55 protein-coding genes, 1 other RNA gene and 1 pseudogene (2 of these 57 cut by a window edge) are annotated in these 56,647 nt (G+C 68.1%); 31 read left to right on the top strand and 26 right to left on the bottom strand.

Annotated features, from left to right (window positions below; translation table 11 throughout):
• Positions 1-884, top strand: partial view of a cobalt-precorrin-5B (C(1))-methyltransferase gene (locus tag ATO4_RS14055; protein WP_083592163.1) — the 3' portion only. 241 nt of this gene lie to the left of the window's left edge; the window shows 884 of its 1,125 coding nt (coding positions 242-1,125); its start codon lies beyond the left edge, outside the window; it ends in the stop codon at positions 882-884.
• A 34-nt stretch (positions 885-918) separates the two neighbouring features.
• On the top strand, positions 919-1,692 hold the full coding sequence (locus ATO4_RS14060; protein WP_245308750.1) for a cobalt-precorrin-6A reductase: 774 nt from the start codon (positions 919-921) through the stop codon (positions 1,690-1,692).
• Between the two features lie 153 nt (positions 1,693-1,845).
• On the opposite strand, the gene cobM is transcribed toward ATO4_RS14060, so the two are convergent.
• A complete protein-coding gene (gene cobM / locus ATO4_RS14065) occupies positions 1,846-2,616 on the bottom strand; it encodes a precorrin-4 C(11)-methyltransferase (protein WP_083592165.1) in 771 nt (256 codons plus the stop codon).
• A 174-nt stretch (positions 2,617-2,790) separates the two neighbouring features.
• Here cobM and bchI point away from each other — a divergent pair, with 174 nt between their 5' ends.
• The 4 genes from bchI (at position 2,791) to ATO4_RS14085 (ending at position 7,410) form a co-directional block, all read left to right on the top strand.
• The gene (gene bchI / locus ATO4_RS14070; protein WP_083592166.1) at positions 2,791-3,816 is read left to right on the top strand and encodes a magnesium chelatase ATPase subunit I; all 1,026 of its coding nucleotides are present in this window, start codon (positions 2,791-2,793) and stop codon (positions 3,814-3,816) included.
• On the top strand, positions 3,813-5,720 hold the full coding sequence (locus ATO4_RS14075) for a magnesium chelatase subunit D (RefSeq protein WP_245308751.1): 1,908 nt from the start codon (positions 3,813-3,815) through the stop codon (positions 5,718-5,720). The genes bchI and ATO4_RS14075 overlap by 4 nt, the downstream gene beginning before the upstream one ends.
• Complete coding sequence (gene bchO / locus ATO4_RS14080; protein WP_083592168.1) at positions 5,717-6,622, top strand: alpha/beta fold hydrolase BchO; 906 nt, start codon at positions 5,717-5,719, stop codon at positions 6,620-6,622. Before ATO4_RS14075 ends, bchO begins: the two co-directional genes overlap by 4 nt.
• 308 nt (positions 6,623-6,930) lie before the next feature.
• On the top strand, positions 6,931-7,410 hold the full coding sequence (locus ATO4_RS14085; protein ID WP_176222991.1) for a lysozyme inhibitor LprI family protein: 480 nt from the start codon (positions 6,931-6,933) through the stop codon (positions 7,408-7,410).
• A 22-nt stretch (positions 7,411-7,432) separates the two neighbouring features.
• On the opposite strand, the gene ATO4_RS14090 is transcribed toward ATO4_RS14085, so the two are convergent.
• Together ATO4_RS14090 and crtD are read right to left on the bottom strand one after the other, a co-directional pair.
• Entirely contained in the window at positions 7,433-8,302 is an 870-nt protein-coding gene (locus ATO4_RS14090; RefSeq protein WP_083592170.1) for a carotenoid 1,2-hydratase, read from the bottom strand.
• The gene (crtD, locus tag ATO4_RS14095) at positions 8,260-9,843 is read right to left on the bottom strand and encodes a 1-hydroxycarotenoid 3,4-desaturase CrtD (protein ID WP_083592171.1); all 1,584 of its coding nucleotides are present in this window, start codon (positions 9,841-9,843) and stop codon (positions 8,260-8,262) included. The genes ATO4_RS14090 and crtD overlap by 43 nt, the downstream gene beginning before the upstream one ends.
• Before the next feature lie 98 nt (positions 9,844-9,941).
• On the opposite strand from crtD, the gene ATO4_RS14100 reads away from it, so the two are divergent.
• The 11 genes from ATO4_RS14100 (at position 9,942) to pufC (ending at position 20,596) form a co-directional block, all read left to right on the top strand.
• A complete protein-coding gene (locus ATO4_RS14100) occupies positions 9,942-11,177 on the top strand; it encodes a methyltransferase (RefSeq protein ID WP_083592172.1) in 1,236 nt (411 codons plus the stop codon).
• 49 nt (positions 11,178-11,226) lie between these two features.
• Positions 11,227-12,168 (top strand): chlorophyll synthesis pathway protein BchC, encoded by a 942-nt coding sequence (bchC, locus tag ATO4_RS14105; RefSeq protein ID WP_280940499.1) that lies wholly within the window; start codon positions 11,227-11,229, stop codon positions 12,166-12,168.
• A gap of 47 nt (positions 12,169-12,215) precedes the next feature.
• The gene (locus ATO4_RS14110; RefSeq protein ID WP_083592174.1) at positions 12,216-13,187 is read left to right on the top strand and encodes a chlorophyllide a reductase iron protein subunit X; all 972 of its coding nucleotides are present in this window, start codon (positions 12,216-12,218) and stop codon (positions 13,185-13,187) included.
• A gap of 5 nt (positions 13,188-13,192) precedes the next feature.
• The gene (gene bchY / locus ATO4_RS14115) at positions 13,193-14,767 is read left to right on the top strand and encodes a chlorophyllide a reductase subunit Y (RefSeq protein WP_083592175.1); all 1,575 of its coding nucleotides are present in this window, start codon (positions 13,193-13,195) and stop codon (positions 14,765-14,767) included.
• The gene (bchZ, locus tag ATO4_RS14120) at positions 14,767-16,230 is read left to right on the top strand and encodes a chlorophyllide a reductase subunit Z (protein ID WP_083592176.1); all 1,464 of its coding nucleotides are present in this window, start codon (positions 14,767-14,769) and stop codon (positions 16,228-16,230) included. Before bchY ends, bchZ begins: the two co-directional genes overlap by 1 nt.
• Before the next feature lie 55 nt (positions 16,231-16,285).
• Positions 16,286-16,513 (top strand): hypothetical protein, encoded by a 228-nt coding sequence (locus ATO4_RS14125; protein WP_083592177.1) that lies wholly within the window; start codon positions 16,286-16,288, stop codon positions 16,511-16,513.
• 84 nt (positions 16,514-16,597) lie between these two features.
• A complete protein-coding gene (gene pufB / locus ATO4_RS14130; RefSeq protein WP_083592178.1) occupies positions 16,598-16,822 on the top strand; it encodes a light-harvesting antenna LH1, beta subunit in 225 nt (74 codons plus the stop codon).
• A gap of 12 nt (positions 16,823-16,834) precedes the next feature.
• A complete protein-coding gene (gene pufA, locus ATO4_RS14135) occupies positions 16,835-17,029 on the top strand; it encodes a light-harvesting antenna LH1, alpha subunit (RefSeq protein WP_083592179.1) in 195 nt (64 codons plus the stop codon).
• A gap of 81 nt (positions 17,030-17,110) precedes the next feature.
• The gene (gene pufL / locus ATO4_RS14140) at positions 17,111-17,950 is read left to right on the top strand and encodes a photosynthetic reaction center subunit L (protein WP_083592180.1); all 840 of its coding nucleotides are present in this window, start codon (positions 17,111-17,113) and stop codon (positions 17,948-17,950) included.
• A gap of 13 nt (positions 17,951-17,963) precedes the next feature.
• On the top strand, positions 17,964-18,947 hold the full coding sequence (gene pufM, locus ATO4_RS14145; RefSeq protein WP_083592181.1) for a photosynthetic reaction center subunit M: 984 nt from the start codon (positions 17,964-17,966) through the stop codon (positions 18,945-18,947).
• Complete coding sequence (pufC, locus tag ATO4_RS14150; RefSeq protein WP_083592182.1) at positions 18,944-20,596, top strand: photosynthetic reaction center cytochrome PufC; 1,653 nt, start codon at positions 18,944-18,946, stop codon at positions 20,594-20,596. Before pufM ends, pufC begins: the two co-directional genes overlap by 4 nt.
• A gap of 407 nt (positions 20,597-21,003) precedes the next feature.
• On the opposite strand, the gene ATO4_RS14155 is transcribed toward pufC, so the two are convergent.
• The 6 genes and pseudogenes from ATO4_RS14155 to ATO4_RS14180 all read right to left on the bottom strand — a co-directional run bounded on the left by ATO4_RS14155 (position 21,004) and on the right by ATO4_RS14180 (position 27,015).
• Complete coding sequence (locus ATO4_RS14155; protein WP_083592183.1) at positions 21,004-22,686, bottom strand: Do family serine endopeptidase; 1,683 nt, start codon at positions 22,684-22,686, stop codon at positions 21,004-21,006.
• A 232-nt stretch (positions 22,687-22,918) separates the two neighbouring features.
• Positions 22,919-23,104, bottom strand: coding sequence for a DUF2065 family protein (locus tag ATO4_RS14160; protein WP_083592184.1), 186 nt, complete (start codon positions 23,102-23,104; stop codon positions 22,919-22,921).
• A 366-nt stretch (positions 23,105-23,470) separates the two neighbouring features.
• Positions 23,471-24,346 (bottom strand): annotated as a pseudogene (locus ATO4_RS14165) (protease modulator HflC); the annotation flags it as partial.
• Positions 24,346-25,506: an FtsH protease activity modulator HflK gene (gene hflK / locus ATO4_RS14170; RefSeq protein ID WP_083592186.1), complete on the bottom strand. Its 1,161-nt coding sequence runs from the start codon at positions 25,504-25,506 to the stop codon at positions 24,346-24,348. The gene hflK and the pseudogene ATO4_RS14165, both read right to left, overlap by 1 nt.
• A gap of 190 nt (positions 25,507-25,696) precedes the next feature.
• On the bottom strand, positions 25,697-26,224 hold the full coding sequence (locus tag ATO4_RS14175) for a dihydrofolate reductase (RefSeq protein WP_245308752.1): 528 nt from the start codon (positions 26,222-26,224) through the stop codon (positions 25,697-25,699).
• A complete protein-coding gene (locus ATO4_RS14180; protein ID WP_083592225.1) occupies positions 26,221-27,015 on the bottom strand; it encodes a thymidylate synthase in 795 nt (264 codons plus the stop codon). The genes ATO4_RS14175 and ATO4_RS14180 overlap by 4 nt, the downstream gene beginning before the upstream one ends.
• A gap of 302 nt (positions 27,016-27,317) precedes the next feature.
• On the opposite strand from ATO4_RS14180, the gene ssrA reads away from it, so the two are divergent.
• The 4 genes from ssrA (at position 27,318) to ATO4_RS14200 (ending at position 28,956) form a co-directional block, all read left to right on the top strand.
• Positions 27,318-27,684, top strand: a transfer-messenger RNA (tmRNA) gene (ssrA, locus tag ATO4_RS14185).
• Between the two features lie 69 nt (positions 27,685-27,753).
• Entirely contained in the window at positions 27,754-28,314 is a 561-nt protein-coding gene (locus ATO4_RS14190) for an SspB family protein (RefSeq protein ID WP_083592187.1), read from the top strand.
• Between the two features lie 12 nt (positions 28,315-28,326).
• Complete coding sequence (locus ATO4_RS14195; protein WP_083592188.1) at positions 28,327-28,584, top strand: DUF4169 family protein; 258 nt, start codon at positions 28,327-28,329, stop codon at positions 28,582-28,584.
• A 108-nt stretch (positions 28,585-28,692) separates the two neighbouring features.
• Complete coding sequence (locus ATO4_RS14200) at positions 28,693-28,956, top strand: ribbon-helix-helix domain-containing protein (RefSeq protein WP_083592189.1); 264 nt, start codon at positions 28,693-28,695, stop codon at positions 28,954-28,956.
• Here the strand turns inward: ATO4_RS14200 and ATO4_RS14205 are convergent.
• Complete coding sequence (locus ATO4_RS14205) at positions 28,934-32,980, bottom strand: AsmA-like C-terminal region-containing protein (RefSeq protein ID WP_083592190.1); 4,047 nt, start codon at positions 32,978-32,980, stop codon at positions 28,934-28,936. The two genes, ATO4_RS14200 and ATO4_RS14205, sit on opposite strands and share 23 nt — an antisense overlap.
• A 131-nt stretch (positions 32,981-33,111) precedes the next feature.
• On the bottom strand, positions 33,112-34,524 hold the full coding sequence (locus tag ATO4_RS14210; RefSeq protein ID WP_083592191.1) for an FAD-linked oxidase C-terminal domain-containing protein: 1,413 nt from the start codon (positions 34,522-34,524) through the stop codon (positions 33,112-33,114).
• 326 nt (positions 34,525-34,850) lie between these two features.
• Between ATO4_RS14210 and ATO4_RS14215 the strand changes: the two genes are divergently transcribed.
• Entirely contained in the window at positions 34,851-35,342 is a 492-nt protein-coding gene (locus ATO4_RS14215; RefSeq protein ID WP_083592192.1) for a thioesterase family protein, read from the top strand.
• Between the two features lie 30 nt (positions 35,343-35,372).
• Here the strand turns inward: ATO4_RS14215 and ATO4_RS14220 are convergent, their stop codons facing one another.
• The 6 genes from ATO4_RS14220 to ATO4_RS14245 form a co-directional block, all read right to left on the bottom strand.
• Positions 35,373-36,098, bottom strand: a complete 726-nt coding sequence (locus tag ATO4_RS14220) for an amino acid ABC transporter ATP-binding protein (RefSeq protein WP_083592193.1) — start codon at positions 36,096-36,098, stop codon at positions 35,373-35,375.
• On the bottom strand, positions 36,085-36,735 hold the full coding sequence (locus tag ATO4_RS14225) for an amino acid ABC transporter permease (protein WP_083592194.1): 651 nt from the start codon (positions 36,733-36,735) through the stop codon (positions 36,085-36,087). Before ATO4_RS14225 ends, ATO4_RS14220 begins: the two co-directional genes overlap by 14 nt.
• Positions 36,732-37,403, bottom strand: a complete 672-nt coding sequence (locus ATO4_RS14230; RefSeq protein ID WP_083592195.1) for an amino acid ABC transporter permease — start codon at positions 37,401-37,403, stop codon at positions 36,732-36,734. The genes ATO4_RS14225 and ATO4_RS14230 overlap by 4 nt, the downstream gene beginning before the upstream one ends.
• Positions 37,404-37,476: 73 nt before the next feature.
• Positions 37,477-38,274 carry a transporter substrate-binding domain-containing protein gene (locus ATO4_RS14235; RefSeq protein WP_139802448.1) on the bottom strand — a complete coding sequence of 266 codons (798 nt, stop codon included), beginning with the start codon at positions 38,272-38,274 and terminating at the stop codon, positions 37,477-37,479.
• A gap of 229 nt (positions 38,275-38,503) precedes the next feature.
• The gene (locus tag ATO4_RS14240; RefSeq protein ID WP_245308753.1) at positions 38,504-39,424 is read right to left on the bottom strand and encodes a mechanosensitive ion channel family protein; all 921 of its coding nucleotides are present in this window, start codon (positions 39,422-39,424) and stop codon (positions 38,504-38,506) included.
• Between the two features lie 242 nt (positions 39,425-39,666).
• Positions 39,667-40,605, bottom strand: a complete 939-nt coding sequence (locus tag ATO4_RS14245) for a peptidoglycan DD-metalloendopeptidase family protein (protein WP_176222992.1) — start codon at positions 40,603-40,605, stop codon at positions 39,667-39,669.
• Between the two features lie 160 nt (positions 40,606-40,765).
• Here ATO4_RS14245 and leuB point away from each other — a divergent pair, with 160 nt between their 5' ends.
• The 4 genes from leuB to ATO4_RS14265 all read left to right on the top strand — a co-directional run bounded on the left by leuB (position 40,766) and on the right by ATO4_RS14265 (position 45,083).
• Entirely contained in the window at positions 40,766-41,884 is a 1,119-nt protein-coding gene (gene leuB, locus ATO4_RS14250) for a 3-isopropylmalate dehydrogenase (protein ID WP_083592199.1), read from the top strand.
• 35 nt (positions 41,885-41,919) lie between these two features.
• On the top strand, positions 41,920-42,576 hold the full coding sequence (locus ATO4_RS14255; RefSeq protein ID WP_083592200.1) for a class I SAM-dependent methyltransferase: 657 nt from the start codon (positions 41,920-41,922) through the stop codon (positions 42,574-42,576).
• A gap of 114 nt (positions 42,577-42,690) precedes the next feature.
• On the top strand, positions 42,691-43,860 hold the full coding sequence (locus ATO4_RS14260) for an NAD(P)/FAD-dependent oxidoreductase (RefSeq protein ID WP_083592201.1): 1,170 nt from the start codon (positions 42,691-42,693) through the stop codon (positions 43,858-43,860).
• Positions 43,861-44,009: 149 nt separating this feature from the next.
• Complete coding sequence (locus tag ATO4_RS14265; protein ID WP_245308754.1) at positions 44,010-45,083, top strand: alcohol dehydrogenase family protein; 1,074 nt, start codon at positions 44,010-44,012, stop codon at positions 45,081-45,083.
• A gap of 117 nt (positions 45,084-45,200) precedes the next feature.
• On the opposite strand, the gene ATO4_RS14270 is transcribed toward ATO4_RS14265, so the two are convergent.
• The 4 genes from ATO4_RS14270 to ATO4_RS14285 form a co-directional block, all read right to left on the bottom strand.
• On the bottom strand, positions 45,201-46,805 hold the full coding sequence (locus ATO4_RS14270; protein WP_245308755.1) for a BCCT family transporter: 1,605 nt from the start codon (positions 46,803-46,805) through the stop codon (positions 45,201-45,203).
• A 431-nt stretch (positions 46,806-47,236) separates the two neighbouring features.
• On the bottom strand, positions 47,237-47,791 hold the full coding sequence (locus ATO4_RS14275) for a hypothetical protein (RefSeq protein ID WP_083592203.1): 555 nt from the start codon (positions 47,789-47,791) through the stop codon (positions 47,237-47,239).
• Positions 47,792-47,886: 95 nt separating this feature from the next.
• Positions 47,887-48,366, bottom strand: coding sequence for a hypothetical protein (locus ATO4_RS14280; protein WP_083592204.1), 480 nt, complete (start codon positions 48,364-48,366; stop codon positions 47,887-47,889).
• Between the two features lie 7 nt (positions 48,367-48,373).
• Positions 48,374-48,778, bottom strand: coding sequence for a DUF6152 family protein (locus ATO4_RS14285; protein ID WP_083592205.1), 405 nt, complete (start codon positions 48,776-48,778; stop codon positions 48,374-48,376).
• Positions 48,779-49,173: 395 nt separating this feature from the next.
• On the opposite strand from ATO4_RS14285, the gene rpsF reads away from it, so the two are divergent.
• From rpsF to ATO4_RS14310, 5 genes are all read left to right on the top strand, one after another.
• A complete protein-coding gene (gene rpsF, locus ATO4_RS14290; protein WP_083592206.1) occupies positions 49,174-49,632 on the top strand; it encodes a 30S ribosomal protein S6 in 459 nt (152 codons plus the stop codon).
• Positions 49,633-49,638: 6 nt separating this feature from the next.
• Positions 49,639-49,887 carry a 30S ribosomal protein S18 gene (gene rpsR / locus ATO4_RS14295; protein ID WP_083592207.1) on the top strand — a complete coding sequence of 83 codons (249 nt, stop codon included), beginning with the start codon at positions 49,639-49,641 and terminating at the stop codon, positions 49,885-49,887.
• Between the two features lie 270 nt (positions 49,888-50,157).
• A complete protein-coding gene (locus tag ATO4_RS14300) occupies positions 50,158-51,132 on the top strand; it encodes a hypothetical protein (RefSeq protein WP_083592208.1) in 975 nt (324 codons plus the stop codon).
• Between the two features lie 59 nt (positions 51,133-51,191).
• Entirely contained in the window at positions 51,192-51,794 is a 603-nt protein-coding gene (rplI, locus tag ATO4_RS14305) for a 50S ribosomal protein L9 (protein WP_083592209.1), read from the top strand.
• Between the two features lie 363 nt (positions 51,795-52,157).
• On the top strand, positions 52,158-53,441 hold the full coding sequence (locus tag ATO4_RS14310) for a cyclopropane-fatty-acyl-phospholipid synthase family protein (RefSeq protein ID WP_083592210.1): 1,284 nt from the start codon (positions 52,158-52,160) through the stop codon (positions 53,439-53,441).
• A gap of 212 nt (positions 53,442-53,653) precedes the next feature.
• On the opposite strand, the gene ATO4_RS14315 is transcribed toward ATO4_RS14310, so the two are convergent.
• The 5 genes from ATO4_RS14315 to ATO4_RS14335 form a co-directional block, all read right to left on the bottom strand.
• Positions 53,654-53,995: a hypothetical protein gene (locus ATO4_RS14315; protein WP_083592211.1), complete on the bottom strand. Its 342-nt coding sequence runs from the start codon at positions 53,993-53,995 to the stop codon at positions 53,654-53,656.
• An 82-nt stretch (positions 53,996-54,077) separates the two neighbouring features.
• A complete protein-coding gene (locus ATO4_RS14320; RefSeq protein WP_245308756.1) occupies positions 54,078-54,581 on the bottom strand; it encodes a chemotaxis protein CheD in 504 nt (167 codons plus the stop codon).
• Positions 54,582-54,613: 32 nt separating this feature from the next.
• Entirely contained in the window at positions 54,614-55,003 is a 390-nt protein-coding gene (locus ATO4_RS14325) for a response regulator (protein WP_083592213.1), read from the bottom strand.
• An 87-nt stretch (positions 55,004-55,090) separates the two neighbouring features.
• Entirely contained in the window at positions 55,091-56,122 is a 1,032-nt protein-coding gene (locus ATO4_RS14330; protein WP_083592214.1) for a chemotaxis response regulator protein-glutamate methylesterase, read from the bottom strand.
• A 123-nt stretch (positions 56,123-56,245) separates the two neighbouring features.
• On the bottom strand, positions 56,246-56,647 hold the end of the coding sequence (locus ATO4_RS14335) for a protein-glutamate O-methyltransferase (RefSeq protein WP_280940500.1). It continues 438 nt past the right edge of the window; 402 of the gene's 840 nt are visible here — the last part of the coding sequence; its start codon lies off the right edge, out of view; the stop codon is at positions 56,246-56,248.

Raw genomic sequence — 56,647 nt, forward strand, 5'->3', positions numbered from 1 at the left:
ATGCCGGCGACGATCCGGACGTCACCCATCTCGCCGAGATCGTTGCGACCGTCTCTTTCGGTCAGCCTGGCTCCGGCGTCGTCTTCCGGGCCGGGCCGGGCGTCGGCATGGTGACGAGAGCCGGACTGCCGATCCCGCCCGGCGAGCCGGCGATCAATCCGGTGCCCCGGCAGATGATGCGGGAGGTGGTCGAGGCCCTCTGCGCGGCCCATGGCCGCCCCGCCGACCTGGTGGTCGAGATCTCGGTGACCGGCGGCGAGGAACTCGCCCGCAAGACCTGGAACCCCCGCCTCGGCATCGTCGGCGGGCTGTCGATCCTCGGCACCACCGGCATCGTCCATCCGTTTTCCTGCTCGGCCTGGATCCATTCGATCCACCGAGGCGTCGACGTCGCACGGGCGGCAGGGCTCTCCCATGTGATCGGCTCGACCGGCTCGGCCAGCGAGGACCTCGCCCGGCGGCTCTATCCCGAGCTTGCCGAGATCGCCTATCTCGACATGGGCGATTTCGCCGGCGGGCTGATCAAATATCTGAAGGCCCATCCGGTCGAGCGGCTGACGATCGCGGGCGGCTTCGCCAAGCTGACGAAGCTCGCGCAAGGGGCGATGGACCTGCATTCCGGCCGCAGCCAGGTGGATCTCGCCTTCCTGCTGGAGGCCGTAAGGGGACTCGACCCGGCCGCGGGCGAGCGTCTCGCGCCCGCAATCCTTGCCGCCAACACGGCCAAGGAAGTCCTCGACCTGACGCAGGAGGCCGGGCTCGATCTTGCCGGCGAGATCGCCCGGCAGGCGAGAGCCGTCAGCCTCGAGCGGCTGGGAGATGCGGGCGTCGCCGTCGAGATCGTCGTCGCCGATCGCAAGGGAGGCCTGCTTGCGAGGGTCTGACGCCGCCGCACCGCCTGGATCCGATGTCGAAGCCGTGGACGACGCTCCGCACGGGCGGCCGGCAGCCGATGCGACGGCAAGGCCCGTTCTCGTCCTCGGCGGCACGGCGGAGGCCAATGCGCTGGTGAAGGCCCTGCGGCAGCGCTGGCCGGAGCGCCGGCTCATCCTCTCCCTCGCCGGGCGCACGCGCTCGCCGGAGCTGCCGGAAGACGCCGAGATCCGCATCGGCGGCTTCGGCGGTGCGGAGGGCCTTGCCGCGTTCCTCTTGGCCGAGAGCGTGTCGCTGGTTGTCGACGCGACGCATCCCTTCGCCGCCGGCATGGCCCGCAATGCCGCGAGGGCCGCCGATCTCGCGGGCCTTCGCCGGCTGAAGCTGCTGCGGCCCGAATGGTGCCCGGTCGCGGGCGACTGCTGGACGCCCGTCACCTGCCTCGCCGAGGCCTGCCGCGCGCTGCCCGCCGGCGCCCGGCCGTTCCTGGCGCTCGGCCGCCAGCATCTGTCGCCCTTCACGAGACGCAGCGACATCCGCCCCCTCGCCCGGATGATCGAGCCGCCCGAGCCGGCGCTTCCCGCCGGCTGGACTCTGATCCTCTCGCGCCCCTCGTCGGATCGGTGCGCCGAGGCGGACTTGATGCGCGCGCACGGCATCACCCACCTCGTCACCCGCAACGCCGGCGGCGCCGCCTCCTACGCCAAGGTCGCGGCGGCACGGGATCTGGGGCTGCCGGTGATCATGATCGCGAGGCCGCCGTCGCCGGCGGGGGCGGTGTTCGAGACGGTGGAGGATGTGGTGGGGGCGATCGGCTGAGCTGCCGGACCTGGTTCCGCGGAGCTGGCGGAGGCTTGGGATCGCAGGCGGCCCTTGCCGGCGGGCACGGTGCCGAGGACCCCCCTCTTCCTTGCCGGCAAACCCCGACGGCGAGCCTCCCGCCCAACGCGGCAGGAAGCCGAGCTTCAGCCCTCAAGCCTTCCGCTTCGGCCGCAGCACGTGGACATGGCTCGCGTCGTAGAGCTTGGAATCGATGAAGTCCTTCGCCCCCAGGGCCCGGCCGACGAAGATGAGCGCGGTGCGCGTCAGCTTGGCCTCGCGGGCGGCGCGTTGGAGCTCACTGAGCGTCGAGTGGATGAACGCCTCGTCCTCCCAGCCGACCCGGTAGGCGATGATCGCCGGGCAGTCCTCGCCATAGGCCGGAAGCGGCGTCAGCTCGCGCTGGATATGGGGGATGTTGCGGACCGACAGGTGGATCGCCAGGGTCGCGCCGCTCCGCCCCAGGGTGGAAAGCTCCTCCCCCGCGGGCATCGAGGAGGACTTCATCGCCGTGCGGGTGAGGATCACCGTCTGGCAGATCTCCGGCACCGTCAGTTCGAGCTTCAGGGCGGCGGCCGCCGCCGCGAAGGCCGGCACGCCGGGGGTGATGTCGAAGGGGATGCCGAGCGCATCGAGCCGGCGGATCTGCTCGGCGATCGCGCCATAGAGCGAGGGATCGCCCGAATGCACCCGCGCGACGTCCTCGCTGCGGCCATGCGCCGCCTCGATCTCCGCGATGATCTCGTCGAGCGTCAGGGGCGCGGTGTCGATCACCCTCGCCCCTTCCGGCGCGGCCTTCACCACCTCCTGCGGCACCAGCGAGCCGGCAAAGAGGCAGACCGGGCAGCGCTCGATCAGCCTCAGGCCGCGCACGGTGATGAGATCCGCCGCGCCGGGGCCCGCCCCGATGAAATGCACCGTCATGGCTGCTCTGTCCTGTTCGTTTCCATTCGCCCGCTTCGACCACAGCCGCGCGCGGCGCACAACAGCGCCGGCCGCAGGCTCTTCCCTCGCATGTCCAATTATATTGACATCCGATTGTCTACTCGATGAGAAAACGGCTTCTCAGGACGCGCGAAAGCCGCTAGCCTGTCGGTCATGAGGATTGCCTTTCCCTTCGCTGCCATCGTCGGTCAGGACCAGATGAAGCTGGCCCTGTCGATCGCGGCCATCGATCCGTCCATCGGCGGCGTGCTGGTCTTCGGCGATCGCGGCACCGGCAAGTCGACCACGGTGCGCGCGCTGGCGGCCGTCTTGCCGCAGATGCAGGCGGCGCGCTGTCCCTATCATTGCGACCCGGCGCGTCCGGACGAGGCGTGCGATACCTGCCGCCCGCAGTCCGAGACGCAAAGGGCGCAGGCGAGCGTCACCCTGCAGGTTCCGGTGGTGGACCTGCCGCTGGGGGCAACGGAGGACCGCATCGTCGGAGCGCTCGATCTCGAACGGGCGCTGTCCGGCGGCGAGAAACGCTTCGAGCCTGGGCTCCTGGCGAAAGCCCATCGCGGCTTTCTCTACATCGACGAAATCAACCTCCTCGAGGACCATCTGGTCGATCTTCTCCTCGACGTCGCGGCCTCGGGGGAAAACGTCGTCGAGCGCGAGGGATTGAGCGTGCGCCATCCGGCCCGCTTCGTCCTCATCGGCAGCGGCAATCCGGAGGAAGGCGAGCTTCGCCCGCAGCTTCTCGATCGCTTCGGCCTGTCCGTCGAGGTGCGCACGCCGGGCGACCTGAAGACCCGCATCGAGGTGGTGAAGCGCCGGGACGCTTTCGAGCGCGACCCGGCCGGCTTCGTCGCCGGATACGCGGCCGAGAACGCCAGCATCCGCGATGCCATCGTCGCTGCTCGCGACCGTCTCGGCACCGTCGCGGTCCCCGACGAATCGCTGGAGAAGGCCGCCCAGCTCTCGATCCGCCTCGGCACCGACGGGCTTCGCGGCGAGCTGACGCTGATGCGGGCCGCACGGGCCCTCGCCGCCTTGCAGGGTGACGGCGAAGTCCTGTGGCCGCATCTGGCGAGCCTCGCCCCGCTCGCCTTGTCCCATCGCCTGCGCCGCGATCCGCTGGACGAGGCGGGTTCGGCGACGCGCGTCGAACGCGCCGTCGGCGAACTCGCGGCGGCGTGAACGCGCCCGGGCCGGACATGGGCCGCGCCCGACCCGCCGCCGCCAATGACGGCGCTCCTTCCGAACGGGCCGCAGACCGCTCCGCCCCTCCGGACGGGCAGTCGCTCTTCCGCGAGGCGCTGACGGCGCTCGCCATCTTCGCCGTCGACCCGGGGATTGGTCTGAGGCTCGCCGCCCGCGCCGGGCCGGTGCGCCAGGTGGTTCTCGATCGGGTTCGGGCGGCTCTTCCCGAAGGTGTCTCGATGCGGAAGATCCCGGCTGGCATGTCCCAGGCCGCGCTTCTCGGCGGCCTCGACCTCTCGGCTTCGCTGCAGGCCGGCCGCCCGGTGCTGGAACGCGGCGTCTTGACCGCCGCCGACGGCGGCATCGTCATTGCCGCCATGGCCGAGCGGATGGGCGAGGGATGCGCCGGGCTGCTGGCGCTCGCCCTCGACCGGGGCACCGTCCCCATCGAACGCGAGGGCATCTCGGCCGAGGCGCCGGCCCGCATCGGCGTCCTCGCCCTCGACGAGGGGATGGAGCCGGACGAGGCGCCGCCGGACGCGCTCTGCGAGCGGCTCGGTCTGTGGCTGTCCCTCGATGGCGCCGACCCGCGCGGCACCCGCGACGGGGACGCCGACCTTGCGGCAGGATCCATCCTCGCGGCGAGATCCCACCTCGCCTCGGTCCGCCCCGACGAGACGGCGATCGAGACGATCTGCCAGGCGGCGATGGCCTTCGGCATCGTCTCGCTGCGGGTCCCGAGCCTCGCCCTTCGCGCCGCCTGCGCCTCGGCCGCGCTGGCTGGCCGTCCGGTACCGGCGCAGGGCGATCTCGACGCCGCGATCCGGCTGGTGCTCCTGCCCCGCGCCGTGACGATGCCGCAGATGCCCGGAGAAGAGACCAGCCAGGACGAACCCGGCGATCAGGAGGATCGTGCCCCGCCGGACGATCCACCCCCGCCCGATCCGCACACGTCGGAGAATCGCGATCCGGCCGAGATCGAGCCGCAGGAGGAGATCGCCGTCGAGACGATGGAGGCGAGCCTCCCCGCCGATCTCCTCGCCGCGCTTGCCGCCATGGCGCGCCCGCCGCTGCAGCGGGCCGGCTCCGGCCGAAGAGGCGCCTTTGCCGAGCGGGCCCGGCGCGGCCGGGTGGTCGGCACGCGCCCCGGCGATCCGCGCCGCGACCGGCTCGACGTCGTCGCGACGCTGCGCGCCGCCGCCCCCTGGCAGAACCTGCGACGGATGGAGCGCGCCGAGAGCCTGCCGGGCGCGGCGTCCCGCCCGCTCGAGATCCGAAGCGCCGACATCCGCGTGCGGCGCCACCGCGGCAAGTCCGAGACGGCGACGATCTTCGCCGTCGACGCCTCCGGCTCGGCCGCGCTCGCTCGTCTCGCCGAGGCCAAGGGCGCCGTCGAACGCATCCTCGCCGACTGCTATGTCAGGCGGGACCGTGTTGCGCTGGTCGCCTTTCGCGGCACCAGGGCCGACATTCTCCTCACCGAGACGAAGTCGCTCACACGGGCCAAGCGGTCGCTGGCCGCCCTGCCCGCCGGCGGCGGCACGCCGCTGGCGAGCGGCATCCTCGCCGCTCTCGATCTCGCCGCCGCCTCGGCGCGCGAGGGGCGCACGCCGCTGATCGCCCTCCTCACCGACGGGCGGGCGAACATCGCCCTCAGCGGCGCCGCAGGACGGCCGAAGGCGATGGCCGACGCCTGCGATGCGGCGCGGGCGGTCCGCGCGCGCGGGATCGCCGCCCTCGTCATCGACCTCTCGCAGCGTCCGAGCGAGCAGGCGCGGGAGATCGCCGCCGCCCTGGGCGGGAGTTATCTGGCCCTGCCGCGGGCCGACTCGAAGGCTGTCTCCGATGCCATCGCCGCGGCACCCCGCGGACTGGCTCAACTTCCCGCAGGTCGTCCATGAGCGGGCGGCTCGACTTCTCCCGCGACGGCCGCGACTGGCCGCATCGCGCCGCGAGCCGCTTCGTCGAGGCGGGCGGCACGCGGTTTCACGTCCAGATCCTTGGGCCGGAGGACGCTCCGCCCCTTCTCCTCCTCCACGGCACCGGCGCCTCGACTCACTCGTTTCGCGACCTCGCGCCGATCCTGGCGAGCGACTTCCGGGTGATCATGCCGGACCTGCCCGGCCACGGCTTCACCGCCGCACCCCGCTGGCGCCGCCCCTCGATCACCGGCATGGGCACGGCACTGGCCGCCATGCTGAAGGCGGTGGGCGCCGAGCCGGTCCACGCCGCCGGCCACTCGGCGGGCGCCGCGATCCTCCTGCGCATGGCCCTCGACAGCCAGGTCGCGCCGCGCCGCATCGTCTCGCTGAATGGCGCGCTCCTGCCCTTTCCGGGCGTCGCGGCGCATCTCTTCCCGCGGCTCGCCAAGCTGCTCTTCCTCAATCCCGTCGCGCCGCGCTTCTTTTCCTGGCGGGCGCGCAACGGCCGGGCCGTCGCCCAGCTGATGGAGAGCACCGGCTCGCGGCTGACGCCGGAGGGCGTCGCCTATTACGAACGCCTGCTCTCCTCCCCCGCCCATGTGGAGGGTGCCCTGTCGATGATGGCGAACTGGGACCTCGAAGGCCTTCGCCGCGACCTGCCGCGGCTGCTCGTGCCGCTGACGCTGGTCGTCGGCACCAGGGACCGGGCGATCCCGCCGGAAGTCTCCGCCCGCGTCGCGGGCATGGTGAGGGATGGCCGTGTCGAGACGCTCGCCGGCCTCGGCCATCTCGCCCATGAAGAGGCGCCGGAGCGGGTGGCGCGGGTGATGACGACGGCTTTTGCGGACGACCTCCAGACGCATGATCTCGCCGCGGGATGAACCGGTTCACAGGCGGCAGTCGACGTTGATCGCCGGACAGGATCGCAACACTTGATCGGTGAATACGGTTGCGGGACTCACCGCCCCGTGCCGGAGCATGATAAGAACTCGCCGCCAACCAGGGGCGCCGCATCGGGCGGCGCCGCGCCACGGCATCGGCCCGAAGATCGGAACCGGTTTTCGGCAAGCACGATGCGCCGATTCACTGTGTCTGAGCGTTTTTCGTGCGTCTTCTCGGAGGCACGGCGCTCCGACGAACGACAGGTCTTTTCCCTATGCGCCGACGTCCTCTCGCACGGCTCTCGATCATGGTCGCGATCATCGCCTCCGGATTCGGACTGCAGGTCACCCCGACGCTTGCGGCTGAACCGGCCGCGTCCGATGTCGCGGCACTGAGGACCTGTCTCGAAGGGAGCGACGAGGCCGCCTGCATCGGCACGCTTTCCGATCCATGCCAGGAGCGTCCGGACGGCTCGACCACGATGGGCATCGCCGCCTGCCTCCAGGAGGAGCAGGAGGCCTGGGACGTCATCCTGAACGAGCGCTACAAGGACGCCATGTCCGATGCCCGCGCCACCGACGAGCGCCTACCGGAGATGGGCATCGATCCGGACGCGGCAGAGACCCTGCGCGCGGCCCAGCGCGCCTGGATCGCCTATCGCGACGCCGAATGCCAGCGGCTCTATGTCGCCAACAGCGAGGGCACCATCCGCAGCATCGTCTATGCGAGCTGCCTCAACGAGATGACCGCGCGCCGCGCGATCGACCTTCGCCCGCAGGAGATGTGACCGCGGAGCGCCTCGGCAAGGCTCAGACGAACCGCCGCGGCATCCGGTAGGGCAGCATCATCTGCACCAGCGGATTGGCGAAGCGGTCGAGATCGACGCTCTCGTGGATCGCGGTGACGTCGCGGCCGAGCAGCCGTGTGCCGACCACCGAGCGCGTGTAGAACGGCGAATCCTCCAGCGTTTCGAGCACCTTCGCCTCGACGCCGCGCTCGGACCTCGTCGACCGCCGCATGCCCCAGAAGCTCTTCTTCAGCCGCGCCGGCGGCGGCGCCTCGAAGTCGGCGACGCCGGTCTTCGGATCGAAGCGGATGGCGAGCGAACAGGACTGGTCGTCGCGGTCGAGGAGGTCGTAGAGGACGACCGTGCCCTCCGGCACCGAGGCGCGGCACCAGTTCCACCGGTGGAAGCTCTCCTCCAGAGGCACCTCACCGGTGTTGAAGTCGAAATAGCCGCTGCCGGACCACGACAGCTTCGGATGATCGAGTTCCACCTCGACGCGCGCGCAAGGGGCGATCGGCCACCAGCAGTGCCGCTGGTCCGCATCGAGCGCGACGGGATGGTTCACCACCGCCTCCGGATAGAGCCGGATGGTCCCCTTGACCCGCCGCGGGATCAGCGGCGAGATCTCGTCGATCGAGACGGTGAGGCCGGTGCCGTCCCAGCGCATCGCGCTCGGCCCGACGGACAGCGTGCCGGCATCGCGGTGCAGCGCGTCGCGCCGGCGTTCGGTCATCGTCCAGCGCTTGCCCGCCGGCCCGGTCAGCGCGACGTTGATCGAGACGTGGTCCTCGGGACGCTTGCGGCCGGCGAAGCGGTAATAGGGCGAGAACACGCTGCCGACGAAGCCGATCAGCGTGAGGGAATGTTTGCCGTCGGCAGAAAGCGCGTCCACATACCACCAGGCATAGCCGCCCGGCGGGACGCTCTGGTCGAAGCGTGGGCCGAAAGGATAGCCTCCGCTGCGATCTTGCCCGACAGCGCCGCCATCGGCAGGCCGGCCCCGGGATGGGCGCTGCCGCCGCAGAGAAAGAGGCCGGGCAGCTTCGTTCTGGCGCCGGGACGCCGGAACGAAGCCGTCGACCCATGCGAGGCCCGCCCGTAGAGCGCTCCGCCCGTCGCCGGAAAGCGTCTCTCGAAATCGGAGGGCGTCGAACGCGCCATCGCCGACCAGTCCGGTTGGTCGACCTCCAAACCCGAAGCTCGCAGTCTCGAAAACGCCGCGCTCACGCATCGTTCGACCTCCCTTTCGTCGAAGCTCGTCATGTCGCCGTCGGCCGGCGCGTTGATGATCAGGAACAGCCGCTCGCGGCCCCGCTCGATGGCCTCCCGCGCCAGGGCGCCGCCATCGTCGCGGTCGCTGGCGCAGACATAGACCGTCGGGTCCAACGGCAGCCGGCGCTGGCGCAGGATCTCGTCGAACTCGCGCTCATAGTCGGACGAGAAGAAGACGTTGTGGTGCAGCAGCGGCATGCCGCCGGTCCGCGCCTCGAAGGCGAGGGTGAGAGCCGAGAGCGAGCGCTCCTCCCGCTTCAACGGCGGATCGACGGCGCCCTGCGCCGCGGGCCCGAAGCGGCCGGCGGAGAGCGCCGCGACGTCGCCGTTCACCAGCACCACGTCGGCCGAGACGAACTCGCCATCGGCCAGGACGACACCGCTCGCCCGGCCGCCGGCCGTCTCGACCGCGGCGACGGATGCCCCGTAGCGCAGCTGCGCACCGCGCCGTTCGGCGAGCGCCGCCAGCGCTTCGGCCAGGCGCTTCATGCCGCCTTCGATCAGCCAGACACCGGATTTCTCCACATGGGCGATCAGCATCAGGGTCGCCGGCGCGAGAAACGGCGAGGAGCCGTTGTAGGTCGCGTAGCGGGCAAACAGCTGGGCGAGGCGCGGATCGGAAAACCGTCCCGCCAGCGCGCGCGCAAGCGTCGTCTCGGCGCCGATCCGCAGGATCGCCGGGAGGCCCAGCGGCCCGGCCCGGGCCATCAGGCCGACCGGACCCGACGGGCGCTCGGCCCGCATGAAGATCGGTGACAGCGTCTCGCAGACGTCGCGGGCCTTGGCGCAGAAGGCGGCGTACTCCCCTGCCGACCCCGATCCGGCGAAGGCGGCGATCGCCGCTTCCGATCGTCCCTGGTCGGCGAAGAGGTCCAGCCGCGAGCCATCGGCGAAGGCGTGCCGCGCGATGCTCTCTGAGCGGCGCAGGGTCAGGTGATCGTCGAGACACTCGCCTGCCATCGCGAAAATGTCATCGAAGACGTCGCGCAAGGTGAAGACCGTCGGGCCGACATCGATCCGGCGGCCGCCGACCGCGGCTTCGCGCAGCTTGCCGCCCGGCCCGTCGCCGGCCTCCAGGAGCGTCACGTCGAGCCCGGCCGAAGCAAGGCGCACTGCCGCCGCGAGCCCGCCGACCCCGGCTCCGACGATGGCTACGTGCATCGCATCATCCTTCGAACCTTGGAGGAGAAGATTGACACGAGGGCGATCTGGTTGTCCAATAAAATTGACAGACTGCACTGTCCAAAAGGATTGACGCCATGTCGGCCACGGAATCTCAGCCCGCGCAACCTCTGTCCGAGCGGCCGTCCGGCTGGGCGGACCCGATCCGCGAGATCCGGCGCTTCTTCCGGCCGAGCCGGGATCGCTGGCGGGACTACCGCAACGCCAAGCTCGGCGATCCGGCGTTCCAGCGGAGCGCCTCGCGCAACTGGCTGACACGGCGCTTCGCGCGCCGGAGCTCGCGCCGGCTGTTCGATCTCGTCGCCGGCTTCGTCTATTCCCAGGCGCTTGCCGCAGGCGTCGAGCTCGACCTCTTCCGGCACCTGTCGCGCGGCCCGCGCACGCTGGCGGAGCTCGCCGCCTCCACCGGCCTGACGCAGCCCGCCACGGAACGCCTGCTGCGCGCGCTCGACGCGATCGATCTGGTGGAGATCGACGACAGCGACGACGAGACGGTCTATGCGCTCGGCCCCCTCGGGGCGGCGCTGATCGCCAATCCGGGCGCCGAGGCGATGATCCGCCACCACAGGGACGTCTATCACGACCTCGCCGACCCGGTGGCGCTGCTGAAGGGCCAGCACAAGGACACGCGGCTTGCCAGGCTCTGGCCCTATGCCGCGCGCCCCGGCGGCCGGCCACCGGAGGATGCCGACGTCGAGGCCTATACCGACCTGATGGCGGCGAGCCAGGACATGGTGGCCGAGGAGGTCCTCGGCTCCTACGACATCTCCTGGTCGAAGCGCATGCTCGATCTCGGCGGCGGCGACGGGCGCTTCCTGCGCAAGGTCGCCGAGCGCCATCCGAAGGTCGAGCTGCACCTGATGGAGCTGCCGGCGGTGGCCGAGATCGCCCGGAAGCGCATCGGCGACAGCCGGTTCGGCCGGCGCATCCACGTCCATTCTGGGGATTTCTTCACCGATCCCTATCCGGACGGCGGCTTCGACCTCGTCACCCTCGTGCGCATTCTCCACGACCACGACGATGCCGAGGCGATCCGGCTCCTGACCCGGGCCCGACAGGCCCTGCGCCCGGGCGGCGTCGTCATGGTCGCCGAGCCGATGGCCGGCACCGGCGATTCGGCGGTGATCGCCGACGCCTATTTCGGCTTCTACCTCCTCGCCATGGGCCGTGGGCGGCCACGCACGACCGGCGAGGTCGGACGGCTGATGAGCGCCGCCGGCCTGACCCGAATCCGTAACATTCCCACCGCCCTGCCCGTCGCTGCCAGCATCGTCCTCGGCGAGATTCCGCGCCGCAATGTCAGATTTACTTGACAGTTGGTTCTGTCAATTTAAACTGACACTCAATTCAGGAGTCCTTCCCTTGCTCACCCAATCCGACGCCATCGTCTTCGACCAGCCCCGCCAGCTCGGCATGCGGCGGCTGGGTCTGGCGCCCCGGCAGCCGGGCGACGTGGTGGTGGCGATCGAGGCTTCGGGCATCTCCACCGGCACCGAGCGGCTGCTCTGGTCGGGCGAGATGCCGGCCTTTCCGGGCATGGGCTATCCCCTGGTTCCCGGCTACGAAGCGGTCGGCCGGATCGTCGATGCCGGCGATGCTCGTCGGCTGAAGGCTGGCGACAAGGTCTTCGTGCCGGGCTCCAACGGCTTCGACGGCGCGAGGGGCCTGTTCGGCGCCTCGGCCTCCCACGTGCAGCTGCCGGAAGGCCGGCTGGTGCCGATTTCGGCGACGCTTGGCGACGAGGCGGTGCTGCTGGCGCTTGCCGCGACGGCCCATCACGCCGTCCGCGCCTCCGGCCGCGACCTGCCGGAGCTGATCGTCGGTCACGGCGCCCTCGGCCGGCTCGCGGCGCGCATCGTCGTCGCCCTCGGCGGCCAGGCGGTCGTCTGGGAGAGCGCCCCGCTCCGCCGCTCGGGCGCCGCCGGCTATGCCGTCATCGCCCCCGAGGCCGAGGAGCGCTCCGACTACCGGCAGATCCTCGACGTGTCCGGCGATGCGACGATTCTCGACCGGCTGGTTCCAAGGCTCGGTCGCGGCGGCGAGATCGTCCTCGCCGGCTTCTACAAGGAGCCTGTCTCCTTCGCCTTCCCGCCCGCCTTCATGCGCGAGGTGCGGATGAAGATCGCCGCCGAATGGCGTCCGCAGGACATGGAGGCGGTGCTCTCCCTCATCGCCTCGGGCCGGCTCAGCCTCGACGGGCTGGTGACCCACGCCGCCCGCCCGGCGGACGCCGACACTGCCTACCGCACGGCGTTCGAGGACGCCGACTGCCTGAAGATGATCCTGGATTGGAGAACGATGTGAGCAACGCGCTACGACATGTCGAGGGCGCGAGCGGGCCAGCCGGCGCCATGGCCGAACGGCTTCGCGCCGAGGCCGCGATCGAACCGTCCACCGTCGCCACCGGCAAGGTGACGAAGGAGACGCAGATCATCGCGATCTACGGCAAGGGCGGCATCGGCAAGTCCTTCACGCTGGCCAACCTCTCCTACATGATGGCGAGCCAGGGCAAGCGGGTCCTCCTCATCGGCTGCGATCCGAAATCCGACACGACGTCGCTCTTGTTCGGCGGCAAGGCCTGCCCGACCATCATCCAGACCTCCTCCGCCAAGAAGGCGGCGGGCGAGGAAGTCGCCATCTCCGACGTCTGCTTCCGGCGCGACGGCGTCTTCGCCATGGAGCTCGGCGGGCCCGAGGTCGGCCGCGGCTGCGGCGGCCGGGGCATCATCCACGGCTTCGAACTCCTGGAGAAGCTCGGCTTCCACGACTGGAGCTTCGACTATGTGCTGCTCGACTTCCTCGGCGACGTCGTCTGCGGCGGCTTCGGCCTGCCGATCGCCCGGGACATGTGCCAGAAGGTCATCGTCGTCGGCTCCAACGACCTGCAGTCGCTCTACGTCGCCAACAATGTCTGTTCGGCGGTCGAGTATTTCCGCAAGCTCGGCGGCAATGTCGGCGTCGCCGGCATGGTGGTCAACAAGGACGACGGCACCGGCGAGGCTGCGGCCTTCGCCAGATCCGTCGGCATCCCCGTCCTCGCCGCGATCCCGGCGGACGAGGACATCCGCAGGAAGAGCGCCAACTACCAGATCGTCGGCATGCCCGGCGGTCGCTGGGCGCCGCTCTTCGAACAGCTCGCCACCAATGTCGGCGAGGCGCCGCCGCTCCACCCGACCCCGCTCGACCAGGACGGCCTGCTCGGCCTGTTCTCCGACGAGGCGACCGGCCGCGAGGTGAAGCTCCAGCCGGCCAGCCTTGCCGACATGATGGGCCGCCCGGTGGTCCAGCGCCCATCCCTCGAAGTCGTCTACGACGAGGCGTGAGGGTCATGGATTATTCCGACACAGACCTGAAGCGCGACGATGGCGACGGCGCCAGCGCCCCGGAGACGATCGCCGGGACTGCCGCGACGCCTCGCGACGGCGACGCCTCCTGCCATGCCGGCAAGGCGGAGATGCGCGCGGCGGCGGCGAAGGCCGGAAAGAGCGAGATCCTCGACCGCTATGCCAGGGACTATCCGGCCGGCCCCCACGACCAGCCGCAGTCCATGTGCCCGGCCTTCGGCTCGTTGCGCGTCGGCCTCCGGATGCGGCGCACGGCGACGGTCCTGTCGGGCTCGGCCTGCTGCGTCTACGGCCTGACCTTCACCTCGCATTTCTACGGCGCCCGCCGCACCGTCGGCTACGTGCCGTTCAATTCCGAGACGCTGGTCACCGGCAAGTTGTTCGAGGACATCCGCGAGGCGGTCCACCAACTCGCCGACCCCGCCCTCTACGACGCCATCGTCGTCACCAATCTCTGCGTGCCCACCGCGTCGGGCGTGCCGCTCCGGCTCCTGCCGAAGGCGATCGACGGCGTCCGGATCATCGGCATCGACGTTCCCGGTTTCGGCGTGCCGACCCATGCCGAGGCCAAGGACATCCTCGCCGGCGCCATGCTCGCCTATGCGAGGGGCGAGGCCGAGGCCGGCCCCGTCGCGGCGCCCCGCCAGCCACTGAGCGACCGGCCCTCGGTGGCGCTTCTCGGCGAGATGTTCCCCGCCGATCCGATGGTGATCGGGCGGCTGCTGGAGCCGTTGGGCCTCGCTGCCGGTCCGGTCGTCCCGACCCGCGAATGGCGCGAGCTCTATGCCGCCCTCGACTGCAGCGTCGTCGCCGCGATCCATCCCTTCTACACCGCCTCGATCCGCGAATTCGAGACGGCCGGCCGGCCCGTGGTGGGCTCCGCCCCGGTGGGCGTCGATGGCACGGCGGAATGGCTGGCCCGCATCGGCGAGGCCGCCGCCGTCCCGGCGGAGCGCATCGCGGCCACCCAGAACGCCATCCTCCCGGCGATCCGGGGCGCCCTCGCCGGCTCTCCCGTCAAGGGCCGGATCACGCTCTCCGGCTACGAGGGCTCCGAGCTCCTGGTCGCCCGGCTGCTCGTCGAGAGCGGCGCGGACGTGCGCTATGTCGGCACGGCCTGCCCGAAGACGCCCTGGTCGGCCGCCGATCGCGAATGGCTCGAGGCGAAAGGCGTTCGCGTGAAATTCCGCGCCTCGCTGGAAGACGATCTCGCGGCCTTCGAAGAGTTTTCGCCCGATCTCGCAATCGGCACGACGCCGGTGGTCCAGAAGGCCAAGCAGTCCGGTACGCCGGCCTTGTATTTCACCAACCTCATCTCGTCACGCCCGCTGATGGGCCCGGCCGGCGCCGGTTCGCTGGCCGAGGTGATCAACGGCGCGATCGCATCGAAATCCCGCTTCGACACGATGAAGGCCTTCTTCGAAGGCGTCGGCGAGGGCCATGCCGCCGGCATCTGGGAGGATGTTCCGCAGAAGCCCAGGCCGGCGAAGATCCGCGCCGACCTTCAGATCAACGGCAAGAAGACGGCGACCTACGACGCCGGGATGGGGGACGTCTGATGCTCGTCCTCGATCATGATCGCGCCGGAGGCTACTGGGGCGCCGTCTACGTCTTTGCCGCGGTGAAGGGCCTGCAGGTTGTCGTCGACGGCCCGGTCGGCTGCGAGAACCTGCCCGTCACCTCGGTGCTGCATTACACCGATGCCCTGCCGCCGCACGAACTGCCGATCGTCGTCACCGGCCTGTCGGAAGACAATCTCGGCCAGACCGGCACGGAAGGCGCGATGAAGCGGGCCCATGCGACGCTGGATCCGAGCCAGCCGAGCGTCGTCGTTACCGGATCGATCGCCGAGATGATCGGCGGCGGCGTGACGCCGGAGGGCACCAATCTCAAGCGCTTCCTGCCCCGCACCATCGACGAGGACCAGTGGCAGTGCGCCGACCGGGCGCTGAAGTGGCTGCTGACCGAATACGGGCCCAAGAAGGGCAAGATCCCCGCCCCGCGAGAGCGCAAAGAGGGCGAAAAGCCGAAGGTCAACATCATCGGCCCGGCCTATGGCATGTTCAACATGCCCTCCGACCTCGCGGAGATCCGCCGGCTGATCGAGGGCATCGGCGCCGAGGTGAACCTCGTCTTTCCGCTCGGGAGCCATCTGCGCGACATCCCGAAGCTGACCGTCGCCGACGCCAATGTCTGCCTCTACCGCGAATATGGCCGCCAGCTCTGCGAGGCGCTGGAGCGCCCCTATCTGCAGGCGCCGATCGGGCTGCATTCGACGACCGCCTTCCTGAGGAAGCTCGGCGAGATGCTGGGGCTCGATCCCGAGCCCTTCATCACCCGCGAGAAGCACACGACGATCAAGCCGCTGTGGGATCTCTGGCGCTCGGTGACCCAGGACTTCTTCGGCACGGCGAGCTTCGCCATCGTCGCGAACGAGACTTACGCGCGAGGAATCCGCCACTTCCTCGAAGACGAGATGGGCCTGCCCTGCCGCTTCGCGGTGCCGAGGCTGTCGGGCAAGAAGACGCTGAACGACGAGGTCCGGCGCATGGTGCGGGAGACCCCGCCCCTCGTCCTCTTCGGCAGCTACAACGAGCGCATGTATCTGGCCGAGACCGGCGGGCGCGGCACCTTCATCGCCGCCTCCTTCCCCGGCGCGGCCATCCGGCGGCACACCGGCACCCCCTTCATGGGCTATTCCGGCGCCACCTATCTCGTCCAGGAAGTCTGCAACGCCCTGTTCGACGTCCTCTTCCACATCCTGCCGCTCGGCACGGACATGGACAAGGTGTCGGCGACGCCTGCCAGGGCCGGCGGGGCGCAAGCCCGCGAACTCGCCTGGTCGAACGCCGCCAACGACGCGCTGCAGGCTGCGCTGGAGTGCGAGCCGGTGCTGGTGCGGATCTCGGCCGCCCGGCGCCTGCGCGATGCGGCGGAAGCCGCCGCCCGCCGCGAGGACTGCGAGCGCGTCGAGAGCCGGCATCTGCCGGGCGGCGTCGCCGCCGAGGAGGCGCTCGCATGACAAAGACCTTCACCGTCCCGGTGACGACCATCCGGACAGCCAGGGAGAACCCCCAATGAGCCTCGTCGAACGCAATGGCCTCTCGCAATTTCGCGCCGAGCAGCAGGAATACCGGATCGTCTACGCGGTGACCTATCCGATCTTCCTCGCCGTCGCCCTCGCCTCCCGCCTTCTGCCCGCCCGTCTGCGGCCAATCCCCTTCGAGAACGGCGGCGCCTTCGCCGTTTTCCGGGACGCCAGGGCTGCGGCAAACGCCGTCCTCCCCTTCGCCTTCATGCGATAGCGCCGAAGAGGACTACGAAGCTTCGGCGTCATCCGCGTCATCGACGCGGCCGCTCCGGAGACCCTGGAAATAAGGAGAAAGGAAATGGCAGACCCAATGACGGGTCGGGAAGCTGGCACGCTTTCCGGCATGACCGAGAGAGAGGCGCAGGAGTTCAACGGACTCTTCACGACCTCCTTCCTGGTCTTCACCGCCATCGCGATCGTCGCGCACATTCTCGTCTGGATCTGGCGGCCCTGGCTGCAGACCCCCGAGGTGAGCCAGGCGAGCCTCGAGATGGCCAAGCCGTTCCTCACGATGCTCAGTTAAGGAGGCATTCCCATGTGGAGAATCTGGCTACTCTTCGATCCGCGCCGGGCCCTCATCGGCCTTTTCACCTTCCTCTTGGTGCTGGCGCTCCTGATCCACTTCATCCTTCTGTCGACGGCCCGCTTCAACTGGCTCGCCAATCCGGCTGCACCGGGCGGTGCGGCGGTGACGAGCCAGCTCGAGACGCCGCTCACGCAGATCGGCTGAGAAAGATCCCACGCGACCTCGGGACGGCGTTCCGCGCCGTCCCGGAAAGCCCCCCGGCCTGATTGAGATGGGACATCCGCCATGGCGATGCTGTCGTTCGAACGTAAATATCGTGTTCGCGGAGGCACGCTGATCGGCGGCGACCTCTTCGACTTCTGGGCCGGCCCCTTCTATGTCGGCTTCTTCGGCGTGACCGCCGCCTTCTTCTCCTTGCTCGGCTCGCTGCTGATCTTCTACGACATCAGCCAGGGCGACGCGACGAACGTCTTCGCCTTCTCGGTCAACCCGCCCTCGATCGAATATGGGCTCGGGCTCGCGCCGCTGAACGAAGGCGGCACCTGGCAACTCGTCACCATCTGCGCCTGCGGCGCCTTCTTCTCCTGGATCTTCCGGGAGATCGAGATCTGCCGCAAGCTCGGCATCGGCTGGCACGTTCCGATCGGCTATTCCTTCGCCGTCCTCGCCTACATCTCGCTGGTGGTCATCCGCCCGCTGCTGCTCGGTGCCTGGGGCCACGGCTTTCCCTACGGGATCATGTCGCATCTCGACTGGGTGTCGAACGTCGGCTACCAGTTCCTGCACTTTCACTACAATCCGGCACACATGCTGGCGGTGACCTTCTTCTTCACCACCACGATGTTTCTCGGCCTGCATGCCGGCGTCATTCTTGGCGCGGTCAATCCCGGCAAGGACGAGGTGGTGAAATACGGCGAGCACGAGAACGCCTATTTCCGCGATTTCATCTGCTACTCGGTCGGACCCTACGGCATCCACCGGCTCGGCCTGTTCTTCGCGCTGAACGCCGGCTTCTGGAGCGCCGTCTGCATCATCATCTCCGGTCCCTTCTGGGACAGGGGCTGGCCGTATTTCTTCGATTTCTACCTCAAGACCCCTGCCGCCATCGGCAACATCGCTTACTGAGGAGGGCGGCTCGATGGGTACCTATTCCAGCATCTACAATCGCATCCAGGTCCGTGGACCGTTCGACCCCGGGGTGCCGCTGCGGCACTCCTCGGACACGCGGATCCAGGCCAAGACCTTCTCCTACTGGCTCGGCAAGATCGGCGATCCGCAGGTCGGCCCGCTCTATCTCGGCTGGTCCGGGGCGGCCTCGCTGGCCTTCGGCTTCATCGCCATCGAGATCATCGGCCTCAACATGTGGGCGTCGGTCGGCTGGGACCCTTACGCCTTCGTGCGCAACCTCCCCTTCCTGTCCCTCGACCCGCCGCCGGCGAAATACGGACTCAACCCGCTGGTGCCGCTCGGCGACGGCGGCTGGTGGATCCTCGCCGGCTTCTTCCTGACCGCCTCCATCCTGCTGTGGTGGGTCAGAAGCTACACGAGAGCCCGGGCGCTCGGCATGGGCACCCATACGAGCTGGGCCTTCGCCTCGGCGATTTTCCTCTACCTCTCCCTCGGCCTGTTCCGGCCGATCCTGATGGGCTCCTGGTCCGAGGCCGTGCCCTTCGGCATCATCACCCATCTGAACTGGACGGCGTCGGTCTCGGTGCTCTACGGCAACTGGTACTACAACCCGTTCCACATGCTCTCGATCGTCTTCCTCTACGGCTCGACCATGCTGTTCGCGATGCATGGCGCGACGATCCTCGCCGTTTCGCGTTTCGGTGGTGAGCGGGAAGCCGAGGAGATCGTCGACCGCGGCACGGCGGCCGAGCGCGGCGCCCTCTTCTGGCGCTGGACCATGGGCTTCAACGCCACCTTCGAATCCATCCATCGCTGGGCCTGGTGGTTCGCCGTGCTCACCACCTTCACCGGGGCGATCGGCGTCCTCCTCACCGGAACCGTCGTCGACAACTGGTACCTGTGGGGCGTCAAGCACGGCATCGCGCCGAACTATCCCTCGGTCTATCCGTCCTTCCCGATCCCCGACGAAGCCACGCGGAGTGTGATCCAATGAGCAGGAAACACGTCCGTTCCAGTCCGATGATCGTCGGGATCGTCGCCGCAGCCCTGGTCTTCGTCGGGCTCTACGCTCCCCCGTGGGTGCTGCCGCCGATCGAATCCATCGAGACCGGCCCGGCAGCGATCGAAATGGTGCAGTTCAAGGCCGCCAGCCGGCAACTGCCCTACAACGCCAGGCCGGTGGCGCTGGAGCCGGCCGACAACGAGGGCAGCCCCCAGGCGAGCGAGGTCTACCAGAACGTCCAGGTGCTGGGAGGACTGACCGATGCCGAATTCACCCGGCTGATGCTCGCCATCACCGAGTGGGTCTCTCCCGAGCAGGGCTGCGAGTACTGCCACGATCTCTCCTCGGAGCAAGGCTTCGCCGACGACGGGCTCTACACCAAGATCGTGGCGCGCAGCATGCTGCAGATGGTCCGGCACATCAACTCGAACTGGCCGGAGCACGTCGCCCCCTCGGGCGTCACCTGCTATACCTGCCACCGTGGCCAGAACGTCCCACCGCGGACCTGGTACGACCAGAACAGGCCCGGCGGCGACCAGTTCATGGGCAAGCCGAGGCCCTGGCATCTCGAGGCCAAGACCATCCGGCAGTTCTTCCCGGACGTGCCGCTGTCGGAATATCTCATGGAGGATCACGCCAACGCGAAGATCCAGTCGTCCGATCCGCTGGTGTCCCGCACCGGCAGGGCAGAGGTCGCCCTGGAGCAGCAGGCCGAGGACATGTATCTCTTCATGATGCACGTGGCGAACTCGCTCGGCGTCAACTGCACCTATTGCCACAATTCCCGGGCCTTCCGTGACTGGTCGCAGTCGACGCCCTATCGCTGGATCGCCTATTGGGGCATCCGCATGACGAGGGACATCAACTCGAACTACATCCAGCCGCTCGCCTCGGTCTTCCCTGCCAATCGCAAGGGGCCGCTCGGCGACCCGGCCAAGGCCGATTGCGGCACCTGCCACATCGGCAACAACAAGCCGCTCGGGGGCTACAACCTGCTGCAACACTACCTCGTCGGCCTGACCGAGGATGGCGAGGCGCCCGATCCCGGCCCGAAGGCGGCGATCCTGATCGGCGAGGCCAAGCCGATGGCCGTCACCGGGCCGGACCAGGACGCCGCGCAGCCGGCACCGTCCGCACCCCCGGTCTCCGAGGAGGCGATCGGTCAATCGGTGGCGCCCGGCGGCAGCGGCGATGGCGTCGAATACAGGTCGCAGGAACAGCCGGCGACCAGCGGCAGCGACGATGTCGGTGGCACCGTGCGGCCAGTGCCCCAGGACCAGGACGTCAATCCGCCGTCCTCTCCCCCGACGGGCGATTCAGCCCCGCGTGGCTCCACGCCGTCGCAGCTCGATCCCGGAACGACGATGGAACCGAGCGAGGGCCCGGCAGCGACCGAGGGAACTGCGGATGCTCCGTCCCTCGGCCAGCCGCCGAGCAACCCACTGCCGGCGGACGACACCCCAGGCAAGACCGAACCGACGCAGATGCCACTGCCCGAGCCGCAGGGCTCGACCGGAAGCGCGCCAGCCGACGCAGGAGCCGAAACCGGAGGAGCACCCGTCGCACCGTCGGGCGACGGATCGACGCCGCCTCCCGCCAACCGCGGACCGGCACAGGGGACGACGACGCGCTTCAACTGAGCGGCGTTCCGCTCCGGCAGGAAACAGAAATGACGGCCGGGCTGCATTTGCAGTCCGGCCGTTCCACGTTCTGACCAGCGGCCCGGGAGATCGACGGCCGGGCCGCTGAGATGAAGCCACCAGCGGCGCTTGAGCGGCAACCCTCTTGGCACCGGTCTAAGAGCTCGGCCCACCGTGTTTGAGCTCGGCCAGAGCGATGGCAAGCACCGCTCGGCTCCAAGCCGCGCCGCCCCTCGCCCGCTCATCGTCCGCTCGATTGCCCTGTCGTATTCGCCCGGCAACTGGCGGACCATCGCCCCCGGCCCAGGATGCCGCCGCCGCGGCAGTCACGGCCGCAGCGCGGCCGGCGGGGATCGCCCCGGTCGTCAGCGAGCCGAAGCTCGAGGCTGCAACGGCCTGCGACCGGATCAGTCGATCGGCACCACCACGAAGCGCACGTCGCCATTCGTCGCGGTCAGCAGCAGGAGCGCGTTGCGGCGCCCCTCGTCCCGAAGCTTGTCGATCTTCTCCTTCACCTCGGCGGCGCTCGACACGGTCTCCTGCGCGACCTCGGTGATGGTCATGCCGACCTCGACGCCCTTCTCCGCGGCGGCCGAATTGGACTTGACCTCCGTCACCACCGCGCCGGAGGCGTCCTGCGGCAGGTCGAACTTCGCGCGCGCTGCATCGTCGATGTCGGACAGCGACATGCCGAGGGTCTCGACGCCATTCGATGCGGCCTGCGGCGAGCCGGCGTCCGGCTTCTCCTCGTCACCGCCGGCCTCGGCCAGCAGCTTCTCGCCATCCTCCAGCCGGCCGAGGGTCACCTCGACGGTCTGCGCCTTGGCCGGCGCCGAGACCTCCTCCTTGCGCAGGATGCCGATCTCGACCGTCTTGCCGACCTTGGTCTCGGCGACCATGCGGGGCAGGTCGTTGGAGCCTTCCACCTTGCGGCCCTCGAAGGAGACGATGACGTCGCCGACCTTCAGCGTGCCGTTGTCGGACGGCCCGCCCGGCACGATGCCCATGACGACGGCGCCTTCGGTTTCGTCGATGCCGAGGCCCTTGGCGATGTTCTCGTTCAGCGCCTGCAGACGGATGCCGAGCCAGCCCCGGCGGGTCTCGCCATATTCGCGCAGCTGGTCGATGACGTTGACGGCGAGATTGGACGGAATCGAGAAACCGATGCCGATCGAGCCGCCGGTCGGCGAGATGATCGCCGTGTTGATGCCGACGACGTCGCCGAACATGTCGAAGAGCGGCCCGCCGGAATTGCCGCGGTTGATCGCCGCGTCGGTCTGGATGAAGTTGTCGTAGGGGCCGGCATTGATGTTGCGGCCCCGCGCCGAGACGATGCCGATCGAGACCGAGCCGCCGAGACCGAACGGATTGCCGATCGCCATCACCCAGTCGCCGATCCGCAGATCCTCCGAATCGCCGAATTCGACATAGGGCAAGGGCTTGCCCGCCTCGACCTTGAGGAGTGCGAGATCGGTCTTGGCATCCTTGCCGAGCAGCTCGGCGTCGAGCTGGTCGCCGTTCGGGAAGTTCACGGTGATGGTATCGGCGTCGCCGATCACGTGGTTGTTGGTGACGATCAGGCCGGAGGGGTCGATGACGAAGCCGGAGCCCAGCGACTGGACGCTGCGCTCGCCGGGGCCATCCCTGTCACGCAACAGATCGTTGAAGAAGTCCTGCAGCGGCGAGCCTTCCGGAGCCTCGAGCGGGGGCACGCCCCGGCCGGGCCGGTCGACGCCCTGCGACGTGGAGACATTGACGACGGCGTCGAGAAGCTTGTCGGCAAGGTCCGCCACCGAAGCGGGCCCGTTGCGCGTGGCCTCGGTAGCGCGCGGCTCGGTGGAGGGCGCCTTTGCCGTGGAGCCGCCTGCGGTCGGGGGGACGGGAAGCGCCGGGACCTCGCGCTCGGAGGCATCCGGCGTTGCAGAACCTTGCGGAGGTGTCGGTGCCGCCTGTGTCTCGCCTTCGTCGGGCGCCTGGGCGGGCGCTTGCACGTCCGGGCTCTGGGCGAGCGCCGGGCCGAATGGCAGCGCTGCCGCGACGAGCGTCGCCACGACGTACGAAGACAAAGATGAGGCGCGCTTCACAGCCATCACGGGTCCTTGATGATCTGGCGGCCCGCCCGGCCATCCGGGCGAGTCATGATGCAGGAGATGCGAGCGGAGCGGAGAAATTCGACTTATTCAAGGGGATCACCGCCTCTTGGAGAAATGGTGATCGAAAGCCGCCCTGCTTATGCGACCGTCGCCTGCCCGGTGGAGGCGACGAAGCGGTCGCCCGGATCGAGCTCGATCGGCGCGCCGGAGGGCGCCGGATGGGTCTGACTCACCGCCTGGCGAGCCAGACCACCAGGACGCCGAGGCATACAGCGGCAAGACCGCCACAGCGGAGCCGCTCAGCGGGCGCGTCCATCGCAGCCCGGGCCAGCCGCTTGGCAAAGACCGGGAACAGGCAATAGACGATGCCCTCGATCACCAGAAGCAGACCGAGGGCATCGAAGAAGTCCGTCATTGTCGAGCCGCCCTACTGCACGGTCGTGGCAGCAGGAGCGTTCGTGGTGGCGCCAGCGGCGGCGGATGGCGCCGGATCCGCGCTCGGCGATGGTGCCTGGGCCGAGGCCGGAGCCGCGTCGCCCCCGGTTGCTGACCCCGGCGCGGTCGATGCCGCCGCCGCCTCGCCGGCTGCGGGCGATGCCGCGTCGGACGCGGCCTCGCCCGTCGCGCCGTCGGTTGTGCCCGGCTCGGCCGCACTCGAACTGTCGGCCGGCGGAGTGGGCGCTTCCGGCGCGACCACACCCGGCAGTGAACCGGAGGGCTGGCCAGACTCACCGGATGTCTGGCCGGATGTCTGGCCGGATGCCGGAGCCGCAGCCGCCATTCCGCCTTCGCCCTTGAAGTACCGGAAGAATTCCGAATCCGGCGAGAGCACCATGGTGGTGCCGGAATTCTCCAGCGCGGTGCGATAGGCTTGCATCGAGCGATAGAAGTCGAAGAATTCCCGATCGACCTCGTAGGCGTTGGCGAAGACCCGGCCACGCTCGGCGTCGCCCTCACCCTTGATGATCTCGGATTCCTTGCGCGCCGTCGCGATCGTCTCCGTCACCTCGCGGTCGGCCGCCGCGCGGATCTCGCGCGCCGCCACCTGGCCGCGGGCCCTGAGCCGCTCGGCCTCCGCCAGGCGCTCGGCCTTCATCCGCTCATAGGTCTGCTGCGAGACCTCCTGGGTCAGGTCGGTCCGGCGGATCCGGACGTCGTCGATGGTCACGCCGAGGCTCGCCGCATCCGGGCGGATCTCGTCGCGCACCTGCCGCATCATCTCGCCGCGCTCCTCCGAGAGCGCAGCCTCGAAGCCGCGTAGGCCGTAGACCCGGCGAAGCGCCGCGTCGAGACGGGTGCGCAGCCGCTGCTCGGCCTGGATGACCGAGCCGGACACGGTCCGCAGGAATGTCGCCGCGTCGGAGATGTTGTAGACCAGAAAGGCGTCGACCTCGTAGAACTTGCCGCCCGAGACCTGGACGCGAATGTCATCGAGATCGAAGCGCAGCAGCCTGTCCGGCAGCTTCTGGACGTTGTCGGCCCCGACGAAGGAGAACGGCAGCTTGAAGTTGAGACCCGGCTCGTCGATGACCCGGCGGATCTCGCCGAAGCGCAGGACGATCGCTTGTTCCCTCTCGTTGACGACGAAGACCGAATTCCACAACAGGAGAGCGCCGACGGCCACGACGATCAGGACACCATAAAAACGGTTGGCCATCAGTTGTTGGTCTCCCTGCTCGCGGTTCCGGTATTGCGCGGCTCGCCGCGATCGGCGGGCCGGTTTCGGTTGAGGTCGTTGAGCGGCAGGTAAGGCACGACGCCCTGGGCGCCGCCCGCCTCGCCGTTCTGCTCGAGGATCACCTTGTCGCTGTCGCGCAGGACACCTTCCATGGTCTCCAGGAACAGGCGCTTGCGCGTGACCTCCGGGGCCTTGCGATACTCGTCGAGAATCGAGGTGAAGCGTTGTGCCTCACCTTCCGCGCCCTGGACGACACGGCTCTTGTAGGCGGCCGCGTCCTCGCGGATCTGGGCGGCCTCGCCTCGCGACTGGCCGACCTGCTGATTGCGGTAGCGGTTGGCTTCCTCGACGAAGCGATCCTCGTCCTGTTCGGCGCGCTGCACCTCGTCGAAGGCGTCGGCCACCTGCGAGGGCGGCGCGGCATCCTCGATCGAGATCGCATTCACCCGGACACCCGCGCCATATTCGTTGAGGGTCGCCTGGGTGATGGTGCGGACCTCGTCGGCGATGCCGGCACGATCGTCACGGAAGACGTCCTGCACGGGGCGCCGGCCGACGACCTCGCGCATCGCACTTTCGGAGACCTGCTGCACCATTGCGACGGGATCGTCGACGTTGAAGAGGAAGTTGGCGGGATTGTCGACCTGATAGAGAACCGCGAACTGGACATCGACGATGTTCTGGTCGCCGGAGAGCATCAGGCCGGAATTGTCGCCCCGCTGGCCGGATCCGAGGGTGATCTGGCTTTCGACGATCGGCACGGTGTCCACCGTCTCGAAGGGCCAGAACATGAAGTGCAGGCCGGGCTCGGAGAGCTGCGCCTTCGGCTTGCCGAACAGCATCTCGACGCCGACCTCGTCCGGCTGCACGGTATAGACGCTCTTGAACATCCAGAGCACCGCGCCGACGATGAGGACGAGAGCCACCCAGCCGACGGCTGCACCACCGCCACTACCGCCGCCGCCGCCGCCCGGCATCGCCCGTCGCAGCCGATCCTGGCCGCGGCGCAGGATGTCCTCCAGATCCGGCGAATTGCCCCCGCCGCCCGAAGGCCTTGGTCCCTGCGGACGCTGGCCCCAGGGGCCGCCGCTTCCGCCGCCTTTCCAGCCCCCGTTGCCGGTCTGATTGCTCCAGGGCATCGATATCCTTTCAAACTGTCGGGAAATCGGGGATCGACCCGATCGAGCCCCGGCGTGACACGTCCTCAGCCCTTATAAGAACTGCCAAATTGCCTTTCAACGCATCGGTGAGCTTTTCGCCGGCCAACAAGTGCCGGCATGGTTGCAAAGCGGTTGCGCCGAGGGCGGCACGACGGGTGCCGGGCGGGCCTCAAGCGGCCCGGCCGATCCGATGGTAGACGGAAAACTCGGTCGCGGCGCTGTCGCGATCGCCGTGCGAGGATTCGTCGCGGCTGGATTCTGCAAAGATCGCCGGGTCGATCACGGGGAAACGGGCGTCGCCCTCCGGCCGCGCCATGACGGTGGTGACGTAAAGCGTGTCGATCCGGTCGAGGAAGAGCCGGTAGATCTCGCCTCCCCCGGCGATCACGATTTCGTCCGCCCCGCGTGAAGCGGCACAGGAGCGGGCAATGTCCAGTGCCTCTTCGGGGCTCCGGGCGAGCCTCGCACCCTCGAACGGCACCGTATCGCCCCGGGTGAGGACGATCGTGTCGCGGCCGTCGAGCACCCTGCCGATCGACTGCAGCGTCTTGCGGCCCATGATCATCGGCTTGCCCATGGTCAGCCGGCGATAGCGTTTCAGGTCGCTGGGGATCGACCACGGCATCGCGCCGTCCCGGCCGATGACGCGGTTCTCGGCCATGGCGACGACGGCGACGAGGCTCGGCTGGCGGCTCACACCGCCACCTTCGCCGCGATGTGCGGATGCGCCTCGTAGCCTTCGATGACGATGTCCTCGAAGCGGAAGGCGAAGAGGTCGTCGATATCCGGATCAAGGCGCAGCGTCGGCAGCGGCAGGGGCTGGCGGGCCAGCTGCAGCCGCGCCTGGTCGAGATGGTTGGCGTAGAGATGGGCGTCGCCGAGGGTATGGACGAAGTCGCCCGGCTGCAGCCCCGTCGCCTGCGCCACCATCGCCGTCAGCAGCGCATAGGAGGCGATGTTGAACGGCACGCCGAGAAAGACGTCGGCCGAACGCTGATAGAGCTGGCAGGACAGCCGGCCGTCCGCGACATAGAACTGGAACAGGCAGTGGCAGGGCGGCAGCGCCATCTCGTCGACCAGCGCCGGATTCCAGGCCGAAACGATCAGCCGGCGGGAATCGGGGTTCTGGCGGATGGCCGCGACGACGTTGGCGATCTGGTCGATATGGCCGCCGTCATAGTCCGGCCAGGAGCGCCACTGCGCCCCGTAGACGGGGCCGAGATCGCCGTTCTCGTCGGCCCACTCGTCCCAGATGCGCACGCCGTTCTCCTTCAGATAGGCGATGTTGGTATCGCCCTTCAGGAACCACAGCAGCTCGTGGACGATCGAGCGGACATGCAGCTTCTTCGTCGTCAGCAGGGGAAAACCGGCGGCGAGGTCGAAGCGCATCTGATGGCCGAAGACCGAGCGGGTGCCGGTGCCGGTGCGGTCGGTCTTTTCGGCCCCCTGCGACAGGACGCGATCGAGAAGGTCGAGATACTGGCGCATCGTCTCGCTCATGACAGACGGAAACGGCGGTCCGCCGTCGAGGCGAGGCCGCTCCCCCTCGAATGGCGAAGCTGCGCGCCGCTGTCGAGCCGGACCGACCGGTTTCCAGCACTTTTTTACCGCGCCCTCGCACCTCGCCCCAGCAGCTACGCGCAGCTACCGGGACAGATCGGGCGTTGCGCAGAGGCCCCGTCGCGCCGTCCCTGCACGTCCTGAGCGGCCGTCCCAGCACCGGTTCGAGGTGCACGCGAGTGGCCCGATCCGGCGATTGTCGTCCGGCAAACGTCACATCCGTCGAGACTGCTCTTTTCACAGGCGGGGAATGTCCTTATATTCGCGATGCCGGGCATTCGTCCGGCTATGGCGATAAACGTTCGTTGGAATAAGCCTTTCGGACCCGGGGGCGGTACCCGGCGCCTCCACCCGATGCCACGGTCGCGGCAAGCGATCCTGGCATGCGGCGGGGGCGAAATAGGATCGACGAGGGTGTAAAGAGCGAATTTTTGCTCGGCATGGTTCCGCCGTTATCGGGCCGAAAAAGTAGTTGCCAACGACAACTATGCGGAAGCACGTCTCGCAGCGTAAGCTGCGCGATAGCTTCAATTCAAGTCCTGGGGGTTCGCACTTCTAGGCGGGGCTCGGAGGCGCCTGGCAACAGAAGCCTCCACTTTCATGTACGCCTTTGGGTCGATGTGTCCGCGTGCGCGGAATGGGGAATGAGGGGATCGGAACGCCGGAATGGGCCAGGATCTTATTCGATACGACGTTCTCGCGCAGGAGGCGCTTCGCGGCGTCATCCGCAAGGTTCTCAGCGAGGTGGCCAAGACCGGGCTGCCGGGCGAGCATCATTTCTTCATCACCTTCCTGACCTCGGCCCCCGGCGTGAGGATTTCCTCGCGGCTGCGTGAGAAGTATCCGGAGCTGATGACCATCGTGGTCCAGCACCAGTTCTGGGACCTGCAGGTCACCGAGGCCTCCTTCGAGGTCGGCCTCTCCTTTTCCGACATTCCCGAGCGGCTTCTGGTGCCGTTCAGCGCCATCCGCGGCTTTTACGACCCGGCAGTGAACTTCGAGCTCGAATTCGACGTGCAGAGCGCCGCGGCCGCCAACAGCCAGCCGGAGCTGGTGGATGGCTCTTCCGCTCCCGCCCCGACGCCGCTGCCCCAGCCGGCATCGGTGTCACGCCTGTCCAAGGATCACGGGCACGCCGAAACCGGCGGCGCGGAGAACGACGAGGCCGATGGCGACCGCAAGGACGCCGAAGTCGTGTCTCTCGACGCCTTTCGCAAGAAGACCTGAGCTGCCGGCGGGATGGGCGATGTCGTCAATCTGCGCCGGGCGAGGAAGCAGCGCCTGCGCGACACCCACGAGCGCGTGGCTGCCGAAAACCGGGCCAGAAGCGGCCGCAGCAAGGCCGAGCGGAACGCCGAACGGATCGAGGGCGAGCGGCGTCAGGCCGTTCTCGACGGATCACGGATCGCAAGGCCAGAGACGCCGGCAGAGCTTGAGCCGTCCTCGCAAGGCGCGGCATCCGATCATGGACCTCACTCCATCTCATCGGACGGCTGATTCGAACCCGGTCGCGCGGCGCCTTCCTGACGCCTCCCTCCCTCAAAGCACGTCACCCATCCGGCGCCGGATCGGACGTCCGACGCTCCCACTGACGGCATAGGCTCGATGGCCATCGTCAAGCGCTCGGTCTCGATCACCGGTCATCCAACCTCCATCAGTGTCGAGGAACGGTTCTGGCAGTGCCTGCGCGAGATCGCCTTGCGCCAAGAGCTTCCTCTCGCCCGCCTGATCGCCCGGATCGACGCGGAGCGAGCCCAGGACACCAACCTCTCCTCGGCGATCCGGCTGTTCGTGCTGGAGGATGCATTGGCACGTTGCGCCGATCATGGCCGCGATCCATCAGTCGTCAGAAATCCAACGGATTCGTGACACCCGGCAGCGACTCGAAATCAGGCGTCCTGGCATTGGGGCTCGCCGGCAGCGGCCGATCGAAGGTCAGCGCCGAAGGGCTTCTGTCGGAGGACTGGCCGGAGGCTGCCGGCGGGTTCGGCCTTGGCGCGCGCTCCCGGGCCGGCTGGCGAGCTGGCTGGCGAGCCGCCTCCGCCGCGGCCTGCTGTTCGGCGGCTTTGCGCGCAGCCTCTTCCGCCGCGGCCTCCTCCGCCGCGGCCTTGTCGCGCGCCGCCTGTTCGGCCGCCGAACGTTCCCGCGCCTGCACCTCTTCCAGCGCCCTCGCCTCGTCCTCGGCCGCCTTGCGCTGCGCCTCGGCCTCTTCTGCCAGCCGCGTCGCCGTGTCCTGGCGCCAGCGATAGAAGCGCCCCTCGCGGCGCAGACGCAGCTTCTCCTCCAGGCTCTCCTGCATCGCCTCGACCCGCGCCTGCTCGCGCTCGAGCGCGCGCACCGACAGATAATTGGTCAGCGCCGCCGCATCGAGGCCGAGCGTCGGCGCGGTCAGCGAGCCGGAGAGATCGTAGATGACAGTCGGCTCCGCTCCCGCCACCGCTTCGCGGCCCGGATCGATCGCCAGCGTCAGGTCCCCGTCGAGGGAGAGATCGGCAAGGTCGAGGCTGGCATCGACCGTCAGGCGCGTGTCGCCTCCTGCGATCTCCACCGGAGCAAGCTTCAGGGTCCCGCCGGTGACGGTGAATTCGGTCGACGCCGTTGCAACATCGAAGGACCGGCTCGCGCCGAGCGCCGCGAAGGTCGAGGCGCTCTGTCCCTGCGGCTGAAAGTCGGGTTCGTCGGCGGCCGCGAGCAGCGGCTGGAGGATCTCCTCGGGCACGCCGGGAATGCTGGCATTGACGACGGTGACGTCGCCGGCGCCGCTCAGTGCCTGGATCAGCGCCTGGTAGGACTGGCCACTGGCGTCGAGACGGAGGGCGCCGTCCAGCCGTGCCGGCCCCTCGCCGCTCGAAAGCGCCGGCGCCAGACCGGAGAGGTCGATCCCCTCGGCATAGGCGGCGAGCGAGAAGCCGGCGAGCCCTTCGGTGTTGCGCATGACGAGGCTGCCCGCCACCTCCGCATCGCCGAGCCGCGCCCGGATGTTCTGCAGCGCGGCCGAGGTGGGAGAAAGGTCGAGGCTGGCGGCGACGCCCGAGACGGCTAGCCCGCCGGCCAGCGTCATCTTGCCTGCCTCGACATCAACCGTCGCTGCGACCGGCGGAAGAAGGCTTGCCGTGAAGGGCTCGCGCGACCAGGTCGGCTCGCCCGCAGGCCCGAGCAGCGGCCGACCGTAGACGAGGTCGGCGAGCCACGGCAGCGACAGCCGCGACAGCGTCACCTTGCCGGTGAACGGCTCGCCGAGGGGCCGGGCGAGATCGGCGACGACGTCGGTCCCGGCGATCGTGCCGTTGAGACCCGAAATCCGCCACGCGCCGTCGCGGAAGACGACGCCCGCATTGACGTCGACCGGAACCTGATCGAAGGACTGGCCGAGGTCGATGGCCAGGCTCCGCAGCCAGGGGCCGACGTCTTCGCTGTTCACATAGGCCGCAAATTCAGCACCCGTGACGCCCCCCGGCGCCACCTCGACACTGCCGTCGATGCTGACCTCGCTGCCCGGCGCGCGCATGGTCGCGCTGGCGACGGCGGGCCCTGTCTCGGCCGCCGAAAGCGTCAGCTCGACCTCCAGCGGCGAGGGCGGCGCAAGATCGACGGAGACGATGCCGAGCTGGCCGAGAAGCACCGTCGGCTGGTCGTTCTCCAGGCGGAGATCGAGGCCGAACCGCCCGCTCTCGGCGGCGGCGTAGATGCCGTTCTCGACGGCCGAATTGAGATCGATCTTGGTGCCGTCGGCCGTTCCGTCGAGGCGCACGAGCAAGGTCGGCTTCTTGCCCGGCGCGCCGTCGACCGCCTCGACCTCGCCGGACAGAAGCAGCGGCGCCAGCCGCTCGGCGCGCGGCGCCAGGACCTCGATCAGCGGAATGCCGGGAAAGGCCCGCTGCAGGAAGGCGAAGAAGCGCTGGGGCTCCTTCGTGTCGAGCTCGACGTCCAGCTTGCCCTTGGCATCGCCGCCCGACAGGTCCGTGAGGCTGCCCGACGATGTCAGCCGGGCGCCGGCCAGCCCGGCGATCGTCAGATGGTCGACGGTGAGGGAATCGCCGTCGAAGCCGAGATCGGCATCGACCGTGTCGGCCGTCGCGCCGGCATAGCTGACCGGGCCGGCCTGCAGCGCCAGGTCGACTCGATCGGCATCGGCGATGGAGCGGTCGCGGCCGGTGAACAGGCGCGACAGGGCGAGCACCGCGTCGAGATCGACCTTGCCGCCCTTCAGCTTCGCGGTCATCGTGGTCGTGCCGGAGGTCTCGGCGCGCGCCATCTCGCCGGTGATGATGTCGCCGCCGACGTCGATCTCCAGCGCGTCGAAGACCTGGCGGTCGCCGGTCAGCGTGGTCCTTGCCGCAAATCCGGCGCGCGACAGGGTTCTGACGGCCGGATCGACGTTGCCGGTCAGCCAGTCGGAAAAGCCCGAGGGCTGTTGCGAGGCGACGAGCAGGTCGCCCTCGAAGCTGAACCCCTCGTCGACGCCGAGATCGCCGGAGGCCTCGATGCGGGTGCGACCGGGAACCTCGGCGACGAAGCTGTCGAGCTTCCAGCCGGCAGCGCGCGGCTCGGCGGTGAAGGCGACGTCGCGGATCGTCGTGTCGCCGGCGGTGACCACCGGCAGCGAGATCTGCACGGTGCCGTCCATCGTCGGTCGCGGCACCTCGGCGAGAATGCCGCGCATCGCCTCGAGGCGGCGCGACAGGCTCTGCTGCGGCGCCTCCACCCCGCCCGATGCGTCCGTCCCGGCCGCTGACGAGGACTGGCCCGTGGCGGAGGGAGCGCCGGCGAGCGCGTCGACATTGACCTGTTCGCCCTCGAGCGTCAGCGAGAAACGCGCCGCGTCGCCATAGGCGAGCTCGCCGCTGCCGGTGAGGATATAGGGCTGCGCGCCACCGCCCGCCGCGACGCGCAGCTCGCTCACCTCGGCCCGTTCGGACGACAGGACGATGTTTCCCGTCGCCCGGATCGGCGGAACGGCGGCTTGCCGGCTCAGATCACCCGCCTCGTCGGCACCGCCTTCCAGCGCCTCGAACGGGCTCGCCGCCGCCGCCGTGGCATCGGCGGGTTCGGGGGCCGGGCGCACCAGGGCGACGCTGCCGGAGAACTGCGGCACGTCGCCGGTCGCCGTCGCCCGGCCGTCGAGGATGATCTGGCCGTCGAGCGTCCGGTTGCTGGCGGTCACCCGAAGCGGCATCGAGCCGTCGTCCTCGGGAACGCCGGCCGCAACGTCGAAGGTCACGGCCTCGCCATCGACGGTGAACGAGCCCCTGCCGTCGATCGGGCCGGCCAGCGATCCGGCGGAGAGGGTCGCGTCGAGATCGAGCAGCGTCTTGGTGCGGCTGCGCGCCTCGTCCTCGATGATCACCGTGCCGTCGTTGATCGCGACGTTCTGGAGGACGACCCTGGCCCCCGTCGGGATCCTCGGATCGTCGGCCACCCAGCGGACGGTGTCGTCGGCGCGAAGCGGCAGGCGCACGATCGGCCGGTCGACGGTCATCGAATAGATGTAGATCTCGCCGGAGAGATAGGGGGCGAGTTCGGCATCCATCCGGAAGCGCCCGATGGTCATCAGCGAGGCGCCGTCGTCGTCCAGGACCTCCACCTCGTTGAAGGTCACCGAGGGAAACGGCAAGAGCCGCGCGGATGCCTCGCCCTTCACGATCACCTTGCGGCCGAGGATCTGCGAGGCCTCACGCTCGAAATCGGCCCGATAGGCCGTCCAGTCGATGAAGTAAGGCGCGACCAGCGCCGCAAGGAGCGCCAGCACGAGCAGTCCACCAAAAAGGACGAATGCCCTGACCAGCTTGTCTTCTCCCTTTCGTCTCGCAGCCGTTCCCGGCCGCAGATACGCCGTGCGATCCTCGATGGCCTCCGGCGTTCCCCGCCGGACGTCCGGCGCCCGGGCCGTCATCTCGGACGCCTGAGGTCGCCGCCGCGCCGCCGCATCGTCGGCGAAGCTGCTCGTCGATCGACCTCAGCCGCCGCGGGGCCCCTTCAGGATAGGCCAGAACAGACCCGGAATGTCGAGGGGCAAATGTTGCGTCACGGCATGAAGATCTTGCCGGGGTTCATGATCCGCTTGGGGTCGAGCGCCGCCTTGATGGCCCGCATCACGTCGACGCTGGCGCCGAGTTCGGCCTCCAGATAGCCGCGCTTGCCCTGGCCGACCCCGTGCTCGCCGGTGCAGGTCCCGTCCATGTCGACCGCCCGCCGGGCGAGCCGCGCCATGAAGCCCTCGGCCGCGTCGATCTCGCGCCGGTCCTCCATGTCGAGGAGCAGGGTGACGTGGAAGTTGCCGTCGCCGACATGGCCGATGATCGGGCCGATCAGGCCGTTCGCGTCGAGATCCTCCTGGGTCTCGCCGATGCAGTCGGCGAGCCGGGAAACCGGAACGCAGACGTCCGTCGCGATAGCCCGGCAGCCCGGCCGCAGCGCCACCGACGCCCAGTACATGTCGTGCCGCGCCTTCCACAGCCGGCTGCGCTCCTCGGGCCGGGCGGAGGCCTCCAGCGCGCCGCCGCCATTGTCCGCGGCCAGAATGCCGAAGGTCTCGGCCTGTTCGGCGACGGATGCCGGCGAGCCGTGGAACTCGACGAACAGCGAGGGCTGGGGCTTCATGTCGAGCTTGGCATAGGCATTCGCCGCGACCATCGACTGGGCGTCGAGAAGCTCGATCCGGGCCACCGGAATGCCGGACTGGACGGTCTGGATCACCGTGTTCACCGCATCCCGCACGGTCGGGAACGGGCAGACGCCGGACAGGATCGCCTCCGGGATGCCGTAGAGCTTGAGGTTCAGCCGGGTGATGACGCCGAGGGTGCCCTCCGACCCGACGAGGAGCCGCGTCAGGTCGTAGCCGGCGGAGGTCTTCCTCGCCCGGCGCGCGGTCCGGATGATCGTCCCGTCGGCCATGACGGCGGTCAGCGAGATGACGTTGTCGCGCATGGTGCCGTAGCGCACCGCATTGGTGCCGGAGGCCCTTGTCGCCGCCATGCCGCCGAGGCTGGCATTGGCGCCGGGATCGATGGGAAAGAACAGGCCGGTGTCGCGCAGGTGGGCGTTGAGCGCCTCGCGGGTGACGCCCGGCTCGACGATGCAGTCGAGGTCCTCGGCATGGACGGCGAGCACCTTGTCCATCTGCGACAGATCGAGGGAGATACCGCCTTCCGGCGCGTTGACGTGGCCTTCCAGCGACGAGCCGACGCCGAAGGGAATGATCGGCGCCTCGTTTTCGGCGCAGATCGCCACGATGCGCTGGACCTCTTCCTCCGACTGCGCGAACACCACGGCGTCCGGCGCCTGGTTCGGAATGTAGGTCATGGTGTGGGCATGGGCGCGGCGCACGTCCTCGCCGGTCGCAACGCGTTCGCCGAAGCTTTCCTTCAGGCGCGCCACCGCGGTCGCAATGCCGCTCCGGCGCGGCCGTGTCTCGGCCAGAATGTCTCGAAGCGCCATAAAACGTCTCCTCCTGCCCTCGTCGCCGCGATCCCGGCTGCGGCACAGGCAGGAGAATCGGGCATTCCTCTCCCGCCAGACTGACCCAGCTCGGTCATTGCGATCAATGCCTTGCCCGCGAATTGGCAAAATCCTCCGCGGCCCCGCCAGCGCCCGGTCTGCCACACCGGCCCGCCGGCGAGAAGTCCAGGCGCACGCAACGGCTCATGATGCCCGGTCAGGCGGCGGGGGCGAGGCGGCGGGGGCGGCACGGCGCTGGCGGATTTGACATTCGCCGTGACCGCCCGAACAACGGCAGGTGCCCGCAAAGAAGGAGACCGCCCGGCATGCCCTCGACCATCCCAGCGCCGTACCGCTCCCGCGAACTCGCCGTCGAGCCGGCCTGGATCGACTATAACGGCCATCTGAACCTTGCCTACTATCACGTTCTCTTCGACCGCGGCATCGACGATCTCTTCGACGCGATGGGGCTCGGCGAGCGCTACCGCGAGCGGACCGGCTTCACCACCTACACGGCCGAGGCGCATGTGCGGTATCTGAAGGAGGTACCGCCTGGCTCGCGGGTGATCGTCTCCTCGCAGATCGTCGGCATCGACGAGAAGCGGCTGCATCTCTTCCAGGAGATGCACCATGTCGGCGGCTGGCTCGCCGCGACGCTGGAGAATCTCAGCCTGTCGGTCGACCAGCGCGGCGAAACGCCAAAGGTGGCGCCCTTCCCGGCTGGAACCTTCACGAGCGTGTCGGCCGCCGCCGCCGCCCATGCGCATCTGCCCCGCCCCGCCGACCTCTGCCGGTCGATCCGGCCGCTCGGCAGCTGAGCGAGAACCGCGCGGGGGCTCCTCCCGGCGTCAGTGAACGCCGAGGAACTGCCGCAGCTCGGGCGTCTTCGGCGCCCCGAAGACCTCCTCCGGCCGGCCGATCTCGTGAACGCGGCCGAGATGCATGAAGACGACGCGCGAACAGACCTCGCGGGCGAAGTTCATCTCGTGGGTGACGGTGATCAGCGTCATGCCCTCCTGAGCGAGCCGGCGCACCACCTGCAGCACCTCGGCGACGAGCTCGGGATCGAGCGCCGAGGTGATCTCGTCGCAGAGCAGCGCCGCCGGCTTCATGGCGAGCGCCCTCGCGATGGCGACGCGCTGCTGCTGGCCGCCGGAGAGCTCCTCCGGCAGGGCGTCGAAGCGGTGGGCGAGGCCGACCCGGTCGAGCATCTCCTCGGCGACCCGCCGCGCCTCGTCCTTCGGCGTCTTCTTGACCACCGTCTGGGCCAGCATGACGTTGCGCCCCGCCGACAGATGCGGGAACAGATTGAACTGCTGGAAGATCATCCCGACCTTCTGGCGCAGGGCCCGCAACTGTTTCTCTTCCGTCGCAAGCTGCACGCCGCCGACGCTGATGGTGCCGGCGTTGATCGTCTCCAGACCGTTGATGCAGCGCAAAAGCGTCGACTTGCCGGAGCCGCTCTTGCCGATGATCGCGATGACCTCGCCCTTGTCGATGTCGAGGTCGATGCCCTTCAGCACCTCGTTCTCGCCGAAGCGCTTGTGGACGTCGGTGATCTCAATGAGAGACATTCAGCTTTCTCTCCAGGAACTTGCTCGTCAGCGACAGGGGCCAGCACAGGGCGAAGTAGAACAGCGCCACGAGCCCGTAGACGGTGAAGGGCTGGAAGGTCGCGTTGGTGACGATGGTGCCGGCCTTGGTCAATTCGACGAAGCCGATGATCGAGGTCAGCGCCGTTCCCTTCACCACCTGCACCGAAAAGCCGACGGTCGGCGGCACGGCGATCTTCAGGGCCTGGGGCAGGATGACGTGGCGCATCTGCTCGAGCCTCGTCATGCCGAGGCTGGCGGAGGCCTCCCACTGGCCCTTGGCGATCGCTTCGACGCAGCCGCGCCAGATCTCACCGAGAAACGCCGCCGTCCAGAGGATCAGCGCGGCGCCGGCCGCGAGCCACGCCGGAACGGAGATGCCGAAGAGGCCGAGGCCGAAGAAGGCGAGGAACAGCTGCATCAGGAGCGGCGTGCCCTGCAGGAGCTCGATGTAGAACTTTGCCGCGAGCCGCAGCGGCCGGGCCTTCGAGATCCGCGCAAACAGCACCAGGAGGCCGACGAGACCGCCGCCGACGAAGGAGACCAGCGACAGGGCGACGGTCCAGCGCAGGGCGAGAAGCAGGTTGCGCGCGATGTCCCAGAGCGTGAAGTCCGTCATCGGGAGGCCCGCCGCGGAAACATCAGGTGGCCGACGAAGGCCATCGCCTGCCGCAACAGGATCGCCAGGCACAGATAGATGACGGTGGTCACGAAATAGGCCTCGAAGGCCCGGAAGGTCCGCGACTGGATGAAGTTGGCGGCGTAGGTCAGGTCCTCCGCCGCGATCTGCGAGACCACCGCCGAGCCGAGCATGACGATGACCACCTGGGACGACAGCGCCGGCCAGATCCGCTGCAGCGATGGGACGAGGATCACGTGGCGGAACGTCTCGAGCCGCGTCATGGCGAGGGAGACGCCCGCCTCGAACTGGCCCTTCGGCGTCGCCTGGATGCCGGCGCGCACGATCTCGCAGGCATAGGCGCCGAGATTGATCACCATCGCGATGTTGGCGGCTTCGAGCTCGCCGAGACGCATGCCCATCGCCGGCAGCCCGAAGAAGATGAAGAACAGCTGGACGAGGAACGGCGTGTTGCGGATCAGCTCGACATAAGCCGAGACGACGAAGCGCAGCGGTCCCGATCCGTAGAGCTTGACGAAGGCGCAGGCGATGCCGAGGGCGATGCCCAGGACGCCGCCCACGATCGTCAGTTCGAGCGTGATCAGGATGCCCTTGACGATGACCGGATAATACTGGGCGATCCAGTCGAAGTTGAACGTGTAGGTCAATGATCCTGCCCCGGCGCTGCGCGGATGGCGGCGGACGGGCGGGCGCTGGTTGCGCGCCTGCCCGTCGGCGCGATCAGAGCGTTTCCGGCAGCTTCATGCCGAGCCACGTCTCGCTGATCGCGTCGAGCTTGCCGTCCTCCTTCGCCGCCGCGATGATCGCGTCGACCTTCTCCTTCAGCTTCGGTTCGTTCTTCGCCATGCCGATGTAGCAGGGCGAGTTCTTGATCAGGAACAGCGGCTCGGGCTTGCGCGGCGGGTTCTTGGCGAGGATCGCCGCGGCGACGACGTTGCCGGTCGCCACGAGATCGACCTGGTCCGACAGGAAGGCCGAGATCGTGCCGTTGTTGTCCTCGTAGCGCTTGATGGTCGTGTCGCTCGGCGCGATCTTCGTCAGCTCGAGGTCTTCCACCGAGCCGCGGGTGACGCCGACGACCTTGCCGGCGAGATCCTCCGCCTTGGTGACGCCGCTGTCCTTGGGCCCGAAGACGCCGTTGTAGAAGGGCGCATAGGCGGTGGAGAAGTCGATGACCGCCTCGCGTTCGGCGTTCTTGCCGAGGCTGGAGATGACGAGGTCGACCTTGTTGGTCTGGAGATACGGAATGCGGTTGGCGCTCGTCACCGGCACGAGTTCGAGCGTCACGCCCATCTCCTTGGCGATGAGGCCGGCCATGTCGATGTCGTAGCCCTGGGGCGCCATGTCCGTGCCGACGCTGCCGAAGGGCGGGAAATCCTGGGGAACGGCGACGCGCAGCGTGCCGCGCTCCATGATCGCGTCGAGCCCGTCGGCGCTGGCCGGCGAGACGGCGACGAGGGCCGCGGTGAGGGCAAGGGCAGCGCCCGCGAGACGGGCGAAGAGGTTACGTCGGTTCATCATGATCCTTCCGGTCTGGCATGGCGCGTCGCTGGCGCTTGCCGCAGGACAGCAAGCGCCATGCCAGACCGGCGGAAGGATCCGGACGAGGCGGGCTTTTACCGCGATCGAAAAGGCTGAATCGCCGCACAGCCGTGCATCATCCGTCCAACCCTTGGGCACACCTGCGATCGACAGGGCCCGGGAAAGCGGCAGTCTGGCCACTTCCTGAGCAGTTTCGAGGCCAGCCTCACGCAGCCTTGGCGGCGTCGCGGCGCTCCTTGCCGGGTCCCTCGCGGAGCTGCCGGGCGAGCTCGGTGAGCACCGCCTCGGCCGGGCGCGCCGGTGCCTTTTCGGCGCCGCCGATCCCCAGCTCGTCGAGGACGGCGAGCAGGATCGCCTGCTCCAAGGCGCGGGCGTCCTTGGCGAGGCAGTAGACCATCACGTGGAACTGCAGCTTGCCGAGGTCGCTGGTGGCGACGCTGACCTCCGTCTGAGGCCCGGCCGTATCGAAGCCAGCCTTGCGGGCAGCGAACTGGTGGAAGCGCGCGGCGAGTTCCCGGTCGGGCGTCAGCGCCGCGTCGGCGGCCTTCTCGATCGCCGCGATGACGCGGCCCGGCGACTGGGGCTGCTCGAGGGTCAAAGTGAAGCGGTGGGGCGAATAGTGGCGCGGCTGCGCCTCGACCCGCACGATGCCCGTCAAGAGCACCGAGTTCGGCAGCATGACGGTGCGCCCGGTGGCCGCCGCGCCGAGGCTGTGGGACGGCAGTTCGACGATGGTGGTCGAGAACAGGCCGTGGTCGATGACCTCGCCATGGATGCCCGACAGCTCGATCCGGTCCCCGACCTTGAAGAGATGGCCGCCGAAGCGCAGCAGCGAGCCTGCCGCGCACATGATCAGTTCCTTGGTCGCGACGACGACGGCGACGAGGACGGCCGTCAGGGACAGCATCATGTCCTGGATCTCGGACAGCCAGATGACCAGGAGGCCGATCGCCAGGACGACGTTGCACAGCGCCCGGATCTTGAACTTGTGGCGGCGCAGCGCGACCGGGTCGGAGCGACGTGCGACGATCGCTTCGGCGATCATCCTGCAGGCCAGGAGCCCGACGATCAGGACCAGCGTGGCGGTCATGTTGTCGGCGATGCGCGAGGGGATGAAGAGGGGCAACGGTAAAACTCCGCCATCGCCGCGACGCATCGGGGATGCGCACGCGGCAGGACAGTTGGGCGATCTCGATCTGGGCTGCCCGGTTATTGCGCCGACTGGGTTAAGCGAAGCTTTACCGATTGTGGTCATTTCGGGGAGTTTTGGCGCCGCCCCGGATCATCCCGCCAGCATGGCGTCTCGCACCGCTTCGGAGCGGTCGATGAGCGGCCCTGCCCCGCACCGTGTCTATCGAGACTTCGGCGTCAACCGTCGATGTCGACGCTGGCCTGCCTCTGCGCCACGACACGGCCCGCGCGCAGCACCTCGACGGCGAGCCTGTAGATGCCTGGCTGCGGCGGCCGCTTGCGGCCGGAGAACTGCAGGAAGGCGGCTTTCGAACGATCCAGTGCCTCGCTGGTCGTGTCGGAGAGAACGCTGCCGTCCGGCGCGGTGATGACGATATGGACGCGGTCCCCCCCGACGAGATTGGAGAACCAGCCCCAGCCGACCGTCGCGCCGTCGCCGGCCTTCAGATCCGCCGGTGGCCCCGCCTCGACCAGCCGGTCGTAGGAGGGCGGCGCGCCCGACAGGCCGATCGCCAGGATCGGATCGTCGGCGGCCTTCAGCCAGTCCCTTGCCGCCTCACCCCAGAGCGGCGCGCCCTTGGCGGGATCGAGGAGGCAACCGGCGGCGAGCGTGCGTCCGGTCGCGGGGTCGACGGCGGTCCCGCCCCTGCGCAGCGTCAGATGGACATGGGGAAACTGCGCGTTGCCGGAGGCGCCGACCATGCCGACGACATCGCCGGCCGCGACCGTCTGGCCCGGCCGGACCGCGATGGACCCCTGTTTGAGATGGCAATACTGCGCCTCGAGCCCCCCTTCCAGCTCGACCACGAGGCCGTTGCCGCATTCGCGATCGGCCACTGCCGCACGATCCTCCTCGGTGCGCACCAGACGGTCCGGCACGCCGTCGCGGCCGCGCAAGACGCGGCCCTCGCCGAGCGCCAGAACCGGCACGCCCCGCGCCACGTCCGCCATCGACAGGACGCGGATGTCGGTCCCGTCGTGGCCGTCATAGGTCTTGGTGCCGCAGAACGGATCGACGGCACCTGGCCCCTGATCGAAATCGGGATATTGCTGGACGAAGCAGGTGACGCCCGCCCGGCAGTCGAGCGGTACGGCCAGATCCGCAGCCTTCGCCACACAGGCTCCGGCGAGGACGGCCAACGCTGCCGTAGCGCCCGCGAGCAGGCCGGGACGCGCCCGGCGCGCGTATCGCATCATTCTTGCCAAGCCGCGCCGCAAATTCTATTCCACCGCTCGTCAGTTCCTCTTTTCCACCTCCTACCACATCGAGATCACCATGGCATCGAAGACGCTCCTGCTCCTTCCCGGCGACGGCATCGGCACCGAGATCATGGTCGAGGTGGAAAAGCAGATCGCGGTCCTCAACGACGTCGCCGATGCGGGCTTTGCGACCGAGACGGCCCTCGTCGGCGGCTCGGCCTACGATGCCGAGGGCGCGCCGATTTCCGAGGCGACGATGCAGCTCGCGCAAGCTGCCGACGCCGTGCTGTTCGGCGCGGTCGGCGGTCCGAAGTGGGATGGCGTCCCTTACGAGATGCGGCCCGAGGCTGGCCTCCTGCGCATGCGCAAGGAGATGGAGCTCTTCGCCAATCTGCGCCCCGCCATCTGCTATCCGGCCCTCGCCGACGCCTCGTCCCTGAAGCGCGAGATCATCGAGGGTCTCGACATCCTGATCCTGCGCGAACTCACCGGCGGCGTCTATTTCGGCGAGCCCAAGGAGATCATCGACCTCGGCAATGGCCAGAAGCGGGCGATCGACACGCAGGTCTACGAGACCTACGAGATCGAGCGCATCGCCAGGGCCGCCTTCGACCTCGCCAAGACCCGCCGGGGCAAGGTGACCTCGATGGAAAAGCGCAACGTGATGAAGTCTGGCGTCTTCTGGAACGAGGTCGTCACGCGGGTGCACCGGGAAGAGTATCCCGAGATGACCCTCGAGCACGAGCTCGCCGACGCCGGCGGCATGAAGCTGGTTCGCGCGCCAAAACAGTTCGACGTCATCGTGACCGACAATCTCTTCGGCGACATGCTGTCCGACATCGCGGCGATGCTGACCGGCTCGCTGGGCATGCTGCCCTCGGCCTCGCTGGGCGCGGTCGATGCGACGACGGGCAAGCGCAAGGCGCTCTACGAGCCGGTGCACGGCTCAGCCCCGGACATCGCCGGCACCGGCAAGGCCAATCCCCTCGCCATGATCGCCTCGCTCGCCATGGGCCTGCGCTATTCCTTCGGCATGGTCGCCGAGGCCGACGCGCTGGAAGCCGCCATCGCCGAGACACTGGAGGCCGGCATCCGCACCGGCGACATCATGGCGCCGGGCTGCACGGAGGTCGGCACGAGCGGCATGGGCGACGCGGTTGCAGAGCTGTTCCAAGCCAAGCTTGTCGGCAGCTGAGCGCGTCGCAGATAAAAAACAAAAGGGAAACCGCGATGCACTACGAGGAGTTCCGCAGGCGTTTCGGGGCATCGGTTCGCACGAAGCACATCCGCAAGCCCAGCGATAACGGGCCGAAGATGCTGGCGAACAAACGCCCCTATACGCTTCCCAAAGACACCGAGATCGAGCGCGAATTCATCCGCATGGAGCCCTGGGAAGCGGAGTATCTCTTCCGTATCGCCGAACGGTCCAAGATCGGGATTCTGGAGACGGGCCGGCTCCATGGGGGCAGCACACTGCTCCTCAGCTGCGCCGCTCCGACAGTCCCGATCTGGTCGATCGATCTTGCCCCGCGTGACGACGAAAAGCTCCTGGAGATCTTCCAGTCCCTCCAGATCGGCGCCAATGTCGAATTGATCGTCGGCGATTCGCGAAAGACCCGTTACCCCAGCATCACGGGATTCGATGTTCTTTGGGTCGATGGGGACCATTCCTACGAGGGATGCATGGACGATCTCGAGAACTGGATCGACCTCATGCGTCCCGGCGGTCACATTCTGGTTCACGACAGCTATCCCGGCCAGCCGGTCATGGACGCCGTTGCGGAGTTTTCGCGGCGCAGTGACGTCGAGACGATCGTTCCGGCTTTTCGCACCAGCGAGCACTGGTGGCATCCCGCGGGCTCGCTGGCCCACCTCATGAAGATCTAGGCCGGGCCCACCGGCCCTTCATCGCCGCCGCCAGTGCTCGCCGTGACGATCATTTGGTGATCCGGGGGCCTCGCGAGGCTTCCCGCCGGCGGCACCGTGCCATAGAAGCCGCCCATGATCTACGACGCCATCATCCTCGGGGCCGGCGGTGCCGGCCTCCTCGCCGCGGCGACGGCCGGACAGGCGGGCGCCCGCATCCTCGTCCTCGATCATGCGGACGAACCGGGCAAGAAGATCCTGATCTCCGGCGGCGGGCGCTGCAACTTCACCAATCTGGGCATCGAGCCACGCTGCTTCCTCTCCGAAAACCCGCATTTCGTGAAGTCGGCGCTGAAGCGCTACACCCAGTGGGACTTCCTCGCGCTCGTCGAAGCCTATGGCATCGCCTGGCATGAAAAGACCCTCGGCCAACTGTTCTGCGACGGCTCTGCGAGGCAGATCGTCGACATGCTCCTGGAGGAGTGCCGCCGCGGCGGCGTCGAGATCCGGCTGTCCACCCCAATCGGCGAGATCGGCCATGTGGGGGGCCGGTTCACGGTCGGCAGGGATTCGGCGCCGAACCTCGTCGTCGCCACGGGCGGGCCGTCGATCCCCAAAATGGGCGCGACCGGCCGGGCCTATGCCATCGCCGAGCAGTTCGGCCTCGCGGTCGTGCCGCCGCGCCCGGCGCTGGTGCCCCTGACCCTCGGCGGCGAGGAGCGGCTGTTCAAGGAGATCTCCGGCGTCGCCTGCCCGGTCGTTGCCCGAACCCGCGACATCGCGTTCGAAGAAGCCGCCCTGTTCACGCACAAGGGCTTGTCGGGTCCGGCGATCCTGCAGATCTCGTCCTACTGGTCGCCCGGCGAGACGATCGCGCTCTCAGTCCTCGACGATGCCGCCAGCCATCTGCGCGCCGCCAAGCGGACAATGCCCCGCGCCCATCTCAAAGCCGCTCTCGCCGAGCACCTGCCGAACCGCCTCGCCGAGGCGCTCGCTGCCCGCATCGGCCTCACCGCCGAACTCGGCAATCTCCCCGACGCCGTGCTCGACGAAGCCGCCGAGACGCTCACCCGCCTCACCTTCCGTCCGACCGGCACCGAAGGCTACGCCAAGGCCGAAGTCACCGCCGGCGGCATCGACACCGCCGAACTCTCCTCCAAGACCATGGAAGCGCGAAAGCTCCCCGGCCTCTACGCCATCGGCGAGGCCGTCGACGTCACTGGCTGGCTCGGCGGGTACAATTTCCAGTGGGCCTGGTCTTCGGGTGTGGCGGCGGGGCGGGCGATCGCGGCGCAGTCTCGTTGAGACGGGCGGCCGTCCCATCCGCCTGCGGCGGTCCGGCCGGGATAAAAGCGTGCCCTCCTCGCGCCATCGAGAACGGCAATCATGCGGGACGCGCCCGGCCTATGCGATAAGGTCCGGCGACGAGCATGTCGAACAGCCGGAGAGATGGAATGCTGCGATCTGACCGGATGATGAAGGCCGTCGTAACCACCGGAACCGGCGGATACGAGAAGCTCGAGCTGCGCGACGTCCCGGTGCCGACGCCGGGACCCGGCGAAGTCCTTCTTCAGGTCCTGGCGGCAGGGGTCAACAACACCGAGATCAACACGCGGCTCGGCTGGTACTCGTCGTCCATCCGACAGGGGACGGGCGAAACCGGCGAGCGCGAAAACCCCGCCGATGGCGGATGGAATTCGGCGACGCCCTTCCCCCTGGTCCAGGGAACCGATTGCTGCGGCCGGATCGTCGCCGCGGGATCCGATGGCGATCTGCCGCGGATCGGCGAGCGTGTCATCGTGCGCCCCTGCATGCGCATGCACGGCTTCGGCAGCATGAAAACCGTCTGGCTCGGCTCCGACTTCGACGGCGCCTTCGCTCAATATGTGAAGGTTCCGGCTCACGAGGCCTTCGCCGTCGATTGCGACTGGAGCGATGCGGAACTCGCCTCGCTCCCCTGTGCCTTCGGAACCGCCGAGAACATGGTGGAGCGAGCCGGCGTCGGGAAGGATATGCGTGTTCTGGTCCCCGGCGCGTCGGGCGGCGTCGGCTCCGCGGTGGTTCAACTCGCCAGGCGCCGCGGCGCGAAGGTCATTGGGATTACCAGCGCCGCAAAGCGTGACATGGTCCGGGACATCGGTGCGGACGATATCCTGACGCGGCACGACGATCCGGTCGCCATCCTCGGGCAGGAAAGCGTCGATGTCGTCATCGACAACGTGGCCGGAGCGGGCTTCGGCAAGATGCTGAAGGTCCTGAGACGCGGAGGGCGATATGTCTCTTCCGGCGCGATCGCAGGCCCCATCGTCGAATTGGACCTGCGCGACATGTATCTGAAGGACATCAGCCTCATCGGCTGCACGGCGTGGGACGAGGCCGTCTTCCCGAACCTCATCGCATATGTCGAGGCGGGAGAGATCAGGCCGCTCGTGGCCGCGACCTATCCGCTGGACCGCATCGCCGATGCTCAGGAGGCGTTCGGCGCGAAGGACCATGCGGGGAAGATCGTTCTCCTCCCGCCATCCTGACCCGGAGATCGGTCGACGATCCTCGGCCGATCCCTGTGACGCCCGACGAAAGGTTCGAGCGCCGCCTGCGGCTCCGACTTGTGCGATCGGGCCGCAGCGCGATGGTGCAGCTACCCCTCACCCCCCGCTCGTCAGCCCGGGCGGGCCGGTCAGCGCCTCTTCGTCCCGGTACGGGTTCGGCGTGTTGACGTCGGTTTCCTTCTCCGTCTGGTACCACTGGTCGGCGCGGTAGAGCACCAGCTTGTCGCGGCCGAGGCCCCGCAGCAGCGAGTACATCATGATCAGGAGCACGAAGGCGAAGGGGAAGCCCGCGACGACGGCCGCCGCCTGCAGCGCCTGGAGCCCGCCCGCGACGACCAGCATTCCAGCGATCGCCCCTTCGGTCACGGCCCAGAAGATGCGCTGGATGCGCGGCGGGTCGGTGTGGCCGCCGGCCGTCAGCATGTCGATGACGAAGCTGGCGCTGTCCGACGAGGTGACGAACCAGACGACGATCATGACGATGATCACCGCCCCTACCAGCGGTGTTGCCGGGAAGAATTCGATCAGCTTGAAGATCGCGTCGCCATAGTCGTTTTTGGTCGCCTCGATCAGCCCGGGATTGCCATCCAGCTCCATCTTGATGGCGGTTCCGCCGAAGGCGGTGAACCAGAAGAACAGGATCGAGGTCGGGATCAGGAGGACGCCGAGCAGGAACTCGCGGATCGTGCGCCCGCGCGAGATGCGGGCGATGAAGATACCGACGAAGGGCGACCAGGAGATCCACCACGCCCAGTAGAACAGCGTCCAGTCGACCTGCCAGTTGGTGCCGGAATAGGCCTCGACCCAGAAGCTGAACTGCACCAGGCTGCCGATGTAGTTGCCGACATTCTCGATGAAGCTGTCGAGGATGAAGAGCGTCGGGCCGACGATGACGACGAAGGCGAGCAGCGCGAAACTCAGATAGATGTTGAAGCTGGAGATCCGCTTGATGCCGCCGTCGAGGCCGAGCATCACCGAGATGGTGGCAAGACCGGTGATGATCGCAATCAGGCCCAGCTGGACGAAGATGTTGTTCGGCATGCCGAGAAACGTCTCCAGGCCGGAATTGATCTGCATCACCCCGAGCCCCAGCGAGGTGACGACGCCGAACATCGTGCCGAAGACGGCGAGGATGTCGACCGCATGGCCCATCGGGCCATAGATGCGCTCGCCGATCAGCGGGTAGAGGACCGAGCGGATCGACAGCGGCAGACCCTGGCGATAGTGGAAATAGGCCAGCGACAGGGCGACGATGCAGTAGATGCCCCAGCCATGCAGGCCCCAGTCGAAGAAGGCCAGAACCATCGCCTGCTTGGCCGCCTCGACGCTCTCCGCCTCGCCCATCGGCGGCGCGAAGAAGTGGAACAGCGGCTCGGCGACCGCCCAGTAGAGCAGGCCGATGCCGATACCGGCGGAAAACAGCATCGCCACCCAGGACAACAGTCCATATTGCGGCGTCTCGGTCTGCGCGCCGAGGCGGATGTCGCCATAGCGCGAGAAGGCCAGGTAGACCGTGAGGACGAGGGACAGGTTGGCGACGAGAATCAGGAACCAGCCGAAATAGTCGGCGATGCCGGTCTGCGCGCCCTGAAAGACGGTGTTCGCCGTTTCGGGAAAGCCGGCGCCGAAAATCAGGAAGCTCAGGATCAGCCCTGCCGAGATCAGGAAGACCGGCCGGCATACGTGAGGAAACGGGCCCAATCGGCCAGTCACGACGGCGGTGCCGCTTTGTGCTGCGTTGCCCGAATCTTTGTCTGCGGCTAACCGGGTCAAGTCGTTCCCACCATTCTCATTTCCAACGATCCTGGCCCTTTAACTGACGCTGCGCTTGCCCGCGTCAAGACGATTTCCCCCTGTCCGGCGCCGCATCGCTCTTTGCGGGCGCAACCAGATCGCCGTCATCGACGTTGTCCGTACACGAGAACCAATGATGGAGACGACAATGATCAGGAGTATTCTGAAGGCTGTGCTGGTCGGCTGGGTGGCGAAGAAATTCCTCAACCGCGACAAGGACGAGCCAGGCCACGAGACCCCGCGGCGCGAGCCGCGCCGGGTCTGACGCGGCAGGCTTGACGCGCCGGGCAACGCCCCAGAAGACATTCGAAGGCGGTCGATCGAAAGGTCGGCCGCCTTTACTGCATCCGGGGCGCCGGCTTGCCCTCCGGCAGGACCAGCTCGACGATCTGCCGCTCGTCCTCGGGACAGCTCGGCTCGGCCTCGACATACCAGCCGCGCGCCGTCCAGTTGCGCCCGCCCGCGATGTCGTCCGAGCTCACGCCGGGCTCGAAGGCCGCACCGACGGCGTAGAAGTCGAAGCAGTTGTCGCCCCGCCGCGCGACCAGGAAGCACCCGCCATTCAGATCCCCCGTCCGGTAGAACGTGCAGAATCGGGCATTGCGCACGGTCCAGTCTCCCGGCCAGACCCCCTCCCTGTCGCGATAGGAGAGCGACCCGTCGGCGCCGTAGGATTCCGCCCAGGGGGTGGCGTTCGCATAGACGCCCTCGAGGTTGCGCCCGGCGAAGGCAACGACCAGCGCCGCATCGTCCATCGTGCCGCGCAGGAGGTCGTCCATTCCCGCCGCGGCGCGGCCGATCCCGGCGCAGACGAGGATGAGGGCGAGCGACAGCACGAGCGTTCGGACCGGACTGCCGAACCTGCCGTTCGGGCCACCAGCGGCTTCATCCACGGCCGGTCCTCCTCCGCTGCGCGTCTCGCGAGTTTGCCGAAGATTGGCCGGGAAGGCCAGAGGGAACCCCGGCGCGCGCCTCGTGCGCCGCGGCCTCAGGCGAGGAAGGCGATGAACCGGCCGGCGAAGATCGCCGCCATCCAGACGAGCAGCGAGAACCCGGCAGAGACGGCGAGCGCCAGGCTGGTCCGGCCCGTCGCCAGCAGGCGGCGGAAATCGGCCGTCGCATGCAGCGCCATCGCATGCACCGCCCCGGCGAAGACCAGGACGAGCTTCGACAGGAACGCCGGATTGGCCGCATAGTCGAAGGGCTGGACGGAAAACAGCAGAAGGCCCGTCGCCGCCGCCAGCGCCAGTCCCGACCCGGCGATCGGCGGCACGACCCGCGCGAGCGGCGCGAGGAAATCCGCCCTCGCCTTCGCAAGGATGCAGAGGTCGAGGACGGCGATCGAGCCGAACAGCGTCGCCAGCGCCAGAATGTGCAGGGCGTTGACCAGCGGATAGACGAATTGCGAGGCCTTCAATGCCTGGGCGGCCGAAGACTGGGCGATCAGGCCGAGAAGTTGCTCGAGCACAGGCGTCTCAGCCTTCGGGCTTCAGGCTCTTCGTCCGGTTCGGATAGACGTCGTAGGTCTTGCCGCCGACGGTGATCGTCTCGGCCTTGAAGAGCTTTTCGCCATCAGTGCGCGACCGGTGCCCGGTGAAGCTCGCACGATCTCCCGCCTTGGCAACGCCCTCGACGAAGCCGGCGCGCTGGGTGGCATAGGGCGGGGCGAGATCGACCTCCCAGGTGCCATCCTCCGCTTCGACCTCGAGATGGGCATGGGGATTGCCGAGGGAGATCGCGGTGATCTCGCCTTCGAGGCGGCTCTCCTCGTCGGCGGTCCAGCCCCAGCCGTGATGGGCGAGCGCCCCCGCCGGCACGGCCAGCGCCATGAGGATGCCGGCGATCGGCGCGGCGGGGCGAAATCGGATCGAGCGTCGCATGGGCGGGCTCCCTTCTTGTGTGGATGGGCATCTCTGATAGGCATGGGTTGCGGCGCCGGGCACACGGAACCGCCGTACAGGCAAGGTTAACACCCCGCCGCGACAGCCGATCCTTCAAGCCGGCGTGATGCCTGACGTGAAGGGTGCCGGCCTTGCCTTTGTCGCCGGGGCGTAGTATGCGCCGCTTCGTCAAAGCCCGGTCTTCAGCTGGGGGCTGAACGGAAGGCTGCCGGATTGCCGGCTTCATGGCGCTAGAATGTCGCCTGCTTCCCGTGTCTCCGCTCTCGACCGCTCTCGATGCCGCCTTTCCGAACAGGCCTCCGGGCCACCTTGGGAAGTCGCAGAGGCTTAGCCGCTGGATCGGGCTCAACACGAAACGGAAAGGCGTATAGCGAATGGCTCTTTACGAGCACGTATTCCTGTCGCGCCAGGACATCTCGAACCAGCAGGTCGATCAGCTGGTGGAGACGTTCCGGGGCATTCTGGAAAACAATGGCGGCAAGGTTCTCAAGGTCGAGAACTGGGGCCTCAAGACCCTCACCTACCGCATCAAGAAGAATCGCAAGGCGTATTACACGCTGCTCAACATCGATGCGCCGTCGACGGCCGTCGACGAGATGGAGCGCCTGATGCGCTTCAACGAGGACATCCTGCGCTACCTGACCATCAAGGTCGAGGCGCATGAGGAAGGTCCGTCGGCGATGATGCAGAAGCGCGACGACCGTCCGCGCCGTGGCGGCGACCGGGGCGACCGTCCGGATCGTGGTGATCGGGGCGACCGCGGCGATCGCGGCCCCCGCCGGGACCGGGACGACGATCGTCCGCGCCGTCCTCGCGATCACGATTCGGAGTAAGGTCACATGGTCGATATCGCACAGCTTCCCACCCGCCGTCCGTTCCATCGTCGCCGCAAGTCCGACCCGTTCTCGGGCTCGGAATCGCCGAAGATCGACTACAAGGACGTCCGGCTCCTGCAGCGCTACATCTCCGAGCGCGGCAAGATTGTTCCCTCGCGCATCACCGCGGTGTCGCAGAAGAACCAGCGGGCGCTCGCCCGCGCCATCAAGCGCGCGCGCTTCCTGGGTCTCCTGCCCTACATCATCAAGTAGGTCGGCCCCGGCAGGCCTCGCGGTGCCGGGACCTGCCCTAGCCTTTCCGGGACGCTTCCGCGCCCCGGACACCGGGCCTGGTCGCGCGCATCAGCTTTTGCGCGCGACACGCCGATGTGATGGATCGCCGTTTCGGGCCGTCGTATCGACGGCACCTGAATTGACGATAACCGAATAGACGACGCCTGCCCGGACGAGACCCGTTCAGGCGGAGCGAGTTGGGGCCAGACGAGCCTCTAACTGCCCCAGCGCAGGACAGCGACCGAACCGATGAGCCCTTCCAGACTTCTCATAGCGGCGGCAGCCGGCGCGGCCAGCGCCTTGCTCTTCGCCGGCCTCGTGCTGCAGTCGGGCTCGGCCGTCACCCTGGCGCTCGCCGCCCCGATTCCCATCTTCATCGCCAGCCTCGGTTGGGGCAGCGTCGCCGGGTTCATTGCCGCGATCGTCTCGGCCGTTCTGGTGGCGGCGATCTCCGGGGTCGTCTCCGGCGGCGTCCTCCTGTTCGTGGCGATGAGCCTGCCTGCGGCGATCGCCGGCCATCTCGTGGGACTCGCGCGGCCCGTCGGCGATCCCGAACCCGAGGGCCGCCCCGAAAGCTCTCCCAGCCTCCACCCGGCTTCCGCCGGTCCGCAGCTGATGTGGTACCCGCTCGAGCGCGTGCTCTTTGCGATCACGGCCATGGCCGCCGTCGCCTGCATTGGGCTCGGCTGGTATCTCGGCTATGACGTCGAGGCGCTGAAGCCCGAAATCATCGAGGCGCTGAGCCAGAGCGGCAATGCCGGCCAGATGAGCGAAGTCGAGGTCGAGGCGGTGGCCGGGCTGCTGCTGTCGCTGGTGCCGGTCGTCCAGCCGGCCGTGCTGACGCTGACCCTCGGAGTCGGCCTCTATCTCGCCGCCTGGGTCACCCGGATATCCGACAGGCTGCCGCGCCCGAAGGACGACATCCCGAGTGCCCTGCACCTGCCGCCGCTGGCCTTGTTCCTCTTCGTCGCCGGCCTCGCCGGCTCCTTCCTGCCCGGGACGGCCGAGCATGTCGCGGCGGTTTTCTGCGGCGCCTTCGGCATGGCCTTCACCTTCGTCGGCCTCGCCCGGCTGCATGCCCGCACGCGCGGTCGCTCGAACCGCGGCCTCCTGCTCTTCGTCTCTTATGCGGCGATCGTGATCCTCTCGTTCCCGCTCGTCATCTTCACCTGCCTCGGCATCTTCGACACGGTCAGTCGGATGCGGAACCCTCCCCCCGCCTGAGCGGGGCAACGACCAAGCGCCTGAAATCGATTCAGTACTGAAAGAAGGAAACCAAAAAGATGGAAGTGATTCTCCTGGAGCGTATCGCCCGCCTCGGCCAGATGGGCGAGACCGTGAAGGTCCGCGACGGCTACGCCCGCAACTACCTCCTGCCGACCGGCCGGGCGCTGCGCTCGAACGCCGCCAACCAGGCCCGCTTCGAGGCCCAGAAGGCCCAGCTCGTCCAGCGTAACGAAGAGCGCAAGACCGAGGCCCGCGGCGTCGCCGAAACCCTGGAAGGCCGCTCCTTCATCGTCGTGCGCTCGGCGGGCGAGACCGGCCAGCTCTATGGTTCGGTGTCTACCCGCGACATCGCCGACATCCTCGCCGCGCAGGACTACAAGGTCGGCCGCAACCAGGTCGAGCTGAACAACCCGATCAAGACGATCGGCCTGCACACCGTCTCGATCAGTCTCCACCCGGAGGTCGTCGTCGGGATCCAGCTCAACATCGCCCGCTCGCCGGACGAGGCCGAGCGCCAGGCCCGCGGCGAGAGCCTCACCTCGGCCGACGCGATCTACGGCGTGGACGAGCCGGACTATGCCCAGGCGGCGGCGGAAGATCTCGAGGACGAGGCTGCCGAGGGTGAGGCCGAGGGCGACGACGAGGAAGTCGCCGGCTGAATTTTGCCGGGCAAATGACGATTTGATGTCGAGAATTTGAGCCCCGGTCGTCCGGGGCTCTTTTCTTATGCAAATTGGTGCTTAAGATTCCCCCTGCAAAGTTGAACGAGCAACCAGTACCCGACGGCCGTCAGCCGCCGCGGTCTCTGGAGCATCGGTCGATCCTCTGAGCGCAGCCTGCGGGGACAAAGAAAACGATCGGCACAGACGACGAGGCGACCGGCCGGGAGGGGCCCATCGCCGACCGACTGACGTATCGCGCAAGACCTTGCGGGGGCTTGTGGGACCTTGTCTTGACGACGGAACTCCTGCGCCCGGACGACCACCCGGTGCTCCGACGGCTCTTGCCAGGAGATCGGCGCCATGAATCGCATTCTCAAATACTACCTGGACACCCTCATCCACACCGGTGACTTCACCGTCATCGACGCCGAGGGAACTTCCCGCAACTGGGGTGACGGAACGGGCAAGCCCCTGGTCGTGCGCTTCAACACCAAAGCCGCCGAGAGGGCCGTCGCGCTCAATCCGAGCCTGAGGTTCGGCGAAGCCTACATGAACGGCGGCACGGACGTCGTCGAGGGGACGATGTACGACGTCCTCGCCCTCATCTTCCAGAATGCCGGCAACACCGTGACCAGCCGCCCCTGGATGCGGGCGATCGAGAAGCTCAGGCGCGGCGCGCGGCGGATCGTCCAGTACAACACTCCGCGCCGGGCCCGCTCCAACGTCCAGCACCACTACGACCTCTCGGGCCAGCTCTACGACCTCTTCCTCGACGAGGACCGGCAATATTCCTGCGCCTATTTCGAGCGTCCGGACGCGACGCTGGAGGAGGCGCAGCTCGCCAAGAAGCGGCACGTCGCCGCCAAGCTGAAGTTCGACCGGGACGATCTGCGGGTTCTCGACATCGGCTGCGGCTGGGGCGGCATGGGCCTCTATCTCGCCCGCAACCTTTCCGCCGACGTGGTCGGCGTGACGCTGTCGGACGAACAGCTGGCGATCGCCGAGGCGCGGGCGCGCGACGCGGGGCTTGCCGATCGCGCCGAGTTCCGGCTGCAGGACTACCGCAAGACCGAGGGGCCGTTCGACCGGATCGTTTCGGTCGGCATGTTCGAGCATGTGGGCGTCGGCTTCTACGACGAGTTCTTCGCCCGCTGCTCGAAGGTGCTGAAGGACGACGGCGTGATGCTCCTGCACACGATCGGCCGCTACGATCCCCCGGGCAACACCAATGCCTTCATCGCCAAATACATCTTCCCCGGGGGCTACATCCCTGCCCTGTCCGAGGTGATGGCGGCCAGCGAGCGGCATGGCCTGATCGTCACCGACGTCGAGGTCCTCCGCATCCACTATGCCGAGACGCTCAAGCACTGGCGCGAGCGGTTCCTGGCCCATCGCGAGGAAGCCAAGGCGCTCTACGACGAACGCTTCTGCAGGATGTGGGAGTTCTATCTCGCCGCGTCGGAATCGGCGTTCCGCTGGCAGAACCTGGTGGTCTTCCAGCTGCAGTTCACCAAGAGCCTCGACACGCTGCCGATCACCCGCGGCTACATGAGCGCCGAGGAAGACAGGCTGCGGCGGGTCGATGCGCCGGCCGTCGCACCCGCCAACGTCTCCGACATCCGGGAGCGCGAAGCGGCGGAGTGAGGCTGCGGCCGGGCCGGCACGGCTCGTGCGACGCGCTGGCGCTTGGGCCCGCCACGGTCCCGCGCGTGCGAACGATGAAGAAACAGCGGCCCGGTTGGTGCCGCTGGTTCTCTATGTCGTCGGAAGGTTCATGTCGCCAAAGCACCTCGGCGCCGCGTTCGCGGCAGGGAAGCGGTGGACGGTCCTCGGAAAACCGCCCGCTCGCCACGGCTTCAGCCGAACAGCTCGAGTTCGTCGTCATTGGCCGCGATCTCCTCGATCTCGGCCTTGTGCAGCCGGCGCTTCAACTCGGAGAGCCGGATGGTGCTGAGCGCCGGGCCGATGGCGATCGACCAGCCGTCGGCCGTCTCCTCGCCGACCGCGGAGACGAAGTTCGACAGGTTGTCGAGCACCTGCGTGGTATGGTCGATCCTCTGCACGGCGCGGATGTAGTCCGGATCGTGGGAGAGATGTTCGTGGCAGACGAGGTGATGCATCTCCTCGGCGGTGACGGCGAGGGCGCGCAGTTCATCGGCCAGTGTCTGGAGCAGGCTGGAGAGGGGAAGTGTCGTCATTGATACTCTCGATTGATCCGGCCTGCGGACTGGCTCACTTGGAATTTCGCGAGGGAACCGCCGCGCCGTCGGCGCGACTTGGTCAGAAGAGGTCGACGTCGCCGATCGTCTGCGGCGCCCTGGCGGGAGCGGCGACGGGGATCTTCGGCATGGCCGTCTCTTCGAAGAAGATCTGGCGGGCGCGGCCGGAATGCGGCCAGTATTCGATCCGGCGGCCGCGGGTCCCGCCGAGGGAACCGCCCAGATAGCGGATGTTCTCCATCTGCAGGAAACGCTCGGCGAAGGCGGCGTTCTTGGCGCCGACATCGGAGAGGCCATCGACGGTGCGGGCTCCGCCGAAGAGCTTCGCCTCGAGATGCCCCCGGCGTGCGCCGCGCTGCAGCAGGCCGTTGATCAGAACCTCCATCAGATACAGGCCGAAGCTCTCGCTCCGCCCGGCTTCGGGGCCACCGCTACCTGGCAGGAGAAAGTGGTTCATCCCGCCGACACCCGCCTCGGGGTCGCGGATGCAGGCGGCGACGCAGGAGCCGAGCAGCGTGGTCAGGACCGTGTCCTCGCCGCGCTCGACCTTCGCTTCGCCCTGCATGATGTGGATACGGTTCGGACGCCCCCCGGAGATCATTGCAAACGTCCCACCACGGCTTCGATCGTCTTCTTCAGGACGGGCACGGTGATCGGCTTGGCGAGAAAGTTGTTCACGCCGAGCTGCGCCGCGCGCATGACGAGGTCACGGTCGCCCTTGCTCGTCAGGATGATGAAGGGCGTCTTCTGGGTCTTCTTGTACGACCGGATCGCCTGCAGGAGCTGGATCCCGTCGAGCTTCGGCATGTTGAAGTCGGAGATGATGATGTGACACGGCGTCGTCATCATCGCCTTCAATGCCTCTTCGCCATCGCAGGCGAAGACGATCTGCTTGATGCCGAGCTGTTCCAACGCGTCGCGAATCAACATACGACTCGTTCGGTGATCATCGACGATCAGTACTTTCAGTTGGTCTTTGATGCTCATGGCGTTATTCCTTCCGAGGCCGAGTAGACACGAATTTGATGAACGAAGTCTCTCCTCCGGTCGCGAATTCGTTGATTTCTATAGGTTTTATCCCCCACTGAATATCTGCCTTGCGATCCGTCCGAGCGGCAGCTGACGGGCCACCGCTCCGATCTCGAAGGCCACGCGCGGCATGCCGTAGACGAGCGAGCTCTCCTCGTCCTGACCGAGCGTCTGAGCGCCGGCCTGACGCATCTCCGCCAGGCCTTGTGCCCCGTCACGCCCCATCCCGGTCAGGATCACCCCGCAGCTCGTGCCGCTGAAGTTCTTGGCGACCGAAGCGAACAGCACGTCGACGGACGGACGGTGGCCGGAGACGGTTTCACCCTCGACGAGTGCGACGCTTGGCCGCGCTCCCGGCTTGACCACCATGTGCCGCGCTCCGCCCGGCGCCAGGTAGACGTGGCCCGGCAGAAGCGGCTCGCCGCCCTTGGCTTCGCTGACCCGTGCCCGCGAGGCCCGGTCGAGACGGGCCGCGAAGGAGCCGGTGAAGGCCGCCGGCAAGTGCTGCACGATCACGGTCGGCGGGCAGTCGGACGGAAACTCCGCCAGAACCTGCATCAACGCCTCGACGCCCCCGGTCGACGAACCGATGGCGATCAGGTCCGGCAGGCGGACGCGGCGATCCCTGGCCGGCTCGGCGTTCGCGGGGCGCAGCGCGGGACCGGCGTTGCGCCGCCGCGCCATGCCCGACTTGGCCTTCGCCGCTTCCTTGATCAGCCCCGGCAGCTCGGTGAACATGCCCTGGCGGGCGCTGGGCTTGGCGATGCAGTCGAACGCGCCGATTTCCAGCGCGGCGAGGGTCGTCGCCGCACCGGGCGCGGTGAGGTTGGAGACCATGATCACCGGCGTCGGGCGCAGCGTCATGATCTTCTCGAGGAACTCGATACCATTCATGTTCGGCATCTCGACGTCGAGGGTCACGACGTCGGGATCCAGTTGCTTCATCTTGTCGCGTGCCTCGAACGGATTCGATGCCTCTCCCACGACGACGATGTCGGGATCGCGGCTCAGCGCGTGCTTGATCAGCGCCCGCATGGTGACCGAATCGTCGACGACAAGAACGCTCGCTGCGCACATCTTCTGTCTACTCCCTACCCCGAGGCTCGCTCAGGGATCTTCGGATCGCGGTCCATTGTCCGGAAGTCCGGCGCTCTCGTTCATCGGGTGGCACGGTTGCGACATCGAGCGCCCGACGACGACCTAGCGGATCCTGCGATACGAGGTGTTGCCGCTGAACTCGACGACCTCCAGGGCCGGTCCGGTAACCCGCTCGGAATGGCCGATGAACAGCACGCCGTTCGGCAACAATCGCTCGGTGAATCGCTTCCAGACCTTCTCGCGCGTCGGCTGATCGAAGTAGATCGTCACGTTGCGGCAGAAGATCGCGTCGAACTGCCCCCGCATCGGCCATTCGCCGTTGAGGTTGAGCTCGCGGAACGCCACGAGATCGCGCAGCGGATCGGCCACCTCATAGAGCATTTCGGTCGCCTGGCCGGAGCCGTGAGACTCGCCGACGCTCGGCCGGAACCACTTGCGGCGCAGATCGGTGGGAACGCTTTCGAGGGCGCTCGCCGCGTAGATGCCCGCCCGCCCCGTCGCCAC

It is taken from the genome of Aurantimonas sp. 22II-16-19i (assembly GCF_002088275.1).
GTDB lineage: Bacteria > Pseudomonadota > Alphaproteobacteria > Rhizobiales > Rhizobiaceae > Jiella.

Coding starts and splice junctions, on each gene's coding strand:
- cobM (WP_083592165.1), bottom strand. CDS start 2,616: ATGACGGTGCATTTCATCGGGGCGGGCCCCGGCGCGGCGGATCTCATC.
- bchI (WP_083592166.1), top strand. CDS start 2,791: ATGAGGATTGCCTTTCCCTTCGCTGCCATCGTCGGTCAGGACCAGATG.
- bchO (WP_083592168.1), top strand. CDS start 5,717: ATGAGCGGGCGGCTCGACTTCTCCCGCGACGGCCGCGACTGGCCGCAT.
- ATO4_RS14085 (WP_176222991.1), top strand. CDS start 6,931: ATGGTCGCGATCATCGCCTCCGGATTCGGACTGCAGGTCACCCCGACG.
- crtD (WP_083592171.1), bottom strand. CDS start 9,843: ATGCACGTAGCCATCGTCGGAGCCGGGGTCGGCGGGCTCGCGGCGGCA.
- ATO4_RS14100 (WP_083592172.1), top strand. CDS start 9,942: ATGTCGGCCACGGAATCTCAGCCCGCGCAACCTCTGTCCGAGCGGCCG.
- ATO4_RS14110 (WP_083592174.1), top strand. CDS start 12,216: ATGGCCGAACGGCTTCGCGCCGAGGCCGCGATCGAACCGTCCACCGTC.
- bchY (WP_083592175.1), top strand. CDS start 13,193: ATGGATTATTCCGACACAGACCTGAAGCGCGACGATGGCGACGGCGCC.
- bchZ (WP_083592176.1), top strand. CDS start 14,767: ATGCTCGTCCTCGATCATGATCGCGCCGGAGGCTACTGGGGCGCCGTC.
- ATO4_RS14125 (WP_083592177.1), top strand. CDS start 16,286: ATGAGCCTCGTCGAACGCAATGGCCTCTCGCAATTTCGCGCCGAGCAG.
- pufB (WP_083592178.1), top strand. CDS start 16,598: ATGGCAGACCCAATGACGGGTCGGGAAGCTGGCACGCTTTCCGGCATG.
- pufA (WP_083592179.1), top strand. CDS start 16,835: ATGTGGAGAATCTGGCTACTCTTCGATCCGCGCCGGGCCCTCATCGGC.
- pufL (WP_083592180.1), top strand. CDS start 17,111: ATGGCGATGCTGTCGTTCGAACGTAAATATCGTGTTCGCGGAGGCACG.
- pufM (WP_083592181.1), top strand. CDS start 17,964: ATGGGTACCTATTCCAGCATCTACAATCGCATCCAGGTCCGTGGACCG.
- pufC (WP_083592182.1), top strand. CDS start 18,944: ATGAGCAGGAAACACGTCCGTTCCAGTCCGATGATCGTCGGGATCGTC.
- ATO4_RS14155 (WP_083592183.1), bottom strand. CDS start 22,686: ATGGCTGTGAAGCGCGCCTCATCTTTGTCTTCGTACGTCGTGGCGACG.
- ATO4_RS14160 (WP_083592184.1), bottom strand. CDS start 23,104: ATGACGGACTTCTTCGATGCCCTCGGTCTGCTTCTGGTGATCGAGGGC.
- hflK (WP_083592186.1), bottom strand. CDS start 25,506: ATGCCCTGGAGCAATCAGACCGGCAACGGGGGCTGGAAAGGCGGCGGA.
- ATO4_RS14180 (WP_083592225.1), bottom strand. CDS start 27,015: ATGCGCCAGTATCTCGACCTTCTCGATCGCGTCCTGTCGCAGGGGGCC.
- ATO4_RS14190 (WP_083592187.1), top strand. CDS start 27,754: ATGGGCCAGGATCTTATTCGATACGACGTTCTCGCGCAGGAGGCGCTT.
- ATO4_RS14195 (WP_083592188.1), top strand. CDS start 28,327: ATGGGCGATGTCGTCAATCTGCGCCGGGCGAGGAAGCAGCGCCTGCGC.
- ATO4_RS14200 (WP_083592189.1), top strand. CDS start 28,693: ATGGCCATCGTCAAGCGCTCGGTCTCGATCACCGGTCATCCAACCTCC.
- ATO4_RS14205 (WP_083592190.1), bottom strand. CDS start 32,980: ATGACGGCCCGGGCGCCGGACGTCCGGCGGGGAACGCCGGAGGCCATC.
- ATO4_RS14210 (WP_083592191.1), bottom strand. CDS start 34,524: ATGGCGCTTCGAGACATTCTGGCCGAGACACGGCCGCGCCGGAGCGGC.
- ATO4_RS14215 (WP_083592192.1), top strand. CDS start 34,851: ATGCCCTCGACCATCCCAGCGCCGTACCGCTCCCGCGAACTCGCCGTC.
- ATO4_RS14220 (WP_083592193.1), bottom strand. CDS start 36,098: ATGTCTCTCATTGAGATCACCGACGTCCACAAGCGCTTCGGCGAGAAC.
- ATO4_RS14225 (WP_083592194.1), bottom strand. CDS start 36,735: ATGACGGACTTCACGCTCTGGGACATCGCGCGCAACCTGCTTCTCGCC.
- ATO4_RS14235 (WP_139802448.1), bottom strand. CDS start 38,274: ATGAACCGACGTAACCTCTTCGCCCGTCTCGCGGGCGCTGCCCTTGCC.
- leuB (WP_083592199.1), top strand. CDS start 40,766: ATGGCATCGAAGACGCTCCTGCTCCTTCCCGGCGACGGCATCGGCACC.
- ATO4_RS14255 (WP_083592200.1), top strand. CDS start 41,920: ATGCACTACGAGGAGTTCCGCAGGCGTTTCGGGGCATCGGTTCGCACG.
- ATO4_RS14260 (WP_083592201.1), top strand. CDS start 42,691: ATGATCTACGACGCCATCATCCTCGGGGCCGGCGGTGCCGGCCTCCTC.
- ATO4_RS14265 (WP_245308754.1), top strand. CDS start 44,010: ATGCTGCGATCTGACCGGATGATGAAGGCCGTCGTAACCACCGGAACC.
- ATO4_RS14285 (WP_083592205.1), bottom strand. CDS start 48,778: ATGCGACGCTCGATCCGATTTCGCCCCGCCGCGCCGATCGCCGGCATC.
- rpsF (WP_083592206.1), top strand. CDS start 49,174: ATGGCTCTTTACGAGCACGTATTCCTGTCGCGCCAGGACATCTCGAAC.
- rpsR (WP_083592207.1), top strand. CDS start 49,639: ATGGTCGATATCGCACAGCTTCCCACCCGCCGTCCGTTCCATCGTCGC.
- ATO4_RS14300 (WP_083592208.1), top strand. CDS start 50,158: ATGAGCCCTTCCAGACTTCTCATAGCGGCGGCAGCCGGCGCGGCCAGC.
- rplI (WP_083592209.1), top strand. CDS start 51,192: ATGGAAGTGATTCTCCTGGAGCGTATCGCCCGCCTCGGCCAGATGGGC.
- ATO4_RS14310 (WP_083592210.1), top strand. CDS start 52,158: ATGAATCGCATTCTCAAATACTACCTGGACACCCTCATCCACACCGGT.
- ATO4_RS14315 (WP_083592211.1), bottom strand. CDS start 53,995: ATGACGACACTTCCCCTCTCCAGCCTGCTCCAGACACTGGCCGATGAA.
- ATO4_RS14320 (WP_245308756.1), bottom strand. CDS start 54,581: ATGCAGGGCGAAGCGAAGGTCGAGCGCGGCGAGGACACGGTCCTGACC.
- ATO4_RS14325 (WP_083592213.1), bottom strand. CDS start 55,003: ATGAGCATCAAAGACCAACTGAAAGTACTGATCGTCGATGATCACCGA.
- ATO4_RS14330 (WP_083592214.1), bottom strand. CDS start 56,122: ATGTGCGCAGCGAGCGTTCTTGTCGTCGACGATTCGGTCACCATGCGG.